The organism is Campylobacter massiliensis, assembly GCF_014253065.1.
In the GTDB taxonomy this organism is placed as follows: domain Bacteria; phylum Campylobacterota; class Campylobacteria; order Campylobacterales; family Campylobacteraceae; genus Campylobacter_A; species Campylobacter_A massiliensis.
The window spans coordinates 57672-115342 of sequence record NZ_JACLZK010000001.1 but is presented as its reverse complement, the minus strand read 5'-3'; the positions used below and the strand labels follow the sequence as shown (position 1 = coordinate 115342).

Genomic DNA, 57671 nt, shown 5'->3' with positions numbered 1-57671 from the left:
GGAGGGACTGATGAGATTTGATTGGTTACGATAGGATCGGTACCCCAAAATACCACGTTTTTAGCGTTTTTGACGATAGCTTTCCACTTCGTCGGCGCGTCGTAAACCGCGCTACCGCCTAGCACGTGAGGCATGATGACTAGACCCGCTCCGGTCGAATAATCGCCGCTTTCTTCCACGTAGCCGCCTAGTACTTTTAGCATCCTGTGCGCGACCGTACGACCCCAGCTGACCTTACCGCTGCCGCCCCACCAGTAGCACTCGCCATATATCGCCTCGGCGCCGTATTTGTCGAAGTTTTCTTTTAGAGCTTTGGCGGCTAGATCAAGCGCCGTATCCCAGCTAACGCGCACGAATTCGTCTTTGCCGCGCAGTTCGCTCTTTGCCGCGCCTTTTGCTTTTAGATAGCTTTTGCGCACCATCGGATAGAGCACGCGGTTTTCGTTCTGCACGGAATCAGGCAAGCTGTAGTTCATCGTGTTTGGAAATTTATCGCCCTCAAAATCGCTAACCGAAACGATCTGCGATGAGTTTAAATTTGCCCAAAACGGACCGAATCTGTTTGCGCCGAATACCTTTTTGTTATCAAAAATCGTCTGTTTGACGCCCTCTATCCTACTAGCCTGCGCAGCCGTAGCCGCCAAGGCCGAAAATTTGATGAAATCTCGTCTTTTCATCGGTTTCTCCCTTATTTTAATTCTCGCAGGAGCAAGCCCCCGCGCCTTACGCTTGCAGTCGCGAAGTCGCAGACCCAAGCAAAGCCAAATCGCCGACACTCGCGGCACCGACGCGATTAGGCAACTCGTTTTCCGTTATTTACTTTTAAAACTATATTTTATTAGCGGCGCTCGCTTTTTTTGTAACGCAGCTCTTTGGCAAGCAAGACGCCGCAAATTTAAGCCGGTAGCGTTAAATTTGCCGCCGTAAAACATAAAATCCAAATTTAAAGAACAAACGCCGCTAAATTTTACGCTTCAAGCGACGAGCAAATTTAGCTAGGCGCTAGGCGCACCAAAGCCCTATTCTACGGCTTTTGCGTTATGCTGCAGATATTTAACGATCAAATTTAGCTCCGTCTCCTCTAGCGCGACGTAGTTCGTATCGATCATCGACTGCAAATTTGCCGGCCACTGAGCCGCCGTAAAGCTGTTTGGCTCGTGCAAGCGGTGGCACGCCGAGCAGGTCTCCTCGTACTTTTGCTGAGCCTGTTTGTATAGCGCGTTTGCGTCGCTACCTAGCGCGTCTGCGGCGACTTCGTACGTGCCCTCGACCTCATACCAAAGCTCGCCGTAGTCGTCCTCGACCTCTTTTATTTTCTTAAAATTAGTCTCGCTCTCGGTATCAAAAATCGTGAAAATTTCGGCGTTTTTGACGCTTCGCTGTATCTGAGCCAGGTAGTTTGCCGAAACGGCGCCTTTTACTTTTATTTTGGCCTTTGCGCCGTCTTTGGAGACAACCTCGACCGGCGTTAAAACCTCGATCTTGCCGACCTTTTTACCACCTAGCGATATATCGGTCGTCTTTGTCAAAACCTCGGCGTTTAAGCTTATCGCCGCCGCACAGGCCGCGATCAAAACGAATTTAAAACTTTTCATCGCACTTCCTTAAGAAAAATTATTAATGTAATTTTATAAATTTACGGCTTAAAATTACATCGCTATATTTTATTACGAAGCGGGTTTTGTATATTAAAACAGCAAAATTTGAAGTAAGAGTGCGGCAAACTGGGCCAAATTTGAGCTTTGCCCAAATTTGCCGCGAGAGTAAAAGCCGCACGAACGGCGGCTAAATTTAACGAGCGATTAGTGCTTTTTAAGCCCCATCGCAGCGACGTCTAGCGCGATCTCTTCGTTATCTATCGTGACTAGTCCGCGCTCTAAAATTTTGCTTGCGATCGCGTGCGCTTCGTCAAGCGAATGCATCTTGTACGTGCCGCACTGATATTTATTGAGCTCAGGGATGTCTTCTTGATTTTTGACGCCCAGGATATCCCTCATCGACGCCGTCCACGCGGCCTTGACCGCCTCCTTGCTCGGCACGCCGATCACGCTCATATAAAAGCCCGTTCTGCAGCCCATCGGCGAGATATCGATGATTTCAACGCCCTTGCCGTTTAAATGATCTCGCATAAATCCCGCAAACAGATGCTCTAGCGTGTGGATGCCTTTTTCGGGCAGGATTTCTTCGTTTGGCTTGCAAAAACGCAAATCAAACACGCTTATATCGTCGCCTTTTGGCGTTTTCATCGTCTTTGCCAAGCGTACGCCGGGCGCGTTCATCCTCACGTGATCGACGCAAAAACTATCTAGTAGAGGCATATTTTCTCCTTATTTTTAACATAAATTCGGCGTGATTTTAGCTAAATTTGCTAAATTTTAGCTCAAATTTGAGTTGATTAAAAGCCGGCATTAGCTCGGCTAGCCATGAAGCGGTCTTGATAAAATTTGCGCAGCCGCCGCACGCTAAAATCGCTTTAATGCTGTAGCACGACAAAGTCAAATTTGATATAAAAAAGAGTTAAATTTGAAAGAAAAATCGGGCAAAAAGCCCGACTAGAAGTATTAAATTTTAAGCAAAATGAGGTTTAATCTGCTCTATCCAAGCGCTGATTCTAGGCTCGGTTTTTTCGCTTTCGTTGTCCGCATCAAGAGGCAGACCGACGAATTTACCGTCTCTTACGGCTTCTGATTCGTCAAATTTATATCCATCCACGGATACTGCGCCCACGACGTTTGCGCCAGCTTTTACGACCTCGTCGTATAGCTTGCCCATCGCGCCGCAAAAGCTATCCGCATAGCTCTCGGCATCGCCCGTGCCAAATATCGCAACCGTCTTACCGCTAAGCTTTAGTCCGCCAAAATCAAACGCATCCCAGTCGTCTTGAAGGTCGCCTGTACCCCAGGTAGAAACGCCTAAAATTAGCTTGTCAAAGCCGTTTAGCTTAGCCGCGTCGCAGTTTGCTATGTTTAAAAGCTCGTTTTCTAGCCCCAAATTCTCGGCTAAAAAGCTCGCCGCCTCCTCAGTATTTCCCATACTGCTTCCAAAAATGATACCTATCATTTAAATTTCCTTTAAAAAATATGATGACTTATCGTGTAGGGCACCAGTCGCAGCGATCCGCCGCATCCGCACTCCCGTTTAACCTCGATGTAGCGCGAGAAATTCGCATTTCTCGGAGCTACGATGAACATCCTGTCAAACTCTCCGCCGCTAAGCGCCTCAAAGCCCCTAGCGATCTCGCAGTTAGCCAGATGAAACCGCTCTTTGGTTATCTCCTTAAAGCACGGCATAACGCCGAAAAGCTTGCGCCCGCCCTGCTCGGCAAAGATAATCCCGTCTTGAAAATAAACGTTTTTATCAAAATGTTTGGCGCGTATTTTATCATAAACAAACTGAGAAAACATTATGTCCGCGTCAAAACAAATTCCGTTTTGGGATTTTAGCATGAGGATTAGCTTGGCGGCTGGGTGCTTGGGAGAGACGGCTAGCGGCGGAACGGCGTCAAATTTGCCCGTTTTATAGGCGCAGATGACGGCGTTTGAGGCGATACAAAAGCTTGAAATTTTACTTTGGCTAGGATTTTTAAACTCGCATAGATCCTCTATGCGCTTTAGAAAAATTTCCTCCAAATTTAAGCCCGAATACGCATAAATAAGAGGAATTTTTAGCTCGCGACCTGCGCAACAGTTATATAAATTTATAAAAATTCGGGCTTTATTTACCGCGTCAAGCCCTGAAAAAATACTTGGAGTTATTTCTCCAATACCTGATAAAAAGCCGAATTTCATCTATTAGTCTTTTACCTTGCAGCATCCAAATTCCTTATCTAGCCCAAAGACTTTGCAATACTCGCTAAACACGCAGCTGACGCTTCTTTTGGCGCAGACGATCGGGATATTGCGCTTTTTGGCTTGGTTTTTTATCGTTTTCATCGTGTTGTGGTTTAAAAAACTGGTTAACATCACGACGCACTCGGTATCTTGCGGGATCGGTTTGCGATTTACGCGGTTTTCGTTGCGCGCGTCCCAGTGCTCGATCGCTTCTGCGCCGAGGTCTTTTAGGACCGCTTTTATAGGCGTTATCTCGTCGGCTCCGATAACTAAAACTGACATTTTGGGCTCCTGTTTATTTGATTGTGATTATTATAAAATAGATTAGCTAAAAAATAGCTTAGTTATGATAGTTGTTATCAGTTAAGTGCAAATTTGTAACGCATGTCAAATTTTGTGAGGAAATTTTAAATTTGACTTACTCATTTATCTTTTAGGATCAAGAAACGGCGCTCAAATTTGAGAACATCTCATTGAGGCAGTAAGAGCAAAAAGCTCAACGTTTTGCTCTTAAATTTGGCAGAAAATAAATCAAATTCGGGTTCAAATTTACCCGCCCGATTTTGCCGTCTTATCAAACTCCATCTGCTTTTCGAGCCGCTTAAACTCGTCAGCATAAATTAGCGCATTATCGACGCACTCGAGCCAAAACTCCAGCGTTCGCGCGTCTTTGCCGAAGTGCTTTTGTAGCAGAGCTTCGACGCTCATCACGCCGCACTCGCGCAAAAACGCCTTGTATGCGCCGATAAATTTATCGCCAGCGCGCCTAAACTCGCCCAGCAAAAACTGCGAGAGCAGGTAGCCGACGGTGTAGGGGTAGTTGTAGATGTATTGATCGGTTTTGTAAAAATGCAGCTTAAAATACGGCAAAAAGCCCTCCGCGTCCTGCGTCGTATCGCCGTAGCGTCCACGCCACGCCTTTTGCATGAGCTCCTCTATCTGCGACGCGCCGACCGCGCCCTTCTGCCTAGCCTTTAAAAAAGCGATCTCAAAATCAAACCTTACGCCGATGTGCAGCATGAAATTTGCCGCAGATTTTAGCTCCTGCCACAAGATGTCAAAGAGTAAATTTTTATCCGAGCTGTTTTTTCGCAGATAGTTTCGCAGTACGGCTTCGTTAAAGGTGCTCGCAGCCTCGGCTAGCGTCATAGGAAACTGCGTGTGCAGCGCGGGCAGATCGCGCATGATCCAGTAGTGCCACGCGTGTCCGAGCTCGTGCGCCTGCTGGATCATATGCGCCTGCGTGCCCATGTAGCTAGAAAACACGCGCGGTTGCCGAAATTTATCAAATCTCGTATAAAACGCGCCGCCTGCTTTGTTTTCGCGCACCTGCGCCTCGATCCAGTTTTTCTGCAGCATCATTTTGATAAACTCGGGTATCTCCTCGCCAACCTCGCCCAGAGCCTCGCATGTCGTCTCTATCGCCCGCTCGTACGGGATCTCCTCAGCGCTAGCAAACGGAGACGGCGCGAGTAGATCTCGGGCGTAAATTTTACCCTGCGGAAAATACTTCGCGCGCAGGCTCACGCACTCTCTGATCTTGTCCGATCTGCGATCTAGCGCCGCAAACATCGCCGTTACGGCCTGCTCGCTGATCTTGTTTTGCTGTAGGCTAGGCGTTAGGATATCCGTCCCCGCCGCCCTAAATTCGCCCAACCTAAAGCCCTGAAGCAAATTTAAAACGTCGGCGTACAAGCTCGCGTGCTTACCGTAATGCTCCGATAGCCCCTCAAACACGCTCTTTCGCAGCGCCGCATCGGGCGAGCCCTTTAAAATGCCCGCGCATTTTGAGAGATTATAGACGCTTTTTACGCCGTTTTTATCCGTAGCCTGCACGGCGATGAGGTTGTTTAGATGCCTAAATACGCCGTAAAGCGGAGCAAAACTGCTAGCCGCCGTATCCTCGTAAATTTTACGCTCCTTTGCGTCAAATCTTGCCCGCCAGCTACTTTTGCGCTCGTCGTAAAGAAATTTTATCCGCGCAAACTCCTGTGTTTGGCGCGCGGTATCGGAGGGATCTAGTGCGTCCATCTTTTCAAAAATAATCTCTTTGATCCGCTCAAGGCGCAAAAATTTCTCTCTGATTTTCGCCTCGGCCGCGCCTGCTCGCTCGTCTTTGGTGTCGTCGCTTGATTTGCAGCGGCAAAACGCGAGCAAGGAGTTTGCCGCCTCAAATCCGCGCTCGTACGCGTCTATCAGCAAATTTAGCCCGCCGCTAGAGCCCAGCAGCCCTTCTATCTCGCCTAAAATTTCGTCCAAATTTGACAGCGCATCCGTAAATCTCGCATCGTCAAAGTCGCCGTACGCGTCCTCAAACGTCCATCTAGGAAGCTCCATTTTACGCCTCACAACGAGAGTAAAAATACGAAAATATGGTGACTAACGAGTCCCAAGACCGCCGGCACGCTGCAGCGTTTGACGATATCGAGCGGACTGCACTTTAGCATGCCCGCTATCGCGACGACCACGCCTGCGACGGGCGATAGAGGGCGAGCGATAGTCGAGGCCTGGTGCATCGGTAGCACGAGCATCACGGAGCTCACGTTTAGTTTAGCCGCGATATGCGGCACCATCTCGATGAGCGGGTAGAAGCTCGCGCCGTTTGAGCCAGAGATGATCGTAACAAGCGTCGTGATGACGACGAAAAGCACCGACATGCCAAAGCCGCCAAATCCTAGCGAATTTGCGAGCTTGACGATACTATCGAGCATACCTAGAGCCTTAAAGCCTTCTGCAAATACGCCCGCTGCGATGATAAGGATTACGACGCCGCTTAGGCTCTTGCCCATCGCTTGGAAAAACACCTTGACCCCCTCGGCAATCGGGTCAAATTTAAACCTATGCCTGACCGCTTCAAAAAGCATCGCGATGACGACTGATAGGATGATGATCGCCGAGATGTCAAGCTTGATAGAGGCGATACAGTACTGCGAAAATACGACCACCAAAATCATCGGTAAAAACGGCAGTATCGCGTAAATTTTAGGCGCGGCGGCCTCGGGATTTTGCACTGCGCCGTCAAATTCCATCACTTCGCCCACGTGCTCGCTGCATACCCAGCCCTCTTTTTTATCCAGATACCTGTTCCAAAAAACGAGTGCGATACCCATCACGATCGAGGTCGGAAGCGCGGCCGGAATTTTATAGACGAAAACATAGTCAAGGATACTAAGCTGCGTAGCCTTCGCCGCGGCGGCCGTCGATGCGCCGATGAGCACCATCGAGGCGGCTCCCGACATCGCGCAGATCGAGCCTACGGTGAGCTTGTTTAGCCCAAGGGAGATGAGCACGGGTCCTAGTAGCGCAAGACATAGCACGCCAAGCCCTACCGCGCTAGTGATAACCATACTGATGAGCTTAGCCACCGCAAAGGCGACGAATACCATGACGTATGGGTTTTTGATCCTAGCAAAGCGCTTCGTAGCGATAGAAACGAAAGCGTGGTTCGCGCCGATATGCGTCATATAGCTCGCAAAACCCACCATAAACATGATGATAAGGCCTAAATTTGCAAATCTGTTTGAGAACATATATCGTATAAACTCGATGATATTTAGGTAGGCGTTGCCCGTCGCTACGGCCTGTTTGGGCATAAAATTCCCCGTGCCTAGCGCGACCGAGCAAATCAACATAAAAACGCCCGAAAGAAAAAGCACGAGCGGCGCGTACTTACCCCGCACTATCGCCCAGCCCACGATAAACAGTACTACCGTGCCGATAATAATACCTGTAGCAGCCATATTTTGCTCCTTTTTAGTGTTTTTGTGTATTAAATCCAGAGCAAATTTTACTACAAATACTGATATATTAAGCTAAAATAAAAATTATTTTTTAGTTTTTTTAGACTACTCTTATTTTATGTAACTTTGATTTTTATTAAAATTTTAGACTAGTGTAGCAGGTTTTGAGTCAAATTTGACGCCTCGTATGCGCTTAAAATAAGAAAAAGCTAGGCGTCGCGCAAAGCCAAACCTCGTCAAAGCGCTAAATTTAAGCCGCATAGATCAAATTTGGCTCCATTCAAATTTAAATTTTAGCCAAACTCACTCCCGCGGCAGTCCGTTTTTATCGGACTTGTCGCTGATTAGCTTGCCGCTTTCATCGTATTTTTTAGCTCGGATGAGCCTGCCGCGCTCAAACTCCCCCTCGGCTTCGAGTTTGCCGTTTGCATAGTAGTGCTTCGCCGTGCCGACCTCCAGCCCGTCCTCAAACGTCACTCTGGCCTTTATCGAGCCGTTTTCGTGATACTCCTCGTATAGTCCGTGATAGCGCCCGTTTTTAAACATCACTTTGGCAGCCGGCGCCCCGCTCTCGTAGTAGTCCAGCCCCGCGCCCGTTTGGCGGCCGTCTTTGTACTCGTATTCGCCTCGTAGCTTGCCGCTTGGGTAGTATTCGCGCGCGACGCCGTCTTTTTCGCCGTTTTTGTAATTTTCTACCACGCGCGTTTTGCCGTTTTCGTAAAATCGCTTCCAAACGCCGTTTTTGCGGTCATTTTTGTATTCGCCCGTTTCCTCCACGGCGCCGCTTTCGTAGTACCACGTCTCCGTGCCTTCTCGCTTGCCCCCTTTATACGTTCGCTTGCCTCGAATTTTGCCGCTTTTGTAGTAGTCGAAGTCCTCGCCGTTTCGCATCCCGCCGACGTATGGGCTGCGTGCGCTAACCTCGCCGCTAATGTAATAGTCCGTGAAAATGCCCTCTCGCTTATCCGCCTTATAGGTGCCCTCCTGCTCTAACGCGCCGCCCTCGTCAAAGTAGTAGCGGCGGTAGCGCCCGTCGCGGACGCCGTTTTTATATTCGCTCTCGCCCATCAGAGCGCCGCTATCTGCGTGGTAGTGCTTCGCCGTGCCTTCGCGGACGCCGTTTTTTAGGGGGTATTCGTTTGAGGGCTTGTCCCTGCCGTCAAAATAGTCCCTGTATCGCACCGCCGTGCCGCCCTGCACGTCGATCTCGCGTATGAGCGTGGGCGGCAGAGGTTTTAGCCTCGGATAGACCATGCCCATCGCATTTACGTCATATAGGTCCTCGACGCTGTAACGAAGCATCTTTAACGTGCCGTAGTAGGGCTTGCCTTTTACGTAGTAAAGCCCGTTTTTTAGGGTAGCTTCGGGCTTCATTACGATTTTTGGCTCCAGCGCCTGCGCGCCGATGGCTAGAAGCGGAAGTAAAAATAGAAATTTTAGGATTTTCATGGTTTTTCCTGCTTTGTTTAGTTTGGGTAATTTTAAAATTTGAAACTAAATTTAAGATGAAGGCGAGGTTATTTTTATTTTGGATGAGTTAAATTTGAGAACTCTTGCCAAATTTAACCGTCTTTTAGCGCTTCGGCGACAACCGTCCACTCTTGCACGAGCCTTTCAAAGCTAAAATTTGCATTCGCTGGGCTAGTCAAGTGTAGTTTGACGGGCTCTTTACCCGTTGCGTTTAAAATTTGAGTTTTTAGGTATTTTTCGCAGATTTCGTGCGCCTTGCCGCCGTTTGCGTAGACTTGCGTGATGTTTGCGGTTTTAAAAATCAGCTCCAAATTTGCAGGCGTGACGGCGGTCATTTTAGCGTCGCTCGAGCCCTTTATCTCGCACGATGTCGCCAGCGTGTTTGCGGAGTTGCGTAGTAAAAAATAAATTTACCGATAAATTTAACTGCTTGTTTTGAGTTTATCGTTTTAGAAGTTCTTTTATCGTAACAACGATTTTATAAAATTTACCGGGAAAATTTAGTTTAAAATGCAAAATAGCAGGGCGCATCTTGACACGCCCTTTAATAAATTTAAGATGCGATCTTGCAAATTTGATCTATTTTAGCTCAAACGCAAGCGTTGCTGCGATCGTCTCGTCATCGCAAATTTTCGAGTCGGCAAACGGCATTTTGTGCACCACTTGTAGTAGCCACTTTCCAGGTTTAAGAGCTAGCACCTCTATCGTGCCGTCTGGCTCAGTTTCGCCGTGAAATGCACTTTTTTCTTTCAAAAAGCCGTCAAATGTTCCATTAAGCGTAGCGCTTTCTAGCGGTTTGCCTTCAAATAGAATTTTAACTTTAAACGGTACGCCAACTTTGAAATTTGCCGGATTTTCAAGCGGAACTATCTCTAAACGCTGATTAGAAGGCTTTGTTACAGAGTCATCCTTAGCGTTTTTGTTTATGACGCCTTTTGCGCTCATGCTCGCTTTTTTGCAGTATTTGGCGTCTTTGATATCCTCTTTGGTTTTGCCCATATGCCATGTGCCATCGCTAGCTTTTGTCCAAAATGTAGGCTTGTACTCGCCAGCTATAAGGTAAGAGCCGTCATCAAGCTTGCCTCTTTCGTAGTGGTAGTTTTCGCCGCTTTGTTTTAGGCTAAGCTTTTCGCCGTTTTTGGCTATTACGTACGGGGCTTCAAATAGCGCAATCCTGTTATCCGGGATCTTTTCAACAGTCGGAAAATCGTCTGCATAGCCGATTTCAACGCTAGTTACGTCTTTGCTGCTTCCAAACAGCCAAAACTCGTGAGCTAAAGAGTGGCTGCTAAAAGCCGCCAAAGCCAAAAGTGCAAATAAATGCTTGTTCATTACCTATCCTTTTAGATTAAAATGTCTATTTTTTATGTTTCTAATACATGTCGCAAAAATATTTTTAAATTTCTACATAACTAAATTTTGCTGTTGCTTTAGCAAATTTAGTAATTAAAACTGATTTTGTTCATTTAAATTTATAAAATAATACAAGTATTAAAAATACTTGAGCCACTGAAAAATTTAAGTCAGTGGTGCAATTATATCAAAATAATAACCAATGTCAATATAAAAATAGTTTTTTTATTTTTAAAAAACAGCATAGTTAGTTAAGTTACTCAAGAAGGTAAATTTTACTAAAAGATTAATAGCATAGAGACGAAAGACGAAGCTGTTTTGAGTTTTTGACCTACCTTAAAGCCTCAGCTATCACCGACCATTCGCTCGCAAGCTTATCTATACTAAATTTAGCATTTGCAGGGCTGGTCGATGGTAGCTTTATCACCGCATTTTTGGTCGCTTTTAAAATCTCGTCTTCTAAATATTTTTTACAAATTTCATAAGCCTTGCTGCCGTTTGCGTAGACTTGCGTGATATTTGCGATTTTAAAGATTGGCTCTAAATTTGCGGGCGAGACGGCGGTCATTTTGGCGTCGCTAGAGCCCTTTATCTCGCACGAGATCGCAGCGTCGTAGATAGCGATGCGGTGAGCGAGCAGAAAATTTGTCTTTTCGTCCATGCTTTTGGGTAACGGAGCGTTTAAAATCCCGGCCAACACCCGCCAGAAACGATTTTGCGGATTTGCGTAATAAAAGCCAAATTTACGAGAAACGACGGAAGGGAAGGAGCCGAGGATTAAAATTTTAGAATTTTTATCAAAAATCGGTTTAAAAGGATGGATTTGGCTCATTTTGCGCCTTTTAAATTTGCTGCGTTAAATTTAAAATTTCAAATTTGAAAGCAAATTTAACCGCCTAAACGAGCGGCTAAATTTATAGATATTTTCCCTCGCCCGTCAAATTTAGGCGAGAGAAATTTGCGCCTTATTCGGCTGCGGTATCGGCAGAGACATCCTCGGCGCTTTCAGGCGCGCCAGACTCGACCTCATCGCTAAAATCAGCTAGGCTTAGGCGTTTTAGCTGGCGGTAGCGTCTTTGCGCGTCGGCCTTGTTTTTAGCCAGCAGCTCATCTGCGTGCTGCGGGTTAGTTTTTTTAAGCGAGTTGTAGCGAACCTCGTTTAGCAAAAATTCCTCATAAAGCGACCAATCCGGCTCTTTTGAGGTCATTTTGAGCGGATTTTTGCCCTCTTTGATTAGGCGCGGATCGTAGACGTAGGTCGGCCAGTAGCCGCATTTCGTCGCTAGTTCGCCTTGACCTCCGGAGTAGGCCATACCGCCTTTTATACCGTGCGCGATACACGGCGAATATGCAATCACGAGGCTAGGTCCATCGTATGCTTCGGCTGCGGCGATGGCTTTTATCGTGTTTGCTTGGCTCGCGTTTGAGTTGATCTGCGCAACGAAGATATTTCCGTAGGTCATCGCGATATAGCCTAGGTCTTTTTTCTGCATCGGCTTGCCGCTAGCGGTAAACTGCGCTATGGAGCCCGCGCGGCTTGATTTTGAGCTTTGGCCGCCGGTGTTTGAGTACACCTCGGTGTCAAGCACGAGCACGTTTACGTTCTCGCCGCTAGCTAGCACGTGATCAAGACCGCCAAAGCCGATATCGTACGCCCAGCCGTCGCCGCCGATGATCCATTGGGATTTTTTGACGAGGTATCTTTTTAGCTCTAAAATTTCTTTTACGCCCTCTACGCTTAAATTTTGCTCCAAAATCGGGGTTAAAATTTTAGCGATTTGCGTCGTTTTCTCGCCGTCGTTTTTGTGCGCGATCCAGTCGGAGTATAGCGCGGCTAGGGCATTTGGTGCGGCGTCCTTGGTGCGTAGCATGACGTCTTCGATACGGTGGCGCAGCGTCTCTACCGCGACGTTCATACCCATGCCAAACTCCGCGTTATCCTCAAATAGCGAGTTCGCCCACGCTACGCCCTTGCCCTCTTTGTTCGTCGTATAAGGCGTCGAAGGCGCGCTACCGCCGTAGATCGAGCTACATCCGGTGGCGTTTGCCACTATCATACGGTCGCCAAACAGTCTCGTAACAAGCCCTATATAAGGCGTTTCGCCGCAACCAGGGCACGCGCCGTGAAACTCAAATAGCGGCTGAGCAAAGCCAACGCCCTTGACGCTTTCTTTGCTCATCAGGTCGTCTTTGTAGGTTACCTTTTTAAATAAATAATCCGCGTTTTCCTGCTCGTTTTTCTCCATCTCCTCTGCTAGCGGCACCATGACGAGCGATTTTTCCTTGCTCGGGCAGTTTTGAGCGCACAGCTCGCAGCCCGTGCAGTCAAGCGGGCTCACTTGGATTTTGTATTTTAGCCCTTTTACCTCTTTGCCTTTGGCGTCTAGGACGTGATCTTGCACGGTTTGCGGCGCGGCGGCAAGCTCGTTTTCATCGATAAGAAACGGTCTGATGACCGCGTGCGGGCAGACGAAGGCGCACTGGTTGCACTGGATGCAATTTTCCTCGATCCACTTAGGCACCATCACGCCGATACCGCGTTTTTCATAGGCCGTCGTGCCTGATTTAAAGTGTCCGTCCTCATAGCCCACAAACGCCGAAACAGGCAAGCTATCGCCCCTAGCAGCGTTGATAGGTTTAACGATTTTTTCTATAAATTCGTCGCCGACGTATTTTTCCTCGTTAGCGGCGTCATCCGTCAAATTTGCCCAGCTAGGGTCGACCGCGACCTTAACCAGCCCGTCCGCGCCCATATCGATGGCCTTGTAGTTCATCTCCACGATCGCTTCGCCCTTTTTGGCGTAGGCTTTGTGCGCATACTCTTTCATGTATTTTTGCGCGTCGGCAAACGGGATGATGTCAGCTAGCTTAAAAAATGCCGACTGCATGATGGTGTTCGTGCGGTTTTTTAGCCCGATCTCGCGAGCTAGCTTAGTGGCGTTGATGATGTAGAAATTTACCTTTTTAGCGGCTAAAATTTTCTTTACTTTATTCGGCAGTTTAGCAACCGTCTGCTCGGCGTCCCAGATCGAGTTTAGCAGGAACGTCCCGCCCTCGCGGATGCCGTCTATGACGTCGTAAATTTCAAGATATGCCGCGACCGAGCAGGCGACGAAGTGCGGATTTGAGACGAGATAGGTCGAGCGGATCGGGTTTTTGCCAAAACGTAGGTGCGAGCGCGTGTAGCCGCCCGATTTTTTGCTGTCGTAGGCAAAATACGCCTGCGCGTAAAGCTCGGTTTTATCGCCGATGATTTTGATGGAGTTTTTATTCGCCCCAACGGTACCGTCCGCGCCAAGGCCGTAAAATAGGCACTCTTTTACGCTTGCGTCGCTTAGAGAAATTTTCTCGCCGACTTTTAGCGAGGTGAAGGTCACGTCGTCCTCGATACCGACGGTAAAGCCGTTTTTTGGCTCGCTTAAATTTAGATTTTCAAAGACGGCTAGCATTTGTGCGGGATCGACGTCTTTTGAGCTTAGGCCGTAGCGGCCGCCTACGATCACAGGCTGATTTTTGCGTCCGTAAAACGCCGCCTTGACGTCTAGATATAGCGGCTCGCCCAGGCTTCCCGGCTCTTTCGTGCGGTCTAGTACGGCGATCTTTTCTACCGTTTCAGGCATCACGTCAAAGAGGTATTTTAGGCTAAACGGACGATATAGATGCACTTTTAGCACGCCTACTTTTTCGCCTTTTGCGCGCAGGTGATCGACGACCTCTTCTAGAGTTTGCGTTACCGAACCCATCGCGACCACGACGCGCGTAGCGTACGGATCGCCGTAATAATTAAACGGCTTATAATCTCGTCCCGTGATTTTTGAAATTTCTTTTAGATACTCGGCCACTATATCAGGTACCGCGTCGTAGTAGCGGTTAGCTAGCTCGCGCGTCTGAAAGTAAATATCGTCATTTTGCGCCGTACCACGAGTTTTCGGGCTCTCGGGACTTAGCGCCTCGTCTCTAAATTTTTGCAGAGCCTCGCGATCAAGAAGCCTATCAAAGTGCGCGTAGTCAAGCACCTCGACCTTTTGTATCTCGTGGCTCGTGCGAAATCCGTCGAAAAAGTGCAAAAACGGCACGCGACCCTTGATCGCCGCTAGGTGCGCGACGCCGGCGATATCCATGACCTCTTGCACGGAGCCGCTTGCCAGCATCGCAAAACCCGTTTGGCGACAGGCATAAATGTCCTGATGATCGCCGAAGATTGAAAGCGCCTGAGCCGCGATAGAGCGCGCGCTCACATGGATGACGCCCGGTAGTAGTTGGCCTGCGATTTTGTACATATTCGGGATTTTTAGCAAAAGCCCTTGCGAAGCCGTGTATGTCGTAGTTAGCGCGCCTACTTGCAGCGAGCCGTGTACGGTGCCCGCAGCCCCGCCCTCGCTTTGCATTTCGACGACTTTAACCGGCATGCCGAATAGATTTTTCTTGCCCTGAGCCGCCCACATATCGGTGTAATCAGCCATCGGCGAGCTAGGAGTGATCGGGTAGATGCCCGCAACCTCCGTAAATGCGTAAGCCGCATGCGCCGCAGCCTCGTTTCCGTCCATAGTTTTCATTATTTTAGCCATTTTTCCGCCTTAAATTTTCTTACGATTTTTAAAAATCTTTTATTATAGAGCTAAATTCCAAAATCTATCATTAATCCGTCGCTTTACATTTTCAAAAAGGCCTAAATTTAATAATCTTAAGCCCCAAATTTGATTTGGTGGCCGATTTTAAAAATCGCTCAAATTTAAGCGATAAATTTAAAAGACGAAGAAGCTATGCGTAAAATTTTATCCGCGCTAACCACGATTTTCGTCTTATGCTTTTACGCCGTAGCAAAGAAAATCGCGAACGAAGCAAAGTTTGCGATGGGCTAGCGCAAGAAGATACGTTGCTTCGTCATTGCTATCTCGCGATACGGTTTTATCATCATCGCTCAAAACAGGATTGAGGTTATTGTTAAAGACGGCTTAGCAGAAAAATGAGCCGCTATCGGCTACATACGAGCTATCTCGGTCACGAACGCCTAGTTGTGCTTTACGCCTACCTGAGTGATGAGTCGTTTAAAGTCTTGGATACGGATTTTGACGGCGTTTATCTTAATGCAAACAATGCGATTGAGTCCCTTGAAAAAAGGGAGCGCATCGGCAGGTCAAATTTGCCTCTTTGCCCTGGTTCTTGCGACAAATTTGATTTAAATTTAACTTGTCGCACTTGTCGCTACGTTTTATAAATGATTAAATTTAACAACTCAAACAAACGCTAAAAATAGCCGTTTGGCGAGCTAACTATAGGTTTTGATCACTGCTAAAATTCTAAATTTATCGGCTAGCCTCATCTGCCCGCTATAAATTTAACCGCCTCAAATGCGTTTTTAAAGATCAAATTTGAGTGCTCGCGCAAATCAGCCTCATTGCCGTAGCCGCAAACCAGCCCGACGCCGGCGATCCCCGCACGCTTCGCTGCTTCCAGATCCATCGTCGTATCGCCGATCATAAAGGCGTTTGCCTTATCTTGCGCGCTTGTGTTACCTAGGCGCTCAAGAGCCCTGTTTATGGGCTCAGGGTCGGGCTTTGGATTTACGACGTCGTCTCTGCCGATCACGGTTTTGATAAATTTCATAACACCCAAGTGCTCAAGCAAAATGACCGAAAATTTCGACGTTTTCGTCGTAACGACGCCCACGTCCGCGACCTCGCTAGCAAGCGCCAATGCGCCAGCCGCGCCCTCAAGCAGCGATGTTTGCTCCAAAAAAATCTGCTCATAACGCGCCTTATACGCGGCGATATAATCAGGCACGAGCTGCGTCGGCGCTCCAAGTCCGGCAAACATGACGTCAAGCGGATGGCCGACTAGAGCCTTGACCGCCTCGGGCTTTGGAGCGGGCTCACCGTGAGCGCGAAACGCCGCGCCAAATCCATCAAGAATCGCGGGCGTGGAGTCGATAAGCGTACCGTCTAGGTCAAAAAGTATGGTTTTTTTCATCTCGCTTCTTTCGTTTTTTTTTTGATTGTGATACCATAAATTTGACGGCATTTTCGCGTCAAATTTGCATTTTAGTAAACTTTGATTTTACTTTTTGTATTTTAAAATTTGCCTTAAGTCGGCTTTTTAAAATTTCAAATTTTCATCGTTTTGGGTTTTGATTTAAATTTTATGCTATTACAGTTCAGGCATTAAAATTACGGTTTTGTTAAAATATTATGACGTCAAATTTGAATTTTTAACTAGACTTAAAATTTAAAATATTTCAGGCAGAATTTCTCGCGCTTGTGCATTTTTATGCAAATTTAGCAAAGCTAGCTTGCGGATCAAATTTAACCCATCACAACCATACAAGCAAATAAGTATAAAATATGCAAGAAAACCGAGTGATTAAAATTGCTCGTCTTGTCTTTTGTCTTGATAGCGGATGCTAAGCTGCGGCGACGGTATAGAGATGCCTTTAGCGTCAAATGCAAGCTTGACGCTCTCTAACATAGCAAACTGTACATCCGAAAAATCACTACTCGCGCACCAAAATCTAGCGGTCAAATTTACGCTATTTTCACCCAAACTTCCGACGCCGACAAACGGCTTTGGCTCTTTTAGGATCTTTTTATTTTCGGCAGCCAGACTTAATATAATCTCTTTTGCAAGCTTTAAATCGTCTTTATAATCTATGCAAAATACGATCTCGACGCGCCTGGTGCCCTCTTTTGAGAAGTTAATTATATTGCTACTTATGATGCGACCGTTTGGGATGATAATGGTTTTATGATCGGTCGTGCGTAAAACAGTACTAAACATATTAATCTCTTTGACCGCACCTTGCACGCCTGCAACTTCGATATGGTCCTTGAGTTTAAACGGCCTAAAAAATATTATCAAAAATCCTGCGCCGATGTTTGAAAAAGTATCCTTAAATGCCATACCGATAGCAAGACCGATGGCGCCTAGCGCAGCAACGAACATAGACGTCTCGACGCCCAAATTTGCAATCGCAGCTATGATTACGAAAGCCATAAGAAGCGTTTTGATGATATTTAGTAAAAAACTCGAAAGAGTTTCGTCAAGTCTAGAGGAAATGATTAACTTTGATATAAGATTTGAGATTTTTGCTACTAACCATTTGCCGATAAGCAAGATGGCGATAGAGCCTAAAATTTTTAAAGAATAGGACGAGATTAACGACCAAATAAGTTCGATTTTAATCTCGTCCATGCATTATTAAGCTAGGCTAATTATTTGTTAAATCTAGCTTCAACGCGTCTGTTTTCAGCGCGTCCTTCTTTTGTTTTGTTTGAAGCGATAGGTTTAAGTTCGCCGTATCCGATAGATGTGATCTTGTCTGCGCTTACGCCAAGCTCTTCAAGGGCTTTAGCAACCGCATTTGCTCTTTTTTCAGATAGTTTTTGGTTATAAGCCTCAGCGCCTACGCTATCTGTATGTCCGCTTAGAACTACGCGGTAGCCTGGGTTTTCGCCCATAAAGTTAGCTACTTTTTTGATCTCCTCAAGATATTTTGGAGTTATTTTGTAGCTATCGAATGCGAAGTTTACGCCGATATCTCTAAGAACGATAACCTTCTCGCATCCAGTCTCATCAACTACTACGCCAGCAGGTGTATTTGGGCATTGATCAACATCATTTAAAACACCGTCGTTATCATCGTCAAGGCTTACAGGAGCTGGAGCTGCCTCAACTTTTGGAGCTTCTGCAACTACAGGAGCGTTTTGAGGAGCAAAACCTACTGCAAAACCTAGAGTATAGAATAGGTTGTGGTCTCCATGGTTAAATTTGATAGCATCGACAGCTTCGGCACGCAATGCGAAGTTGTCGGTAATTTGGTATCTTAAACCAAGACCGTATTGACCGAAGCCACCATCGTCATTTTTAACGAATCTTTTTGAAACATCCTCATATCCAGCACCTAGTAATCCATAAAGTGAAAGATTGTCAGTGATACCGAAATCTTTAATGGCATTTACGAAATATCTAGTAGCTTTGCCTTTTACGCCGTATTCTCTAACCTTATCTGCATGGCTAAAACCTAGCTCTACTTGGTTGATAAAGAAATTCTCAAGGTTTCTACCTACTCTTAAACCGATAGCAGCTTGATCGTTCATTCCAAGGTTACCCTCAGGATGAACTCCGCCTATGGTTGGAGTTAATTCATATTTGTAAGCTGAATCAGCAGCAAAAAGAGCTGTAGCAGCAACTAAAGCAATAGCAATCTTTTTCATAGAAAATCCTTTCAAGTGAAATGTATGTTTCAATGATAACACAAAAATTATAAATTTCGTTTAAACATTTGATATCTGCAAGTTTACAAAAAACCAACCGCAAATATCAATGCACCTTAAATTCGCGCTACCCCAAAAACTATTAGCGTTTAGAAAACTGCGGGCTTCTTCTAGCTTTTCTTCTACCGAATTTCTTACGCTCAACAACGCGTGAGTCGCGAGTCAGTAGGCCTTTTGGTTTTAGAGTTGCTCTAAAGTCGGTGTCAAATAGGGCCAATGCTCTTGAAATGCCGTGTCTTAGCGCCTCAGCCTGAGCAGAGTATCCGCCGCCTAGAGTAGTTGCGGTTACGTCTACAGAACCCTCTTGTTTTGTTAAAAGTAGAGGTTGAACCACTTTTAGCTTGATAGCCTCGTGTCCGCCGAGCCAAGTGTTTAGATCAAGCCCGTTTACTAAAATTTTACCGCTGCCCGGTTTTAGCCAGACTTTCGCTACGGCAGTTTTTCTTTTACCGGTTGCATAAACTTTCGCCATGATTATTTTCCTTCTTTTTTAGCTATTTGAGCCGTGTGCGGATGCTCGCTGCCGGCGTAAACTTTTAGTTTTTTTATCATCTCTCTGCCGAGTTTTGTTTTTGGAAGCATTCCGCGAACGGCTAGCTTGAACAGTTTTTCAGGTTTGTCAGCCAAAAGCTCGCCGAATTTCTCGCTCTTTGTGCTACCAAAATACCCTGAATGGCGGTGATAAAGCTTTTGCTCGGCTTTATTGTTGCCCGTAAATTCGGCTTTAGAAGCGTTGATTATGATAACGTAATCGCCGCAATCGACATTCGGAGTGAAATTTGGTTTATGCTTACCGCGAAGCAGCGTAGCTACCTCGGTTAGCAATCTACCAAAACGCTTACCTGCCGCGTCAAGCACGATCCACTCGCGCTCCACTTCGTTTGGTTTTGTTATTTTCGTCATTTCTTACCCTTTAGATAATTTTAAGTCGTGATTGTATTCAAATGCACCTTACATATAGCTTAATTTAAGCTATATTTAAATATCAATGCTTCGAATTTCGTCCCGCAAAGCGTAAAATATCGCCGCCCTCACGCTCAAATTCGGATAAATTTGAGCCAATATTTTTTTGTACTCCTCAACCTGCGCGATATTTTCATCTATATTTTTATCGCTCGTTTTATAGTCTATCACGCAGATTTCATTTTCGTCCAAACAGAGCAGATCAAGCTGCTTTAGCGCGCCCTCAAAGCGTAAAGGCTGCTCTTTAAACACCCTTTTTGCCTGCGTCATTTGCTTAAATTTAGGCTCGTTTATCAAATTTAGCCCGCGCACGTAAATTTCATCCAGCTCGCCCTCGTCCAAAAATTTATGAAAAGCGTTTCGCATCGAAATTTGCGCGGTTTTTAGCGAGTCCTCGTCAAATTTTTCCGCCATCTCGAGCAGATAGTGCAGCGCCAAACCAAAATAAATCGCCTTTTGGTTTTTACTCTCGGATTTTGGCGTTTCATCTACGATTTGCTTTGAAATTTGAGCTAGCTCTATAGGCTCAAATTTGCCCGCCGACGTCAAATTTCGCGCCTTGCTAGGCGCAGGCTCGCCGAAGCTAAAATCAACCAAATCAAGATACTCTATAACCTCGCCGCTACTCTCATACGCCCCAAAAAAGCTCGGATTTCTGCCGTTCGCGTCCGTTTTCTTGACGATGATTAGCCCGCTGATCGCCCGCGTTAGCGCGACGTAGAGCTTGTTCATATCCTCTTCGCGCTCGAGCCGCGCCGCCTTTTCTTTTAGCCTTGCAAAATCCTCGTCGATGCACTGCTTTTTGACGTTGTGTCGCACCTGCCAGGAGCCCGCACTCGCGTCGTACTCAGCGACAAAATTTGACCCGTCATGCCGTCCGGCGCCCATTTTATCGCACACGATCACGTTTTCAAACTCCAGTCCCTTTGACTTGTGCACGGTCATGATTTTCACGCCCTCGCCGCTTTTTGCGCTCGCTTTTGCTTCAAATCTACCAAGATTATAGATAAACTCGGTCAAATTTGAATACGGCTGTGCTAGCTCAAATAGCCGCAAAACGTCCGCGTCGCTCATATCTGCGCCAAGCTTGCCCGCCAGATAGTGCAGGCTCTCAAGCGCCGATTTTTGCGGATTTACGCTTAGTTTTACGGCATTTACGTCTAGGATCGCTTCGGTATTTAGCTTGTAAATTCGCTCGCCGAATAGGCAAAATTTAGCGTACTCCACTACTGCGCGCGCATTTTTGCTAGCTAGCAGAGGCATCACGCCCTCGCTCACGCTTTTTACGCCCGCCTCGTCAAGTAAATTTGCGATTTTATTTATGTCGTCGTTTTTCCAGCAAAGCACGGTGATATCGTCCTCGCAGACCCCTTTTTCAAGCAGAAATTTAACCTGCTGCGCAGCCTCCATCGCCACGTCATCGCCGCTACATACCCGCACGAATCCAAGATCGTCCTCCTGTGCCTCAAAATACGGCATCCGGCCTACCAAATTTACCCGCTCGCCCTCTTTTTGGGGCGTTCTTTGCGGTTTAAAATTTTCGATCTTGCCTGTAAATACGGCGTTCGTAAATCTCACCAGCGCCTTTTTGCTGCGATAATTTACCTCCAAATTTTGCGCTTTGATCTGCGGAAAATCTCGCATCAGCTTGCCGAAAAGCTCCTTTTTGCCTCCGCGAAAACGGTAAATGCTCTGCTTTACGTCGCCGACGTAAAAAAAGCTGCCAAGCCCGTTTTGTCCGTATCCGGCTACGATTTCTTCGATAAGCGGACGCATGATCTCGTACTGCGCGACGTTGGTGTCTTGAAACTCGTCGATGAGCAGGTGATTTATACGTCCGTCGAGCCTAAAATAAAGCATCTGCGCGTCCGTCTCGCCGCCTCGCAAAAGCTCGTAAACTAGGCGCGTCACGTCGCTAAATGCGAGCGAATTTAGTCTTTTATTTAGCGAGATTTTGCACTCTTTATAGATTTTTAAAAATCTAGCCAGCTCGGCGATTTTATACTCCTCAAGCGCGTCAAAATAGCGCTTTAGCCGCGCTTTTAACTCAAAAAACATCTCGTCAAGCTCCGGCGTATAAATTTTAGAAAACGTGCGATAATCAAGGCTCGCGCGCGACATAAAAGAGCGAGCTAAAATTTCGCTCGGGCTGCCCTCTTTCACGGCGCTTTGCGCATCTTTGCCGCCGCCTCTAGCTAGGACGTATTCGCGCATGTTTTTTAGCGCTTCTGCGACGCCGCTTTCGTTTGGAAACGCCGCATTTTCGCTGCTTTTTAGCTCGCCGAAATTTTCGTAAAACATCTCCAAGCTCTCAAAAAAGCTACTCTGACTGCGCTCGGCCGTCGCTATCAAATTTGCAAGCGCTTTTAACAGCCGCATATCCTTGCTCACGCTCGCGACAAACTCGCCCCGCTGTAGCTCGTTTAAATTTTCGCTCACTTCAAAATCCGCGCTCAACCCCAAATTTAGGCAAAAACTGCGCAGGATGCCGACGAAAAACGAGTCAAACGTACCGATTTTTAGTTCGCTTTCTAAAAAATGCGTCGCCCGCGCGTCGCGCATAGCTAAAATTTCATCCCTGCTCGCACCCAAAATTTGCTCTAGCTCGGCTAGCTCTGCGCCCTTTTCCTCGAGCCGCAAAAAGGTCTGCACGATGCGCTCTTTCATCTCGTTGGCGGCCTTTTTGGTAAAGGTTAGCGCCGTGATCTCGCGCGCGTCGGCGCCTGAGAGCAAAATCGCGATAAAACGCACGCTAAGCGCGAAGGTCTTGCCGCTGCCCGCACTCGCCTCGAGGGCCAAAAACGGCTTCATAGCTCGCCTTTCACTAAAATTTTATAGTCTTCGTATTCGCTCATCGCGCCCTTTGCCTCCCCGAAATTTATCGGCGTGTCGTTTATGGATTTTAGCTGCTCGATCGCCTCTGCAAGCGCCTCCGTGCTAGCCTCGCCGGCCACCAAGTTCATATTATCTTTAAGATCGTAAAAATACCCCTCGCAAGGCCTACCAACGAGCGCCTCGTAAAAGGGCAGTTGCAAGGATTTGGCGTCAAATTTCCCGCTTTTATAGTCAATCACCGCTAGCTCGCCGCCGCACACGTCTATGCGGTCGATTTTGCCCGTTATGCGCACGCCTGCAAACACGCTATCAAGCTCTTTTTCGAGCCCCTGCACGCGCCATCCCGCCTCATATCTCGCGTCCTCTACGGCCTTAAATTTTTCCATCTTTATCATCGTTATCTCGCGCTCTAACGGCAGCGTGTTTAGCTCTCTTAGCACCGTTTCAAATTTAGCGAGGTCAAATCGATCGAATTTAGAATAATACTCAAAAAGCGCCCTGTGTAGCGAGTTACCCAAGTCCGCCGCGGACGCGGTTTGCGGCATCACGGGCGGCTTTACGCCCAGGATATATCTGTAATAATACCGCCGCGGGCACTGCAAATAGGTGTTTAGCCTGCTAAAAGAGAGCGGGATAGCGAAAAAATCGTGCTTGACGATGATGTCTTGCTCGAAAATTTTAGGTTTTGCGGGCGTTTTTCGAGTAAATTTTATAAAATTTAGCGCTTGCGGATTTTCGCTCGGCGTTTCGTTTTGCGCGGCGTTTTCGTCAAATTTATCGGTAGAATTTACGCCAGAATCTAGCTCGCCATGCGCGTCAAATTCAAACAAACTCCGCTCTTTGGCGGTTTTTGCTTGTTTAGGTTTAGCCTCGTTCCTTTCGTCAAGATGCGGGTTTATCTCACCGTCAATTTTCTGCTCGTCCGCAAATTCGCCGTTAAACAGCGCCGCATAGCTCTCGTCGCTAAATCTCGCGTCCTCCACGGCGTTAAATTCGCCGAGAAATCTCGACGCGATTTTCTCCTCGTTTGCCACGTAGCATATCGCCGCCTTTTTCGCGCCGCCGATTAGGCTCTCGTAGTAAAATCTCTGCAAATTTTCGCGGTCGACGTAGCCGATGAGGCCCGCTTTTTGACGCACGCGCGAGCTTAAAAACATCTCGTTTACGCTGCGCTTTGGCACCAAATCGTCGTTAAAATCAAGCACTATGACGCCCTCAAATTTAAGCCCGCGACTCTCCAAAACGCCCATGACGCCGATCTTGCCGCCGCCTACGTGATCAAGCCTAAGCCTGGCTAGCTTTATCAAAAATATCTCGCAAATTTGACGCAGCGTAAAGCTAAAATACCTAGCCAAACTTTGCGCGTAAAATAGCTCCTCTCGCGTTTTTTGCGCGGCGGCGGGGTCGCTCTCAAGCGCCAAAATCTCCTCCATAAGCGCCCTAAAATCCTCAAATGAGCAAGGCGCCTCAAAGCCGTTTTTAAATTTAGCAAATAGCTCGGAGCCGGCGCCAAGCTCGTGCAGATTAAACTCGAATTCGTTAAAATTCGCGTAGTTATCCTCGCTCAAATTTACGCGGATTTTGTCGTTGATCGCGGTTACTATGCACTTTAAAATTTGAAAAAACCGCGTGCGGGTAAAGCTCTCGCCCATCGCAAAGTTAAACATCTTGCCGCGGTCGTGCAGGCGCAAGATCTCGGCAAAGCTCTCATCGGGCAGGATAACGGCAATGTTTTCGGGTTTGATGCCATCAGCCACAAACTCGCTAGCCTTTGCCATCGCGTAGGCCGCCTGCAAGCTTCTGGCGCTAAAGCTTCTTTTTAAAACGAGCGGATTTTTGCGCAAGACGCCCGTTTTTTTTAGCTCGCGCGAGCTCAAATTTAGCTCAAATTCGCCGTATAGGCTAAACTCGCTCGAGTCAATGCCCGAAATTTCGGCTAGTTTTAGGATCAGTTTTTTGTTAAATTTACTGGTTTGAAAGATGATTTTTAGCGTCGTTAGCTTGGCTATCTCGCTAAACAGCTCCCACTCAAATTCGCTCAAAAAGCCGTCCACTTCAAGATAAATCTCGCGAAATTCTCTCACGAATCCGCCGTTTAGCCGGTAAATTTCAGGCAGCGCGATGCCGTCGTATAGATTTTCGGCCGCGAGCAGCTCCTTATATCGCGCAAGCACCGCCTCGAGGATACCCAGATGCTCCTCGTAATCGGCGTAAATATCGCTAAATTTCAGGTCCGCCACGCTCTTTTTACTGATAGCAAGCTCTTTAAAAAAGCTAAAAAGATAGTCGTTGTTTTTTAAAAATGCAAAGAACTCGGACGGGATACGCAGCCGCTCGGAGGCCTCCCTCACGCTCGCACAGGCTCGCTGCATCAGCACCAGCGCGTACGCCTCGTCCGCCTCAAAGCGCCCCGGCACCAGCACGGCTTTTTGCTCAAACTGCGCTATCGTCATGGCCTTTGGCACGAGTTCGTTTTGAAATTTCGCGTTAAATTCGCGTATCTTTCGCGAGTTGGTAAAGATATAAAGTTTGTCTAAATTTTGCATAGAGGCTCTTTGTTTTTTGGCGCAATGATAGCCCAGAGCGGCTGAAAATCAAAGAAAACTAGCGCGCTTCGAAGCTAAATTTATAAAAGCCCGTGTCGTTTGCGTCGGAAATTTTTAGCAAAATTTGCCATTTGCCCTTTTTTGGGAGCGTTACGGGCTGCGTTTTTAAAATTTGCCCGTCAAATTTGGCTTTTAAATTTTGATTTTGCTCGTTCGTCGCGGGTCTGGTTAGTAAAATCTCATGCGTAAAATTCGGCACTACCGAGCCGTTTTTGGGCTCGACGGCGATCTTAAAACATCCGTTTAATCCGTCAAATTCGGGCTCAAATTTAAGAGCGTACTTGGCGTCAAATCTGCGCTGGCTAGCCTCGATCTCGTTTATATTTTCATCGACGTTTTGGTAGCGCTCGAAGTAAAAACCGTCCATCTCCACTGGGTTTTTCACAGCCAGGGTGACGGTCGCTACGCAGGAGGCGACTATTAAAATAAGCGAGCCGACGATAGCGTGAGGCCAGTAGTTTTTAGCCATTTTTTCTCCTAAATTTTCTAAACGCGGCGACGCAGACGACAAGAGCGATAGAGCCGTAGATGAAAATCCTAAACGCATCAAGCGTCAGGCGGTTTTGGCTGCCGATAGCGTTTTGCAGGCTCACGCCTTTACTCGCCGCGATCTGTTCGGCAAGATCGGCGTAGCCGTTTAGCACGGCTGCGTTAAAGATATCTTTGCCGTTTTTAGACGCTAGTATCGGCAAAATCGAACCCGAGCTTGGATATGGGCTTAAAATTTTCTCTTTATCAAAAAGCTTTAGCGTCTGCGGATCGGCAAAAATTTCCACCTTATGTTCCGTTTTGGCAAGCATCAAAAGCGCGTAAGGCGGGGTCAAATTTAGCTGCTCAGCGGCTTCTTTTAGCGTTTTGCCCTCCAAGCTCTCATAAACCGCAACCCCCGCAAACACGCCGCTTTTACTCGCTAGCTCCTCGCCCAAAACCGCGATTTTCTCGCTCACGGCGGGGCTTAATATATTTTGATTTACCAAGACTACCTCGCGAGGCAAATTTGAGCCTTGCAAAGTCGCCACGCCGTAAAAAATAAAAAGCAAAAAGATAAAAAATGCGCAGGTCAAATTTGCAAATTTTAGCATTAGAAAGCGAAAAAGGATAGTTAAATTTGAACGAGCGTAATTTATAATTTTCATCGGCCAAGTCGCGTATTTTCGCGCAAAAAGTAAAGCGCACCACTTAAATTTAAGCCTAAAATTTGAAAAAGAGCGGCAAGGTCTGCGCTCTTTGATTTATCAAATTTCATCCCACAAAAAGGTGATTTGGCGTTAGCACCGCCCACGCCGCGACAATGGCGGTCGCAACGAGGCCCGCGACGATGATTTTTTCTAAAACCGCTTGCATGATCACTCCTTCACGCGCACTTGCTTGGCGTTATCCGCGCTCTTCATCTTTAGCTCGGACGCGTTTAGCGTGTATGGCTTTTGCGCGACTTCTTGCTGGAGCTTGATCGCGTAGTACGTGAGCGTCGCTAGGATCGCTAGCAGCAGCCCGGTCGCGATGAGCAGCCCCGTCACGCCGTGGAGGCCGAAAACGTTTCGATTCGTGTTTTCCATTTATTCTCCTTTAGAAAGCGAGATGACGTACTCGCCGACCGCTTTTTGCTGCAGGGCGTTTAGCCTGCCGTCGTTAAATTTAGGCATCGCGCCGATAGCGCCTTTTTTACCGCGCTGCAACACGTCCTCGACAAAGGACGCCGTGCCGTATTTGGACAAATCAGGGCTCATGCCCTCCATGCCCTTGCCGTCCTCGCCGTGGCATGAAGCGCACGCCGCAAATAGCTCCTTGCCGCTAGCTACCAAATTTTCGTTTTTGGTCTTTTTTATGCCTGAAATTTCCTTAGCGATGTAGGCCGCGATCGCCTTTGCGCCCTCCTCGTCCGCCATACCCGCAGGCATCTCGCCCATCGGGTACTCAAGGCCTTTTGAGCCGTTTATTATCGCGCTATAAATTCCCTCTTCGCTGCCCCAAACCGCGAGGTCGGCCGCCTTGCCGTTTATGCCGTCGCCGGTTATACCGTGGCAGGCCGAGCACTGCACCAAAAACAGGCTCTCGCCCATCGCGTGAAGCGTCTTGGCGTCTGGATTTGCGAAGCTTTTTTCAAATTTAGCGTTCGCGGCGGCGACTTCTTCGTTGTATTCGCCGATCTGCGAGTATGAGTTTAGCGGATAGCCTGCGAGCATATACCACAAAGCCCAAACGATAACCAGCACGTAAACGACCGCCCAGCCCAGCGGCAGAGGGTTTTTGTATTCGCCTATGCCGTCCCAGCTATGCTCGCTAAGCTCGCCGCCCTCTTTGGCGATCTTCATCTGCCTTACGTATTTGCCCGCCACGAACGCCGTTAGCGCGACGATAGCGACTGCGCCGATGAGAGCGAGTAAATTTACGTCGTCTCCCAAGTTAAACCATTGCATTATTTTTCCTTTTTAGCGTTTTCGTCCACGGACGCAGACTCTAAAATTTCCTCGTCGATGCCGTCTTTTAGGGCGAGATCGGAGTATCTTTCGTAGTTTCGCCTGCCGCTCTTTTCGGATCTATAAAGATGAAAATAGTATCCGTAAAGAAGCGCGGCGCACAGGGCTAGAAAGATAAAAGCTCCGTATCCTTGGATCTCTCTTAGAGTCTGCGCATCCATAAATTTGCCTATTTTAAGCTATTTAGATAGGCGATTAGCGCCACTATCTCACGGATCTCTCCGCGCTCGAAGGCCTTTTTGACCTCCTCGTCCTTCATCTCCTCAACTATAGCGGCGGCTTCTTCTTTGACCGCTGCTTGAGCCTCCTCGTAGGTGCCTAGTCTTGGCATACCCTCCACGTCGTACGGCGCGCCGAATACCTTTTTCGTCGTTACCGCCTCGCCGTATGCCGTCTCGATGTCGGCGTTGTTGCTAAAGTGATGCTTGTAGGCTGGCATTATGGAGCCAGGCACCACGGAGGTCGGATCTTTCATATGATTTTCGTGCCAGTCGGTGGTGCGGTAGTTGCCCACGCGCCAAAGGTCGGGGCCAGTTCTCTTTGATCCCCAAAGGTGCGGACGGTCAAACGCATACTCGCCGCTAAGCGAATACATGCCGTATCTGTCGGTCTCGGCCTTAAAAGGGCGAATTTGCTGCGTGTGGCAGGCGTTACAGCTATCTTTCATATACACGTGTTTGCCGGCAAGCTGTAAAACAGTCGGCGGCTTGGTTCCCTCTAGCGGCCTAGCTCTGTTGGCAAAATCAGGCAAAATCTCAATCACGCCCGCATAGGCGATGATTACAAAAACCATAACCGCGAAAAAGAAGGGATTTTTCTCTAACCAACTAAACATTAGCAACCTCCTTTACACCCGCAGGACTCGCGCTTAGCGGCTCTTTTACGAGCGCTTTGGCGCCAAAACTCTTGTAGATATTGTAAACAAAGATGAAAAATCCGAGCAGATATAGCAGTCCGCCCACGGCTCTGATCCAGTAGTACGGCACGATATTTATCACGGTGTCGATAAACGAATAGGCCAAATTTCCGTATTCGTCTGTCGCGCGCCACATCATACCCTGAGTGATACCCGCGATCCACATCGATGAAAAGTAAAGCACGATGCCGATAGTCTGTATCCAAAACTGAGTTTCCATCAAGGATTTCGAGTAAATTTCGCGTTTAAACACGCGAGGCGTCATGTGATAAAGCGCCGCCATCGTCATAAAGCCGACCCAGCCTAGCGTACCGTCGTGCACGTGTCCGGGCACCCAGTCGGTAAAGTGCGCTAGAGCGTTTACGGACTTGATCGCTAAAATCGGCCCTTCAAGAGTCGAAAACATATAAAACGTCGAGCCTAAAATCATAAATTTGATAAGAGGATTTTCTCTAAGCTGCTGCCACTCGCCGCGCATCGTTAGGAGCATATTTATCGCCGAACCCCAAGACGGCAGTATCAAAACGACGGAAAACACCGAACCCATCGTCTGCATCCAGTCAGGCACCGCAGAGTAGATCAGATGGTGTCCGCCCGCCCAAAGGTAAAGGAACATGAGGCTCCAAAACGAGAAAATAGAAAGCTTGTAGGAAAATATCGGCTGGCCACTCTCTTTAGGGAGGAAATAGTAAATTTGAGCGATGATCGGCACGGTAAATACAAATGCCACGGCGTTATGCCCGTACCACCACTGCACTAGGGCGTCGTTGGCTCCGGCATACATCGAGACCGAGTGCCACCAGTTGCCGTAGCCAGAAACCAGCTTGGTCGGCACGGCCATGTTGTTAAACAAATAAAGCATCGCGATGCCAAGAAACGTCGCGATAAAATACCAAACCGAGATATAAAGCGTCCTCTCGCGGCGGATACCGATAAGGCCGAATATACTAACGCCCCAAAGCACCCAAAGCACGACCACGCCGATATCTAGCGGCCACTCTAGCTCGGCGTACTCTTTTGACGTGCTAACGCCGGCAAGCAGGCTAAACACGCCGCCGGCCATCACTAGCATATATATCCAAAAGTGTAGCTTGCCCACCGTCATCAAAAACGGCGACTCGCTCATCGAGACCTTCAAAACCCTCTGCCCGATATAGTACCACGTCGCAAAAACGCCCGAAAGCATGAATCCAAATATTACGCCTGCCGTGTGTAGCGGTCTTAGGCGGCTAAAGGTGCCGTATTCGCCCGCGAGATAGTTTAGATCGGGATATGCCATCTGAAAGGCTATCAGCACGCCTATGCCCATGCCGACTATCCCAAACAGTATCGTCGCGAACATAAAATACTTGGCGACCGTGTAGTCGTAGCTTAGCGCCCTGTCTAGTCGCATCGATATCCTCCTTTGTTTATTTTATTACGAAAATGTTATTTTATTAAAATTTAACCGCAAAATCGCTTAATCGTTTTAAATTTACGCTACTTTAAATTTTACTTTTTCAGCTCGATTTTATAGCCTAGGCCGGGCGAGTTTTTGATAAGACCGGCGCCCACTTTATCGCGTATTCGCTTGATAAATGTTCTAACGGCCGGATCGTTTACCTTTTCGCCAAACCACACCACGTTTCTGATCTCCTCGGTTAAAACGAGCGTACCGATACGTTTAACTAAAAGCGAGATAAAGGCCAGTTCTTTTTTGGTTAGCGCGATCTCGACGCCGTTTTTTACGAGCACTTTTTTGGTTTGATTAAACGAATATCCGCCCGAAATCTCGATGATATCGGCGCCTATGATTTTAGTTTTTACGATCTGTTCCAGCACGACGAAAAGCTCGTCCATGTCGATAGGCTTTATCACGTATTTATCGATACCCACGTCGATAGCTTTTAGCAGCTTTTCCTTTTCGCTATACGCGCTTAGGATCACTACGGGCGTGTTTTTTGAGAACTCTTTTATCTGCCTTGACATCTCAAGTCCGTCCATGATAGGCATCATGATGTCGGCTATTACGATATCGGGGCTAAATTTTTTAAATTTCTTAAGCCCTTCGTCGCCGTTTGAGGCCGATATGACCTTTTGAAATACGCCTCCGAAAACCTCTTGCATCGACTCCCTTATGCTATCCTCGTCCTCGACTAGCAGTAGCGTTAGCTCTTTAAAATTTTTCATTTTCCATCCTTTAGCGGCAGTTTTATCTCAAATTCCGCTCCAAATTTTACGTTTTTAGCGCCGGCGCTTCCGCCGTGATTTTTGGCTATGCTTTTTAGCATATATAGACCGATGCCCGTACCCGCGCTCGGGTGCTTCGTGGTGAAATACGGCTCAAAAATCTTGTCCATTATCTCGTCTTTTATACCGCCGGCATTATCTGTTACTCTTATGATAGCAAATTTATCCTTTTTTTCTAACGTTAGCGTTACTTTTTTATCGCTTTTTTTATTTGCCAGCGCATCTTTGGCGTTAGAAAGCAGTATGATCACGGCCTGACAAAGTTGCGACTCAAAACCGTAAATTTGCCCCTCGCTTTTTAGCTCCAAATTTACGTCTATGCCCTCTTTTTCGTAGGTTCCCTGCACCATCTTTAGCGCGTTTTCTACCGCAGCCGAGGGCAAAAATGCCTCCCTCTCGCGCTCGACGCTAAAAAAGTTTCTAAAGTCCTCTATCGTCTGCGACATGCCCTTTATCACGCGCTTTGCGTGCTCATAACCGGCCTCGAATTTCTCGTTTGCCTTGACGCTCTCTTTTAGCTTAAAAAGCGTGATACTAAGCTCGTTTAACGGCTGGCGCCACTGGTGAGCGATGTTTGCGATCATCTCGCCCATCGAAGCTAGACGCGACTGCAAAAAGAGAATTTTGGTTTTTTCCTCGTTTTTTTTGATCTCGGCTTTTACCAAATTTTCTAGATTTTGGTTTAAATTTACGAGCTCAGCCGTCTGCTCGGCGACTCTGTTTTCGAGATTTTCGTTTAAATTTAACAGCTCTTTTTTCGTCTTTTCAAGCTCGTTGTTTAGGTTTATCACGTCCGTCACATCGTATCTGATCGCAAGAAACTCCTCGATCTCGCCGCTTAAATTTAAAATCGGTATGATGGTCGTGTTTAGATAGACGTCGCGGCCGTCTTTGGTGCGGTTTCTTATCGTGCCTTTGTGCACTTTTTTGGCTAAAATCGTATCCCAAAGCCGCGCAAAAACCTCTTTTGGCACCTCGGGATGGCGCACGATGTTGTGATTTGCGCCGATTAGCTCCTCGCGCGTAAAGCCCGACATCTTACAAAACTCGTCGTTTACGAAGGTGATAGTGCCGTTGGTGTCGGTCTTTGAGACGATGTTACTAGCCTCGATAGCCTCTTGATACTGCCTGAATCTTGCTTTGATGTTATCCATTGCTCGCCGTAAATCCTATAAAAGATAGATAAATTCCGTAAATTATTATCGCCGCGCCGCTTAAATTTAGCGCGTATTTTTTAAATTTTTCGCTCACTGCCTTTAAAACCAGCGCGTAAAAACTCATCGCAAAAAAGCTAACTACGCCAAACGTAGCCGCGATCGCCGCGCCCTTTGCTCCGCTGCCGCTAGCTACAGCTAAAGCTAAAAAATAATAAACCACCCCGCACGGCAGCAGCCCGTTTAAAAACCCGAGCACTAAAAACCCCGGCACGCTATTTTTCGCGATCGCGGCTTTTATTTTTTCGTTTAAAATTTTGGATAAAAATGCGTTTTTCTCGATGAAATTAAGTAGCGTCCCGCGTCTAATGAGCGCGACGCCCAAAACCGCCATAAAAACGCCGACGGCAAAAAACAAGTAGCCTCGCGCCGCAAGAGATAGCGTAAATACGCCGCCAAACGACCCGAAAATAAAGCCAAGTAGCATATAAGCGCAAATTCTAGCCAGGTTATATCCCGCTATCATCGCCACGCTAAAAATTTTACCTTTACCGCTCAAAAACCGCGCGAGCACGATAGCAAAACCGCCGCACATACCCGCGCAGTGGCCCACCGAGCTAAGCGCCGCGACGCTCAAAATCGAAACAAACTCCGCGCCGCTCATCAAATTTGACCGTAAAATTTCATTTGCGAATTTTAGCCACGCTAGAGTTAAATTTGACCCGCAAATTTAACCCCAAATTTTGCTCAAATTTGACTGCGACTAGCAACTATAAAATTTCTAAAAATTGTTTAAAGATATATTTACTCTCGCTAGGCCCGCCGCTAGCCTCGGGGTGATGCTGCACCGAAAATACCGGATAATCCTTGTATCTCACGCCCTCGATCGTGCCGTCGAAAAGATTTCTATGCGTGATCTCGGCGACCTGCGCGATCTCCTCGGGAACGTTGTAGTTGTGGTTTTGCGCCGTTATCTCGACTACTTTGGTTTGTAAATTTAAAACCGGGTGATTTGCGCCGTGCTGACCGAATTTTAGTTTGTACGTCTCAAAGCCAAACGCATTGCTAAGCAGCTGATGGCCTAGGCAAATGCCAAAAATCGGCACTCGCGCTTCGATCAGCTTTTTTATCTGCGTGATCTCGTTTTTTAGAGCCTTTGGCTCGCCGGGCCCGTTTGAGAGAAACACGCCGTTTATCTCGCCTTTGTTAAATTTAGCTATGAGCTCGTCTGCTTGCACGTCGTGCGGATAAATTTGCGTCTCAAGGCCTGTTTCACAAAGCTCGTTTAGGATGTTACGCTTTACGCCGTAGTCGATGACGGCGATCTTTTTGCCGTTTGATTTTAGCGCGGTGTAGGCTTTGCTAGCGTGATCCCAGGCGCCCTTTTCGTGAGCGTAAATTTTCTCGGTGCTCACCTTTGCTACGTAGTTTATCTCCGAGATTTTAGGCGAGTTTTCGAGTAGCTTTTTTAGCTCTTTTTCGTCTGAAATTTCAGTCGATATCACCGCGTGTAGCGCGCCATTATCGCGTAGCATCTTGGTTAAGAATCTCGTATCGATATCATAAACGCCAAATTTGCCTTGCTCTTTGAAAAATTCTTCCAAGCTTTTTTGCGAGCGGAAATTTGACGCGGTAGAGTTAAAATCCCTCATCAAAACGCCGCTAGCGTGGATTTTCGCGCTCTCCATGTCATCTTCGTTTACGCCCACTATGCCGATTTCTGGCATGGTAAAAACGATAAACTGCCCCGCATAGCTAGGATCACTCATGATCTCTTGATAGCCGGTTAGGCTTGTATTAAAGACCATTTCGCCGCTAGCCGTACCGCTCGCGCCAAAGGCCTTAGCCTGCAAAAAAACGCCGTTTTCAAGGTAGATATAAGCTCTCACAGCATGCCTCGTTTTCTTAGCTCGTCCTCGTAGAGCCGCTCAAATACGATGTCGTACTCCTCGGTGCCCGGGATCAGTTTGCGCTTGTAGCCGTCGATCTTGTCGATGACCACGTCTTGTAAAATTTCATACGTTTTTAGATACTCCTCGATCGAGCCGTAGATGATGTTTTTGATACGGTTTTCGGAGACCGTGTAGTCGATGAGTCCCTTTTTCCAAGCGCTTTCAAGCACGAGGTGGGCGACGTTGCTAAAGCGGTCTTCGTACGTAAGTATCACGCCGTACTCTTTGGCGAGTTTCTTTTTTACGAGCCAAAACATATTTTTTCTATCGACTTGCATGCTCTCCATATCGTCTTCGTTCTCGGCGAGCACCTCGTTTACGCGCTCTTCAAGCGCTTTTTCTTTTTGTAAATCGTTATCTAAAATTTCTTTCGCGCATGCCGCTACGGGCTCTACTCCGCGCGTTAAATTTACGAATCCGGACTTTAATAAATCAATAGCGATTTTGTGCGCGATGTAGGGTGTGTGTGGGAGTTTTATACGCATTTTTACCTCTCTTTTTGGGCTTGATTTTAACCAAAATTTGGTAAGAAATACCTAAAATCTCACGGAGTTTTTGTTTTGACGGGCGTTTGTTTTAAGTAAAATTTGAAGCAAAATTTGACGCTCGGATAAAAATGCTTTTAAGACTGAGTACTAGTTAAATTTAGGCTTTAGCGTTAAATTTGACGGCGGTAAAATTTAACCTTTGGAGTCAAATTTGACCGCCAAAGGCTAAATTTAACTTTCGCGTTATCCGCGCAAATTTGAGCTCAAATTTAGACGCGAGCCAAGCTAAATTTAGAGCGTTATAGCCCCAAATTTACAAATTTAGCAGATTTCCAGCAGGGCCGTCTGGAGATGTAGGAGAGACTTCCTGTGTTACGTTTTTTTCGGCTTTTATAAATGGCGGGCCTTGTTTGATTAAAAGCGTGATTTCAGACGCCGCGGTAGGCTCCATTTTTGCCATTATCGCGGAGATTTTTTTAGGGCTTAGTGAGTACATGATGCTAGCCGCATCCGCCCTATCCATCGCGCTTAGCACGTCGGCAGCAGCTTGGTCCTTCATCTTGCCGTAGGTCTCGCCGACCTTGTCGCTAGTCATCGCTTTTAGCTCTTTTACGATTTCCTCGTTTTTCTTTAGCAGCTGCTCGGTTTGCTTTTTTTCCTCTTGCGCGCGGGCTAGAGTTGCGTTTAGCTCAGCCTCTTTGACGGCTAGCTTGGCGTTTCGCTCCTCAAAAAGCGCCGCCGAGCTCGCTCTAAAAGCCTCCAAGCTCTGCCTTGCTTCGTCTATTTTGGCAAGCTCTCTTTTTAGCTCGTCTTTTCTGGTTTCAAATATCGAAACGCAGTCCACCGGGATCTTAAAGCCGCTTTGGCTCGTGCTTTGAGCGTTTATGCCGTTTGCGCCCCAAACGCATAAATTTAAAGTTAGTAAAATCAAAATTTTTTTCAAGCTTTCGCCTCTTTTTGCCTAGTAAAATTCATCGTCGCAAACTCGTCCAGAGCTGCCGCTTCGGCCTTTTTTATCTTTTCTATTTGCGCGCTAAAGTCCTGCGTTTGCAGGTATTTCATCTTTTCGTACTCTAGATTGGCCGCCTTGTGCTGCCGCTCGAGGTGCGCGATATTTTTTTTCATTAGCTCGAGCCGCTCGGTTAGCAGATTCTTTTCTCGCCGTATCGCGCCAAGAAGCTCCAGCGATCCGCGCAGATCGGTCGCAGAGCCACTTGTTGGCATTTCAAATTTTGAAATTTGCTCGGCGGCCTGCGCTATGAAGCCCTCTATCATCGCCGCTTCGTTTCTGGCTCTTGCCAAATTTAGCTCGATTTTGTCTAAATTTCGCTTTTTTATATTTACGATTTGCGTAAATTTGCTTTTCATCTTAGCAAACTATCGCGTCTTCGCGCTCCGGGCTCGTCGATACTATGCCGACTTTTACGCCCGTGATCTCCTCGATGCGTTTGATAAATGCCTTTGCGTTTGCGGGTAGATCGTCAAATTTACGCGCCCCTTCTACCTTATCCCAGCCATCAAGCTCCTCGTAGACCGGTTTTACGCCCTCTAGGTCGCTTGGGAAATACTCGATTATCTTGCCGTTTTTCTCGTAGGCTTTGCAGATTTTTACCTTTTTAAAGCCGTCTAAAACGTCAAGCTTCATCAGCGCAAATTTATCCACGCCGTCAAGCCTCGCCGCATATCTCACGCCGACTGCATCAAACCAGCCCGTACGGCGCGGTCTGCCAGTCGTTGCGCCGTATTCGCGTCCGATATCGCGTATCTTTTCGCCGTCCTCACTCATATCTTCGGTCGGAAATGCGCCGTTGCCAACGCGCGTGGTGTAGGCTTTGATGATACCGATTACCTCGCCGACGTTTTTAGGGCTTAGTCCGATACCGCTGCAGCTGCCTGCGGTTACGGTGTTTGAGCTAGTTACGAAAGGATACGTGCCGTGATCGATGTCTAGCAGCGTGCCCTGCGCTCCTTCGAGTAAAATTTTCTTATCCGCGTCTATCGCATCCCACACCATATGCGTGGTATCAACGATAAATTTACCCAGCGCCGCCTCGTAGCTCTTTAGCTCGCCCAAAAGCTCATCGCGAGCAGGCGCTTTGACGCCTAAAACGTCTAAAAACGCTTTATTTGCCGCAAAATCGGCTAGAATCGCATCGCAAAGTTTCTCGGGATTTTTTAGCTCCCCGACTCGGTGTCCGCTACGGCTGATTTTGTCGCTATATGCAGGCCCTATGCCCTTGCCCGTCGTGCCGATAGCGTGCGCGCCTTTAGCCTTTTCTTTGGCTTGGTCGATTTGCGCGTGATATGGCAAATTTAAATGCGCCTTGTCGCTGATAAACAGCCGTCCCGAGACGTCTCCAAACTGCTTTAGTTCCTCGATTATCGCGGCCGGGCAGAGTACGACGCCGTTGCCGATGATGTTGATTATATTTTTATGAAGTATGCCTGAGGGAACCTGATGCAGCGCGATTTTCTTGCCCTCTACGACGATCGTGTGACCCGCGTTGTGCCCGCCCTGACACCTGCACACCATATCGTAGCCGCCGCTTAGCAGATCTACGATCTTGCCCTTGCCTTCGTCTCCCCACTGTACGCCCACTATCACGTCAGCCTTGCTCATACTCTCTCCTTTTGATCTAAATTTTCGATTAATGCGTCGGTATATACGCCAAAGCCGCTGCTTTTGATGCCCTCTATCTCGTAGTTGCCGCCGCCGCTTAGCACGACGTTGCCGCCTAAAAATCTAAAAAACAGCTTGTCGTAATACCTCATCTTTGAATAATATAACGGAACAATTCTTAAATTTTCATATTTTACCGCCTGCGCCAGCTCTTTTATCTCAAGCAGTGCGGTTTTTATCTCATCCGGCACCAGCGGCAAAATCTCGTCGATGCTTGCTACCGTATTTACGAAGGCTAGCCTTTTTAGCCACTCCTCGTTTTGGTTTAGGATTTTTTCGATCTCGCCGTGCTCAAATATCGAAATAGGTAAATTTAGCAGCCTACACACAATCTGCGGGATCGCGATGTGGCTGATTTGCAGCACGGGCGCGAGGTCAAACGACTCAAAAAGCTCCTTTGCGATCTTGACGCTGGTAGCCAGATCGCTCTCGCCGATTAGCTCGGCGCCGATTTGATAGATTTCAGTGCTCGGATACTTAAAAACCGGCTGGATGTAAAACCAGCGTTTAGGTTCGGTATCTTTTAGGCGTCTAAGCACGATGCGTACGACATCCACGGTGCTATCGGCGCGCAGGCTGATTTGGTGATTTTCGTGATCGCTAAAACGCACCAGAGCCGTCGGCTGTACGCTTAGGTGCTGATGATACGAGAAAAATGGCGTCACGATCTCGTGAAATCCATTTTTCTCCAAAATTTCACTCGCCGCGCGCTCAATCTTTCTTTTTAGTTTCGCGCTTTGTCCGAAATACAGCCTCGTGCCGCTTGGTATTTCGTGCTCGTAAACGCTCGCGTCAAATTCGCTCACTCTTGCTCCTTTGCTTTTGATTCATTCTGTTTTATCTCGGGCTCTACCCACGGCAACTCGTGAAACGCCGCCACGAAGTAGCTAGGCTTTGAGCCGCTATAAACGGTCGCGATACTAAGCTGCTCGAGATAAATTTCGCCACTTTTACGCTTATTATAAATTTCGCCGCTATAAAAGCCTTTTTTCAACAACCTCTTCCACATGTGTTCGTAAAATTTATCATCATGCACGCCTGATTTTAGTAAATTCGACGGCTTGCCGATAGCTTCTTCTTTGGAATAGCCGCTTATCTTGCAAAAGGCTTTGTTAGCGTCTAAAAATACGCCGTCTAACCCGACTACGGCGACGGCTTCTTGCGCGTTTGCAAATAGACTTAAAATGGTATTTTTATACGCGTACTCTTTGCTATCGTTTAGTCGCGCTATCTCCATGCCAGTTTTTGCGGTCAAATTTGCCGCTAGCTTGCTCTCGATAAAATACCCGATCACCTCGTCCACGGTTCTGCCGTCTTTTGAGATAAATTTGATAAATACGCTACAGTTTATGACCTCTAAATTTTTCCTTATCAGCCTGCAAGACTGCAGCGACTCGTTCTCTTTTTTGAGCGAAGCCGCGTTAAATAAGCTAAATTTGATGTTAAATTCATTCGCGAGCCTATCTCGGTCTTCTGGATGGATGATGTTTTTAAACTCGAATTCGTTTGAGAGTATTTCGCTTTTTTTGTACCCCAGCGCACGCTCGATATTGTCCGAAACGCTTGATATATCGCCTATAAAGCGGTCCTTCCAAACTACGCTAAACAGCGGTGAATGAGCGTCTATCTCGCTTTGTTTTTGCGCGTTTTTCTTTAGAGTATTGCTCTTAGTAATGTCTTTTACGACGCAAAAGCCGATCTTTTCGCCATCCGATAGCTCGTAGTTTTGCTTGTAGATGCGCACCTGTTTTATCTCGCCGTCCGCGGCAAAATGGTTCGTTTCGTAAATTTCGCCTTCGTCTTCTTGCAGCGTTTTCATATCGGTCAAATTTGACGCGTTTAGCTCGGCTAAATTTTTATTTTTTATCGCTTCCTCGCTAAATCCGTAAAACTCGCACGCCCTCGCGCTTGCTTCGACGATCTTGCCGCTTTTTGCGTCGATTAACAGCAAGATAAAAGGCCCTTTTTCAAACAAAAATCCGAATTTGCGCGAGTACTCCTCAAATTTCGCCTTTTTCTCGCCGAAATCTCCGTAAAATTTGACGATCTCGTCCGAGATTTGATCAAATTCTTCTACCGAGCCGAATTTTGCGTAGGTCTTGATCTCCTCGCCGTCGCCGGCTTTTGCGACTAAATTTTTGATAGATAAAACGGGCTTTATGACGGAGTTTTTGACGAATTTGACGTAACGAATCGTAAAGATAGCACCCACGGCCAAAAATGCAACGCAGATTAGTAAAAATATTAAATTTTCTTTTACGAATTTACCCATAGAATAGCTTGAAACCACGGCTAAACCGATCCCGGGAACTTTTTGGATATAATAAATCTCGCTATTTAGCGAGCCTAAATTTGCAAATTTTACTTCGTCGCTGTCTAGATAATCAACGTCCACGTCGTAAAGATCAAAGATGTTTTTGCGCTCTAAAACTAGCTCGGGGTTTTGGTGAAATACGATTCTGCCGCTTTTATCTATCGCGAACGAATTTACGCCGATCCTCTCGTATCCGCGCGCAAACTCCTCGTAAATCGCCGTAAAGCGTATGAGCGCAGCCACCATTTTGCCGTTTTTCATCTTTTTTGCGACGAGTCTCGTCGGTACGTCGCTTTTGTCAAACATAAACTCTGATCTTAAAATTTTATCCTCAGGCTCGTTTTCCCAAGGCTTTGATAGGAAAAAGGCGGAGTACGTATCGCGCAAATTTTCATCGCTGACAAACTCTATCTCGCCGCGTTCGTTTACGACGAAAAAGGCCATGTATTCGTTATTGTTTTTTACGGCAAAGTCAAAGATCGCTTTTTGGTCAAAATCGGGTGCTTCAATATATCTTTCGATAAGTTTAAGTTCGTTATCTATATTTACGGCGCGTTCTTTGATGAAAGTTTTAAAGTTAGAATTTGCAGCGTAAATATCCTCTTTTACGCCTTCAAATTTTAAATTTAACCCAAAGCTAGCAGCGCATATCAGAAATACGGCGGTAGCCAAAAACACCGCATATATTCTGCCCAAAACGGCGCGTGCGAGAGGAAATTTGGAGGCGGATGAACTAGCCAAAAGAAAAACCTTAAATTAATTTAATATAAACGGCTTATTGTAGCTGAATTTTGCTTGTTTTAAGATAATAAATTTAGAAGTTTGGCGAGAGGATGAGAGAATCGAACTCCCCGCGAAGCGGTCAACCGCCCCGCCATCGGATTTGAAGTCCGCGAGCGCCACCAGATCGCTTTATCCTCCGCGTCGTTGTATGATGAGCGCGATTATAGCTAAATTTATATAAATTTTAGTTTGATTTCTATAGTATTTGGAGAAAATTTTATAGGTCGGTGATGAACAAGCTATTTGCGCGATTTTTTTTAAAAAGCCTTCTCATTTTCTCGCCGATTTTTTTCCTTGGCGGTTGCCTCGAGCTCTTTACGACCGTGACGCCGCTAACGGGCATAAACGTCTACGACGCCTACCAGATCAGCAAAGACGAGCGCGGTATCTATTCGATAACGAAAGATAAATTTATAAAAACGAAAATCCAGACTAAAATTTTAGCCTCAAGCGGGCTTAGCAACCTAAACGTGGACGTCGAGAGCTTTTACGGCGACGTGTATCTCATCGGCGTGGTGCCTGACGACGAGCACAAAACCAAGCTCGTGAAGCTAGCCAAAAACACCGACGGCGTGAGTAAAATTTACACCTATATTCGCTTTCCTGGCGACGGCGGCGAATGCGAAAGCAACCTCGCCATAATGCTAAAACTAAAAAACAGCTTTTTTAAAGATAGCATAATCAGCGGCACAAGCGTAAGAGTGAGCGTAGTGCAATGCAACGTCGTATTTACGGGCATCATCACCGATATCGAGCAAGAAAAACATGCGATCTGGTACGCCAAGCACATCGACGGCGTGCGGGATGTTTACTCTTTTCTTAAGGTTATGAAAGAGTAGTTTTTCCCTTCAAATTTGAGTTAAATTTAAAGATTTTGTCCTCCAAGGCACACACCGCACGTTTAAAATTAGAAGCCAAATTTTCAAATTTACCAGGACAAGAGACAAACATTCCAGACGGAATAGGCGTAGTTTAATTTTAAAATTTTAACCCGCGAGGGCGCGTATATGAAATACGTAACCGAAGCGGGTTTAAAATTTTAAAGCTTAAAATCCGTCGTTTATGGGGAATTTTTAACGCGGTAAAAGGTTTTGATTAGTGTCGGCAGCAGCACCAGCGCCCCCAGCAACATCATTATCATAACAAGATCGGTCAAAAGTCCGAAATATATCGTCGGGATAAAGTTGCTAGTTACCATTATGCTAAAGCCCAGGATGATCGCAAACGAGGTGTAGTACATCGCGTAGCCGATGCTAGCGTGCGAGGCCTTGATCGACTCGGCGACGTTTTTGCTACGAAGCTCGATTTTTAGGCGATGGATATAGTGGATGATGTCGTCCACGCCGATGCCTATGCTGATAGCCGCTATCGTAATACTCATGATATCAAGCGGGATACCCATCACGCCCATGACGCCAAATACCGCGCAAAGCGGGATCAAATTTGACGTGATAGCGATGGCGGCGAGCTTAATACTTTTAAAAATAATGCAAAAAACGATAAAAAGCGACAAGATCACAAAACCGAAAGAATCTACCTGCGAGGCGATGAGGCTTTGAAGGAGGTTGTTATAAAGCACCATCGCGCCGCTAACTTGCACGCTTGCGTTGTCGTTTGCGATCAAATTTGCGATATCGGTTCTAAGCTCGCGCAAAAACTCGTCCCTGCGTAGCGCATCGTCGCTATCAAGAGTTCGCGCGGTAAAGCGCAGCTCGTTATCTTTTATGCTTACGTAGGGACTTAGGATGATGTCTTTGTATTTTTGCGGGATCTGTTCGTATAGGATCGAGAGCATGAGGCCGTCGGCGGGCTTTTGCGTGATGCGCTCGACGATCTTTACGACGGTGTTTAGGCTGCTGGCGTGCCCGACGAAGCGCTTATTTTCTAGATAGTTATGTACCTTTTTAGCGACGTCGATTTTGTGCTGATTAAACCAGTACTTATCCTCGTTCGCGCTAGCGGCAAACTCGTCGTCAAATTCGTCTTTAGGCTCGTTTTTGGCCGCCTTTTCGTCAAATTTGGGCTTGTTAAATTTGATCAATATATCGACCGGCACCGTGCCGCCTAGCTTCGTATCGATTACCTGCATGCCTTTGTGGATTTCGGTCGTATCTTTAAAATAGCTTATAAAGCTGTTTTCGACTTTTAGCTTTGAGATGCCGTAAAGCCCGAAAATAAGCACCGCAATGCTGATAGCGTAAACGGCGCGGCTGTGATTTAGTGCAAACGCGGCGCAGTGCTTGGTAAAGCTAAATTTATCCTCAAACGTCCTAACGGGAGCAAGCTTTGGCATAAGCGCCATCGCGGAGCCAAATAACAAAAACGCGAGCACGAGTGAGATAGAGATCGACGCACTCATCATGATGCCGAGCATTATGATAGGCTTGATATCAGAAAGCGCAAGCGACAAAAAGCCGATAACGGTCGTAAATATCGCAAAAAACGATGGGCTAGCCTTATCGCGTAGCGTGAGATAGACTAGCTGGCGGTTGTTAAGGTGCGGCTTGGTAAGGCAAAACTCGCGGTAGCTCACGATCAGGTGGATGACGACCGAGATCGTGATGATGAGCTGAAGGGCGATATAGTTTGAGCTGATGACGGTAATCTCCCAGCCAAAAAATCCAAACAGCCCGCTCGCCCAAATAACGCTAATCACGCAGATAAAAATCGGCATAACGATGTAGCGAATCTGCCTAAAAAACAGCCAAAGGCAAAAGACCAAAAGCAGAGTCACGCTGATGCCGTAGGTCGCAAGATCGGATCGCACGAAGCTCACCATATCATCCGCGATCATATTTGCCCCGCCTAAAAACAGGCTCTCGCCGCCGCCAAATTTCGCTATCGTCTCGCGGATCTGCTCGATCGCGGCGTGCTCTTTTATACGCGCTTCGTCGCGGTGAGCTTTAAACTGCGCATTTACCGCATTTAGACGCTGTTTTTGCTCGCTCGTGATATTGCCGTCTAGTTTGGCGTTTAGCAGGGCGTTTCGCTCGTTTAGTATGCTTTGATATTTTTCGTCGGTCTTTAAATTTAGCACGATCGCCGTAGTTTTTAGGTCGCGGCTAACGAGGTTGTTCGTATATAGCGGACTATCCGCAAACTCGCGGCGTACTAGAGTTTTGTTTATATCGGCATCAGCGAGGCTCGGTACATGCTTAACCAGCTCGCCAAGATCGTTAGTTCCGCTTTGAAGCAGCGGGATGTTTAGTACCGAAATAACGCTTGATACGAGCTCGTTTTTTTCTAGTTCGCGGCTTAAATTTTCTATCTTTTCAAGCGTAGAGGGCGCGAGCAGATCGTCTTTTGGCGTGTAGGCGATGACTAGGTAGTTTGGGCTAACATAGCGTTTAAAAACGTCTCTAAAGACGGCTAGATCTTTATCGTTTTCAAGCAGCAGCGTCTCGGTAGATGCGTCCACCTCGAGCTTGCCGCTAAAATATCCAAAAACTAGCGTCGCGGCTAGCACGCCCGCGATAACGCTTTTTGGAAAGTTGACGATAAATTTAAAAATCCGCTTCATCAGCGCCTTATTGCGGAGCTTGGACGGAGTTTAGCTTGCTAAGCAAATTTTCAAAACTCTCGTTTTCCATCAGGCTGTCAAACTGACTGCGGTAGGTTTGGATGATACTAACGCCTAAAATTTCGACGTCGTAGATGAGCCAGCCGCGCTCTTTGGCGTTATAAAATTTATACGTAAAGCCGTAGTTTTTGCCGTCCTCGCCGACCAGATCGGCATTTAGAAAGTAGCGATTTTCATTCGGTTTGGTCGCGTCTTTAAAATTTATAGTTTGGTTTTTGTAGCTTAAGAGTTTATCGACGTAGCTTGACTTTAATCTCTCTTCAAAAGCTTTATTAAATTTGGCCTTTTGCTCGGCATTTAGGTTGTTGTAGCGCTTGCTTAGGGCGATTTTAGACATCTGCTCGTAGTCGAAATATGGATCAAAAACGGCGAAAATTTTACTTATTTTCTCGTCTTTGCTCAAATTTGCGTTTTTTAGCACCTCGATGGCGTCTTGCGTCGTTTTTTGCATCGTAGGCTTTATCTGCTCCTCGCTGATTGCAAAGAGGCTAACCGCGCTAAAAAGCGCAAGCAGGATGATTTTTAAAAATTTCATTTTATTCCTTTATTAAGTGGTTGCGGCGCTGTTCGTAGGCGTCGCGTAGAAACGGATACAGGTCGATCGCGTCTTTTTTAAGATTGTCGTAAGCATCTGGATGTAAAGACAAAAGGTTGCCCTGACGGAAAGTTTTTATCGCAAAGGAGTCTAGCGCCGGCTTTACGTAGCTTATGGGATCGAGGTAATAATCGCCGACTAGACCGACGATATCGCGTAAATTTGACGGGCCGATAAACGGTAAAACCACGTGAAATCCGCTACCAACGCCCCAGTATCCAAGCGTCTGGCCAAAATCCTCGTCGTGGCGCTGCAGATTGTAGTATTTCGCTCCGTCGGTTAGCCCGCCAAAGCCAATGATCGTGTTTGCTAGAAATCTCAGCGTCTCTTCGCCCGCCTCGCTAAATTTAAACTGCAAGAGGTTGTTTACGAAGCGAACGGGATATAAAAGGTTGTCAAAAAAGTTCCCCACTGCAGTTCTAGCAGCCTCGGGCACTACGTAGTTGTAACCTTTTATCGCTGGATGGATGGCGTTTACGTACATAAAATCATTAAATCCAGTCATCATTCTATTATAGCCGCTAAGCGGATCGAAAATCTCGCTAGGCTGCGTAAATTCGTCGTCAAATTCGCTCTTTTCCTGCGTTTGTTCGGCAAAAACGCAACTAAAAAAAAGCAAAAGAGAGAGTAAAAATTTTCTCATCAAATCTCCGAATTTCAAGTCTGCAAAGGCAGTAACCTGAGATTTTATCTCAATGTAGCTTTTAAATTTATAAATTTCAAAATGCCCGGTATTACGAAGTTTCTTTAAGTTATTTTTCATATATATTTAAATATACTTCCTAGCAAATTATTTTTTTATATTGATAGAATTTGGGGGATTTTCATGAAAGCAGACGTTAGTTTAGAGCTATTTTTAGATAGCGGCGTATCGGTGCTAGCTAAGCATATAGAGCTTTTAAAGGCCGTCGAACACACAAAAAGCATAACCAAAGCCGCCGAGTACGTCGGCATCTCGTACAAAAACGCATGGGACAGCCTGGATGCGCTAAATAACCGCTCGGACGAACCGCTAATCGCAAGAGCCGAAGGCAACAAGAAAAACAGCGGCTCGGAGCTTACGCCCTACGGTAAAAAGATGATCGCGCTATACGACGCGATGCTAGAGAGCCAAAAGATATTTTTAGAAAAAGTTTGTTCAAATATAAACGTCGATACGAACGAAATTTTAAATTTACAGCGCATGAGCATGAGTCTAAGCGCCAGAAACCAGCTAAGCTGCGAGATCACGGACGTAAAAACGGGCGCGGTAAATTCGCAAATAAGCGCCAAGCTCTCAAATGGCGAAATTTTACGCGCCAATGTCACGGTCGAGTCTGAAAAAAATCTAAATTTAAAGGTCGGCAAAAAAGTCGTATTTATCTTTAAAGCTCCAAGCGTGATGCTCGCAAAAGAGGAAAATCTAAAACTAAGCGCGGCAAATTTACTAAAAGGACGCGTTATCGAGGCTAAAATCGGCTCCGTAAACGCCGAAATCGTGCTAGAAATCAGCAATCATCAGACGATAACCTCTATCATCACCAAAGAAAGCGCGATGCAAATGCGCATCGGCGTGGGCGACGAGCTCACCGCTATAATCAAAGCAAGTCAAATCATAATAGGAGTATAAAAATGAAAAAAACATTTTTTTCGTTAGTCGTCGCGGCTCTCGCGGCTTTTCATCTAAACGCGGGCGAGATCAACGTATTTGCAGCAGCAAACGTCACTTACGCGTTTGACGAGCTAAAAGCGGAGTTTGCTAAAACAAATCCCGACACCAAAGTAACCGTCACACTAGGAGCTAGCGGCGCGCTATCTACCCAGGTCAAAAACGGCGCTCCGGCCGACGTTTTCATGGCTGCAAATATGAAATTCGTAGAGGATCTATACGATACTAAATTTGCCGTAACCAAGCCCGTAGTATACGCTCAGGGCGCACTTGCGCTATTTACGATCAGAGATATCGATCTAGCTAAGGGTATAAACGCGGTAGAAGGCCTAAAAGCCATCGCGATCGCAAACCCAGAAACCGCTCCGTACGGCAAAGCTAGCATCGAAGCTCTAAAAAAAGCGGGCATCTACGATAAAGTCGAGAAAAACGTCATCCTAGCAAAATCTATCGGCGAGGCTCTAAGCCAAGCTCTAAGCGCTGCCGATGTAGGATTTATCGCGGCCTCTGCTATGTACGATAAAAAAATGGCCGAGTACAAAGAGGGTAAAAACTTCATCCTTATAGATCCCGCGCTTTACACCCCGATCGACCAAGGCATGGTTATCCTAAAACACGGCGAAAACAATCCCGAAGCAAAAGCTTTCTACGACTTCATCAGAAGCGACCGCGCGAAGGAAATCTTTAGAAAATTCGGATACGTCGTCCCGTGATAAAGGCTAAAATTTCGGCGATAGAGCAAAATGACGGCGTTAGCGTTTTTGAGTTTAGCGCCGAAAATTTAAGCCTAAAAATGCTCTCTTTAGAAAATCTGCAAAATTTAAAAATCGGCGACGAAGTTTGGGTAGGCTTTAAAAGCTCGGACGTATTCGTCGCTACTTCCCCGCTTTTAAACTGCTCGGTCTCAAACAAGATAAAAGTGCGAATTTCAGACATCCAAAAAGGCGAGATCACAAGCTCGCTGCATCTAAACGCGGGTGAGTTTGAGTTTGAAAGCATCATCTCTACGGCATCGCTAAAGCGGCTAAATTTAGCGCTGGGCGATCAAATTTACGCCTACGTCAAGGCAACCTCGCTCTACATCGCATGATAGAACTAAACTGCATAAAAAGCCTAAACGGCGCAAACGGGAAATTTGAGTTAGACGTAAATTTAAACGTCAAAAAGGGCGAATTCGTCGCCTTGTACGGCAAAAGCGGCAGCGGCAAAACTACGCTTTTACGCCTGATCGCGGGCTTTGAAACGCCTGATAGCGGAACGATAAAAGCAGGCGGAAGAACGCTTTTTGACAGTAAAAACTTCGCTCCGCCGCAAAGCCGAAATATCGGGTTTTTGTTTCAAGACTACGCGCTTTTTCCGAATATGAACGTGATGAAAAACCTGCTTTTTGCAAATAACGACGTAAATTTAGCCCGCAAGCTGCTGGGTCTTGTCGAGATGAGCTCGCTAGAAAACGCCGCTATCTCGCAGCTCTCGGGCGGTCAAAAGCAGCGCGCCGCCCTAGCCCGCGCACTCATGCGAAAGCCTGAAATTTTACTACTCGACGAGCCGCTCTCGGCGCTTGATAACGCCATGCGCGAAAAACTGCAAGACTACCTTGCCAAGGTGCACGCCGAGTTTGATATGACGACGATTTTGGTTAGCCACGACGTCGCGGAGATCTACAAACTCGCCTCAAAAGTCTTCGTACTTGACGGAGGCAAAATAGCTCAAGAAGGCGGGCCGGGCGAGATATTTTTGAGGCACAGAGGCTCGCAGAAATTTAGCCTGCCGGCAAAAATTTTAGAGATCTCAAAGCGCGATGCCATCTACGTAGCCGTAGTCTCCGTAGGTGGGCAGCTTTGCGAAGTGGCTCTAAGCGCCGCGGAAGCTGCAAATTTAAAAGCAGGCGACGAAGCGGCGATAAGCGCCAAGGCGTTTGGGTTAAATTTGCAAAAAAACGGTGGCGAAAACGACAAATTTGACGAGCGAAACACCGATATTTACGCGCAAAGCGAGCCAAAATGAATATCGATTTTACGCCCTTTTACCTCTCGCTAAAACTTGCTTTTATCTCGACTGCGATCCTGTTTTTTCTCATGCTGCCGGTTGCGTTTTGGCTTAGCCGAGCGAGTTTTAAATTTAAACCCGTGCTCGAGGCCGTGATCTCGCTGCCTCTGGTGCTGCCGCCTTCGGTGCTAGGCTTTTACCTACTGGTTTTTCTCTCGCCTTACAACTTTTTAGGCAAATTTTTTGAGGAAACCTTTGATATCCGTTTGGTTTTTAACTTTTCAGGCCTCATCATCGCTAGCTGCATTTACTCGCTGCCTTTTATGTTTCAGCCGCTTCAGGCGGGTTTTGCTAGCCTGCCAAAGAGCCTTTTTGAGGCGAGCTACTCGCTGGGCAAAGGCAAATGGGAGACGCTTTTTAGAGTCGCTCTGCCAAACATCAAACCCTCGCTTCTGACCGCTCTCATAGTGAGTTTTGCGCATACTTTGGGCGAATTTGGCGTCGTGCTGATGATAGGCGGTAGCGTCGGGGATAAGACTAAAGTCGCCAGTATCGCCATCTACGAGGCCGTCGAGCTCATGGACTACACCAAAGCGCACGTTTATTCGGCAATTATGCTGTTTATAAGCTTTGCGGTGCTATTTTTAGTCTATTTTTTCAACAATTCACACGCAAAGAGGACGCAATGAAAGATATAAACGCAAATCCGGTCAAATTTAACGAGCTAATAGGCGGCAAAAACTGCATAGTTTTTACATATCCGAAAATGGGCGAGAGCGGGAAGTTTTTGCCTGAAAATTTAAAGGATTTAAAGGGATTAACGGGCTGCACGCTTCAGTGCAAAGCCTACCAGGAAAACCTTGCAAAGCTCGAATCCGCGGGCTTTGCGCTAATCGCCGTCGGCTCTCAAAGCGTAGAAAATATGAACGAATTTAAACAAAGCGTAGGCGCAAATTTTATCTTTTTAAGCGACGAAAACTTCGAGCTAGAATCCCCGCTAAATTTGCAAACTTTTACCACGAACGACGGCAAGAAATTTTACCGCCGCCAAACTCTGATTATCAAAAACGGCGAAGTCGTAAAAAGATTTAACGACGTGGCAGAGCCCGTAAACGATGCTACAAACGTACTCGCGGCAATAGAGCTGCTTTAAATTTGGCTGATTTTACGCAAGAGGGCGAGAGATTTAGGGCTCAAATTTGGACGCGAATTTGAGCCGTTTTAAACTCAAATTTAAGCCCCAAATTTGACGGCGAATTTAAAACACGCGCAAGCAAAACCGCAAGTCAAATTTTAAATTCCCGTCAAACGCAAATTTAACCTAACCCAAAATAATTTTTTTATATAATTACGCAAAAATTTAGGCGGGATATGAATCTTTTTTCCATAGAATTTGGCTTGTGCTTTTTTATTTTTTGGCCGATTTATTATTTTTTAAACACACGCCCGCACCTGCAAAAAGCCGTTTTACTCGCTTTTTCTTATCTATTTTTAGCCTCGTTCGGGCTTAAATTTCTAATCATAAATTTTATCTTTAGCACCGCGATTTTTCTTTTTGCGAGGGCGGCTCAGAGCAAGGACTCCGCGATTCCGTTCGCTGCGGGCGTTATTTTCGTGCTTTGCGCGCTTGCGTTTTTTAAATACGGCGGGTATTTTACGATCAAATTCGGCGTCATGAGACTTGAAACCATCATTTTACCGCTTGGCATTTCGTTTTATTCGTTTATGAGTATTTTGCTACTAAAAGCCGTGCGAGAGGGCGAACTAGAGGCGCCTAGCTACCTTGATACGCTGATTTTTCTTAGCTTTTTTGCTGCGGTTATTTCGGGCCCGATTTTGCGGCCAAAGCCATTTTTCGAGACGCTAAATTCGCCCAAGGTTTTTCGCGCTAGCCCCGTCATATTCGCGCTTTTGTGCTCCGCGCTTTTTAAAAAACTCATCGTCGCAAACCATCTTTTCGAGATAGTTAATCCCGTTTTTGCCGCACCCACCCTACCCGCCTCGCAGCTTCTTGGCGCGCTTTTTGGCTACAGCGTGCTGCTTTACGCCGATTTTAGCGGCTACGTGGACTTCGTGACGGCGCTAGGACTCATGTGCGGTTTTGTTTTGCCGCAAAACTTCAACCGTCCTTTTACGGCGCGAAATTTAAAAATTTTCTGGCAAAATTGGCACATCAGCCTTATGAATTTTTTTAAAGAGTGCGTCTATTTCCCGCTGGGAGGCAGTCGCGGCACGCAGGCGCAGACGCAGCTAAACGTGATGCTAGTCTTTGCGATCTCGGGCGTCTGGCACGGTGCGGGACTTAGCTTTTTACTCTGGGGGCTCATCCACGGCCTTGGCGTCGTGTTTTTAAACTTAACCGACGAGCGCAAATGGCCAAATTCGGCCATACTTGGACGATATTTTACGTTTATTTTCGTGAGCATGGTTTGGGTCTTTTTCACGATGGATTTTGAGGGGGCGGTGCGCTATATCGGGGCGATTTTTAGAAACTCGGGCGGCGAGCTTCTTGCGATTTGCGCGCTGTTTGCGGGCGTTTTTGCCTTTGTATTTTTATACGCCGCGCTTGACGTTTATCCAATTTTAGTTAAATTTTTTGAAAATATAAACGTTATTTTTTCAGCCGTTTTTTTGGCGATTTTTGGGATAATTATTTACTTTTTGATGCCGTCCGGTATGCCTAACTTTATATATCAAGGATTTTAATGAGAGCGTTTTTTGGGGTATTTCTCGCATTTTTTACGCTGATTGCGCTATTTTTGCGACCGCTGTCAAACTACTACGAAGCCAAATATCAAAAGGATTTTTTCATCACAGACGAGCGCGCGATGGCACTGAGCGATAAATTTATAAGCGCGGCGGAGGACGGCTTGCAGAGTACAAAATCGGCCATTGATAAATTTACGGGTATTTTTTCTGGCGATAAAAAACAGGTCGCAACTAGCGCTAAAACGGAGCAAAATCTAACCACACCGCAAATCGAGCCAGCAAATTTAAACGCTCAAAATACGCAAAATTTAACGCCTAGTATCGGTGCGGTAAAAGAGGCTAATTTAACTGCGCAAACCGCTCAAATTTCTCCTGCTAAAACCGCTTTAAATTTAGACAAAAACGGCTCGCTAGCGTCAAATTTAACGCCGAGCGCTCCAAGCAAAACAAATAAATCCGCGACTTTTGATATCGAGCTAAACGAAAATTTGGGCATCATTTTGATAGGCGACTCCATAATGCAAGGCTTTGGCTGGGGTTTTGAAAACGCACTAAAAACGAGCAAAATCTCAATCAAAAATATGGCAAAAGCAAGCACGGGGCTAACAAATAAGAAATTTTACGACTGGAGCGAGGAGCTAAAGGCGGCGCTAGCAAGCTTAGAAAATCGCCCGCAAAATTTGCTGATATTCGCGCTTTTTGGCGCAAACGACGCTTATAGCTACACCTTTGACGAGCAGGCGCTGGACTTTGGCACAGACGCGTGGCGCGAGGCCTACGAGGGCAGGATCGCCGAGATCTACGAGATCGCAGGGCAGCACGGCGCGCAGGTCGTATGGCTGGGAGTGCCGTGTATGAAAAGCGAGAAATTCGACAAAAAAATGAAGGCGCTAAACCTGATATACAAGAACTCGGCGCAAAAATACGGTGCGCGCTACATAGATATCAGCGGCGCGATCTGCGATAACGGCAAGTATCTAAAAGAGGGTGCCGACAAAAAGCCGCTACGCAAGGATGACGGCATGCACATCAGCATGAACGGCGCTAAAAAGATCGCCGTCTACGTCGTGGACAAACTGCTAAACGGGCAGAGCGATAATTTTTAGCCTAATTTGAGTTTGGCTAAAATTGCAAGCTCCGTAAATTTTCACGGTCAGAAATTCTTAAAATTTGGAATTGATGGAATCGGCAAATTTAAAATTTCGCCGAATTTTGTGTCTTAAATTTGAGCAAATTTTCCGAGCCGTTCGCAAAATAAATACGGGCGCCCGCAACTGGCTTACGCCGACTTTCACGGCGCAGCGCGGCCAAATGCTCGCTCGTATAAAAGTGAGTATCGCGCGAAATAAGCGCGGTCATTTTTTGCCCAAGCAATTATCGCGTCTTGCAGTTTCTCTACGGCTGTCCTAGATAGCGCTACCGCTTGTCAAACGGCAGTTTATCAAAAATCTTTGCCGCAAATATACAAACCGCGTTTGGCGCCTTCGCGTCGTCTGCGGTGTGTGTGCTACAACTGTAGATTTGTCGCCTTAGCAAATAAATTTGCATAAATTTGAGCAACAAAACTCGAATTTAAAATCTAGCCGGCGTCAAAACCGCGTTGAGTTCGCGCCGACTAAGTTAAATTTAAATTTACGTAGCTGCTAAATTTAGTAAATCCACTTCACGACGTCGCTTAGTTCGCGGCGGTATTTTATCGGCTGCGGGTTTAGGCGGTAGCCAAATGGCACTACGATAGCCACTCTTTGCTCACTCTCATCAAGACCTAAAATTTCATTTAAAGCGTGTCTATCAAAGCCTTCGATCGGGCAGCTATCTATGCCAAGGCTCGCGGCTGCGTTCATCATATTTGTCGCAGCTATCATGCACTGCTCGTGCGACCACTGAAATGTTAGCTCATCGTCGTTTTTGAAATTTGATAGCAAAAAGTCGTGATAAAATTTCTGCCTTGCAGCGATCATCTCAGGCTCTTTATCTGCGCGTCTAGCGATCATTTTATCAACATAGCTGCTGCCAAATTTTATCTCTTTGACCTTTGCTAAGACGACCACCAAATGCGAGCAAGATGTGATCTGCACTTGATTCCACGAGACTTCGCGGATTTTTTGCCTTAGCTCCTCGTTTTGCACGACTAAAAAGTCCCACTGTTCAAGCCCCGTAGAGCTAGGACTTAGCCTGCCGGCCTCCAGGATAAAGTCGAACTCGCCCGCGCTGATCTTTTTGTTCTCGTCAAAAACTTTGCACGCATGACGAAATTTCATAGATTCTAAAAAATTCATTTTCGCTCCTTTGATTTTATGGTTACGCTAAATTATATAAAATTTGACCGAATTTAAGCTTAAGAAGTATTCAGGATGGAGGCAAATTCGCCCGCTTTACGCGGACGGATTTGCGCTGGTTTGGGCTAAATTTACTCGCCCAGAGGGTTGTTTAGCTCAACGACGTTTACTTTGCCGTCCTTGTGAGCTAGAGCGTAGATGCTACCGCCCTTTACCGCTAGTCCGGAGATATCGCCGATTTGCGGCATAGCGTAGGCGTCGACTACCTTCGCGTCCGCAAGGTCGATCACGAGCAAGGTATTGTAGTTTTTGGAGTAGGCCAAAAACTTACCGCCCGCGATATCGCCAGCCGTGACGTAGTAGTCTTTTAGATCGCGTTTATCTTTTAGCGCGAGGCTCGAGGTTACGATAGTTTCGCCGCTTAGCATTTTGTCCTTGCTATCTACTTTTATGAGGATCAAGTTCTTAGCGCGCTCGTTCGGCACCGTAATCATATACATGTAGGTGCTTTGCGGGTCTTTTGCGAGCGTTAGGACGTATTGTTTTTTCGCTCTTATAGTTAGAAGCGCCGGGCGGTCGAACTTCCACGCAGACTCGAGCCCACCGGTGCTCTCTCTAAAATATCTCCACTCGTGATACGCGTCCACATTTTGGGCAGGTTTAACGGCAAATGTCGTTTTGTTAAAGCCCGTAGTCACCAGCATATCGCCCACAAATGTCGATGCGACAGCCTTTTTGATATTGCGGCCGTTTGGTTTGTCGATGATAGCATGAGCGATCTCTTTAAAATTCGCATCCGTAAAATAAACGCCCCCTTCGGTGTTTGAGATGCCAAAAGTATCATTTTTAGCGTTATACGCAAGTCCGCTCGTTACGCCTTTGCCAAAAATCCCTTTTGTTTCAAAAGGAAGCGGGAAGCTGTTTTTCACACTAAGCGCAGGCTTTACGTCAACAAACGCGCCGGCACTTGGATCTTGGTTAAATTTGACGCTTATATCTTTAGGCTCGCCTGCTATAAACGGATCCTCGACGACGTTTGCGCCGACAAATGAAAACGGCTTTTCAAACCTTTTCCAAACGCCTGAGGTCCAAGTATTGTTTAGGCTGATACGCTCAGGATCGCCCTTGCCGCTATACGGAGGGATGCCTGCTGAGATTAGCGCCTGAACGGCATTTGATAGGATCACAAATAGGCTCAATGCGATCACAAATTTTGAATACACGCTAAGAGGCTTGATCCTAGTGTCAGAGCGCGAGATATCGTCCGAGACGACCTTATCTTTAGCAAAAAGCATCATAAGCCCCATCGCCACAACCACGATCCAGTACACCAAAATACCCCACGTATACGTGTGTGCGCCGAATATATCGCCGCCAAAGCCCATGCCCACATCTCTATATAAACTAAAGCTCGCATGCCTAAGCGTCATGAAAATACCGTATGCTGCGCCAAAAAGCACGGCGGCTATGTAGCGCGCCTTTAGGCCGTAGCGCAGTATCAAAATACCAGCGACGCCGACCACGACCATGCCGATGCGCTCCCACCAGCAAAGCGTGCAAGGGCCCTCGCCGATGACGTAGCCAAGATAAATGTTTGCGATACCGACTGGGATAGCAAGCACGAGCAAGACCGCGGTGGCCATGACGAAGTCGAAATTTTTCTCGTTAAAAAAAGCTCATCTAGACCTCCTAATACGCCGCGTAAGGCAGCAGGGACGTCCAGCTGGCGATGAAAAACATGATAAAGCAAATCGCCGTCCCCACGGCAAATGCGCCAAACGCTAAGCCCTCTTTTTCAGGCTTTTTCCAAGCTATAAAAACGGCTATAGCTAAAAAGAGAAACGATAAAAATTCCATTTTATCTCCTTTGTGTCATTAATATTAGTTTGTCATTTTAATTTAATTCTTTTATATTCTTGCTTAAATTTTGAGATATTTTTGATAACACATTGCAGATTGCTTTAAAATTTGGGGAGGAGTTTTTTATAAATTTAGCAGGTTTGGTTCACGAGAAAATAGTAAAATTTGCGAATTTCAAGGGCAGGCTTAGCTGTAAATTTATGATTTTGTTTTGCAAGATTTTACTAAATTTTATTTTTAAGGATTTTGGCTGTTACGGATTTTAGCAGCTAAAATTTGACTAAATTTATATTTAGAAAACTTGGCTGTTTTAGTGATTTATGCAAATAAATTTGATTAGGCTTGCTGTTTTGCCTATCGCTTGGCTGATTTTAAACCATCTCAAATTTGACCAAATTTACGGCCGTCAAATTTACGCCAAATTTGTAAGCTTAAATTTAAAGCCGCCTAGCATAAATTTATGCCGTATTCGCCGCGTTTTTTAACTATGCCCACAACCGCGCTACTTTCGTAACCGGCCTCTTTTAGACGAGACAGAGCCAAATTTACCTCGCTTTGCGGAACTGCGAGCAGTAATCCGCCGGAAGTTTGCGCGTCGTAAAGTAAGATATCAGCGTCGCCGCCAACGAATTTGCATGCAAATTCGCGGTTTTTGTAGCTACCCTCGGGGATGATGCCCATATCGGCAAACTCGCGCGCAGCTGCTATCACGGGCACGTTATCGGCGTAAATTTCAAAGCTGATTTTTTTGTTTAGCATTTCGCTTAAATGCCCTAAAAAACCAAATCCCGTAACGTCGGTCGCCGCCGTTACGTTGATGCATTTTAGCGCGTCCACGGCATAGAAATTTAGCTGCCGCATCGTCTCGACGGCCTGCTCGATTTGGGTCAAATTTAGCAAATCAGCCTTGATCGCCGTGCTCAAAATGCCCGTTCCCAGCGGCTTTGTGAGTATGAGCGCGTCGCCCTCTCGCGCGGCATTGTTTGACCAAAAAGATTTTGGAGAAACGACGCCCGTGACGCTAAGTCCGTAATACATCTGTTGCGTCTCGATCGTGTGTCCGCCCACAATCACGCCGCCGCATTCGGCAACTTTATCCCGTCCGCCGCGTAAAATTTCGCCCAAAATTTCGCCGCTTAGGTTGCAACTGTCAAAACCGACGATATTTAGCGCGTTTAGCACCTTGCCGCCCATCGCAAACACGTCGCTTAGGCTGTTTGCGGCCGCTATCTGGCCAAATATAAACGGATCGTCCGCCACCGGCGTGATAAAGTCTAACGTCTGCACGAGCGCGATGTCGTCCGTGATCTTAAAGACGCTCGCATCCTCGTTCGTGCCGATGTTTGAGAGCAAATTTGGGTGAGCTAAATTTAAATCGCCGATAGTTTTGTTTAGACCCGACGGGTCAAGCTTGGCTGCTCAACCCGCCGCTCGGACGAATTTCGTGAGACGTTTGTCGTTATAAATCATAGTTTGATTTGCTCGTGCGTAGTTAAAATTTGCATGACTTCGTAGGCGTTTGACATCTCGCCGACGCTTAGGTCGCTTACTAGCTTATACGCCTCAAGGCAACTGCCGCAGCTTAAAATTTTAACGCCCGCAGCTTCTAAATCTTTAAGCGGTTTAAAGCTCGGATGAGCGCGGTTCGTCGTTATTTTGACGGCGTTATTTACGCAAATGACGTACTCCGGTTTTTCCACCTGCAAAAGCGCGCCTAAAAATTTAGCTAACAAGCTAACGCCCACGTCGCCGCTTCCGGCGTATTCTTCATTTAGATAAACGACTGTTTTTTTGGTCTTTGGCGTGATTTCGCAGACGAATTCGTCAAAATTCGTTAGCTCAAGTTTGGATTCGCCTTTAACGGCGGTGATTTTTGTCTCGGCGCCGTTTTGTTCAACGCTAAATTCGACGTTTTGGTTTTTTAAAAAGCGGCTGATATTTTCTTTGGGGGCGATAGAATTTACTAAAATCTCGAGCTTTTCGCCGTTTTTTAAGCTTTCAAGCGCGTTTTTGGTCTTGATTACCGGCTCAGGGCAAGCTAAATTTCTACAATCGATTTGCATGATTTTTCCTTAAATTTATTACTCTTCAACCTGAAGTCTAGTGGGAATTTTATCTAAAAGATTTTAAATTTCGTATAAAAAAGAGGCTTGCAAACTCGCCTCTGAGGCAAAAAGGAGAAAAATTTCTCCTTTTTTATTATTTTAATTTTGGATAAGTTTTTTCGTATTCAGATACCGGGATTTTGTTTTTAGAGATGAGCTCTTGGTACCAGTAGTGGTGAAGTACGTAAACCTCTTCTTCTTCTTTATAGCCCGTTATCATCGACCAGATAGCACCGTGTATCGCGATAGCCGCCATGTAGATGTGTACTAGGAAAAATACCGCGCAAACGATACCAAGAACATTATGAACTAGCGCAGAAGCTCTTAAAACTTCGATCTGAGATACACCCAGCCAGGTTGCAACGTCCGGGGTTCTAAAGTCAAGGAAAAACATCGCTGCGCCGGTTAATATCATCACGATACCGCCAGGGATCGCTACCCAGTACCACGCCTTTTGGCCGGCATTAAATTTGCCAGCAGGTACGGGACGTTTAACCTTTGAGAGATATCCGCCGACGATCAGCATCCATCTGATATCATAAACCGCGGGCAGCATCCTCACAGTCCAAGCTATCAGCATCGGAGGTACCGAAACGGCAAATAAAATAGTAGCTAATCCGTGGATGTCTTTGCAAAATCTAACAAACGCGCCGCCGCCAAGCTCAGCGCCCCACATCATGATGACGCCGGTCGGTATGAGCACTATCCATGCGATCGCCGCAGCACCGTGAGATACGCGCTCTATCATATTAAATGCATAGACTTTTTTGCCGTCGTGGCTGAAGTGTTTCGGTCCGATGATCAAAAAGTGCAGAACGAACGCGCCGATGACAGCCAAAATAAGCG

The 57671-nt window shown here is 46.7% G+C and carries 54 protein-coding genes, 1 tRNA gene and 1 pseudogene (2 of these 56 cut by a window edge); 9 read left to right on the top strand and 47 right to left on the bottom strand.

From position 1 onward, the window contains the following. From H7R39_RS00525 to H7R39_RS00340, 38 genes and pseudogenes are all read right to left on the bottom strand, one after another. Positions 1-677, bottom strand: partial view of a molybdopterin-dependent oxidoreductase gene (locus H7R39_RS00525; protein ID WP_185897499.1) — the 5' portion only. 1765 nt of this gene lie to the left of the window's left edge; 677 of the gene's 2442 nt are visible here — the first part of the coding sequence; its start codon is at positions 675-677; its stop codon lies off the left edge, out of view. Positions 678-1019: 342 nt separating this feature from the next. After that, the gene (locus H7R39_RS00520) at positions 1020-1595 is read right to left on the bottom strand and encodes a hypothetical protein (RefSeq protein WP_185897498.1); all 576 of its coding nucleotides are present in this window, start codon (positions 1593-1595) and stop codon (positions 1020-1022) included. 207 nt (positions 1596-1802) lie between these two features. Further along, positions 1803-2318, bottom strand: coding sequence for an S-ribosylhomocysteine lyase (gene luxS, locus H7R39_RS00515; protein ID WP_185897497.1), 516 nt, complete (start codon positions 2316-2318; stop codon positions 1803-1805). 250 nt (positions 2319-2568) lie between these two features. Beyond that, positions 2569-3060 carry a flavodoxin FldA gene (gene fldA / locus H7R39_RS00510; protein ID WP_185897496.1) on the bottom strand — a complete coding sequence of 164 codons (492 nt, stop codon included), beginning with the start codon at positions 3058-3060 and terminating at the stop codon, positions 2569-2571. Positions 3061-3071: 11 nt separating this feature from the next. Beyond that, positions 3072-3788, bottom strand: coding sequence for a hypothetical protein (locus tag H7R39_RS00505; RefSeq protein WP_185897495.1), 717 nt, complete (start codon positions 3786-3788; stop codon positions 3072-3074). Positions 3789-3791: 3 nt separating this feature from the next. Next, positions 3792-4112, bottom strand: a complete 321-nt coding sequence (locus tag H7R39_RS00500; protein WP_002949171.1) for a DUF2325 domain-containing protein — start codon at positions 4110-4112, stop codon at positions 3792-3794. 267 nt (positions 4113-4379) lie between these two features. Continuing rightward, positions 4380-6167, bottom strand: a complete 1788-nt coding sequence (locus tag H7R39_RS00495; protein WP_185897494.1) for a M3 family metallopeptidase — start codon at positions 6165-6167, stop codon at positions 4380-4382. A gap of 8 nt (positions 6168-6175) precedes the next feature. After that, positions 6176-7570, bottom strand: a complete 1395-nt coding sequence (gene dcuC / locus H7R39_RS00490) for a C4-dicarboxylate transporter DcuC (RefSeq protein WP_185897493.1) — start codon at positions 7568-7570, stop codon at positions 6176-6178. Positions 7571-7873: 303 nt separating this feature from the next. Next, positions 7874-9019 (bottom strand): toxin-antitoxin system YwqK family antitoxin, encoded by a 1146-nt coding sequence (locus tag H7R39_RS00485; RefSeq protein ID WP_185897492.1) that lies wholly within the window; start codon positions 9017-9019, stop codon positions 7874-7876. A gap of 113 nt (positions 9020-9132) precedes the next feature. After that, positions 9133-9414 (bottom strand): annotated as a pseudogene (locus H7R39_RS00480) (DNA-deoxyinosine glycosylase); the annotation flags it as partial. Between the two features lie 205 nt (positions 9415-9619). Next, positions 9620-10372 carry a DUF4198 domain-containing protein gene (locus tag H7R39_RS00475; RefSeq protein WP_185897491.1) on the bottom strand — a complete coding sequence of 251 codons (753 nt, stop codon included), beginning with the start codon at positions 10370-10372 and terminating at the stop codon, positions 9620-9622. A 352-nt stretch (positions 10373-10724) separates the two neighbouring features. Further along, complete coding sequence (locus H7R39_RS00470; RefSeq protein ID WP_185897490.1) at positions 10725-11225, bottom strand: DNA-deoxyinosine glycosylase; 501 nt, start codon at positions 11223-11225, stop codon at positions 10725-10727. A gap of 133 nt (positions 11226-11358) precedes the next feature. Then, positions 11359-14961 carry a pyruvate:ferredoxin (flavodoxin) oxidoreductase gene (gene nifJ / locus H7R39_RS00465; RefSeq protein WP_185897489.1) on the bottom strand — a complete coding sequence of 1201 codons (3603 nt, stop codon included), beginning with the start codon at positions 14959-14961 and terminating at the stop codon, positions 11359-11361. A gap of 751 nt (positions 14962-15712) precedes the next feature. Next, positions 15713-16363, bottom strand: a complete 651-nt coding sequence (locus tag H7R39_RS00460) for an HAD family hydrolase (protein ID WP_185897488.1) — start codon at positions 16361-16363, stop codon at positions 15713-15715. A 390-nt stretch (positions 16364-16753) separates the two neighbouring features. After that, positions 16754-17581 carry a mechanosensitive ion channel family protein gene (locus H7R39_RS00455; protein ID WP_185897487.1) on the bottom strand — a complete coding sequence of 276 codons (828 nt, stop codon included), beginning with the start codon at positions 17579-17581 and terminating at the stop codon, positions 16754-16756. A 20-nt stretch (positions 17582-17601) separates the two neighbouring features. Then, on the bottom strand, positions 17602-18603 hold the full coding sequence (locus tag H7R39_RS00450; RefSeq protein ID WP_185897486.1) for an OmpA family protein: 1002 nt from the start codon (positions 18601-18603) through the stop codon (positions 17602-17604). Positions 18604-18745: 142 nt separating this feature from the next. Next, positions 18746-19135: a 30S ribosomal protein S9 gene (rpsI, locus tag H7R39_RS00445; RefSeq protein ID WP_009492499.1), complete on the bottom strand. Its 390-nt coding sequence runs from the start codon at positions 19133-19135 to the stop codon at positions 18746-18748. 2 nt (positions 19136-19137) lie between these two features. After that, positions 19138-19566: a 50S ribosomal protein L13 gene (rplM, locus tag H7R39_RS00440; protein WP_002949135.1), complete on the bottom strand. Its 429-nt coding sequence runs from the start codon at positions 19564-19566 to the stop codon at positions 19138-19140. A gap of 75 nt (positions 19567-19641) precedes the next feature. Next, positions 19642-22437: a RecB-like helicase gene (locus H7R39_RS00435; protein ID WP_185897485.1), complete on the bottom strand. Its 2796-nt coding sequence runs from the start codon at positions 22435-22437 to the stop codon at positions 19642-19644. After that, complete coding sequence (locus H7R39_RS00430; protein ID WP_185897484.1) at positions 22434-25007, bottom strand: PD-(D/E)XK nuclease family protein; 2574 nt, start codon at positions 25005-25007, stop codon at positions 22434-22436. The genes H7R39_RS00435 and H7R39_RS00430 overlap by 4 nt, the downstream gene beginning before the upstream one ends. Positions 25008-25065: 58 nt before the next feature. Further along, on the bottom strand, positions 25066-25536 hold the full coding sequence (locus tag H7R39_RS00425; RefSeq protein ID WP_185897483.1) for a FixH family protein: 471 nt from the start codon (positions 25534-25536) through the stop codon (positions 25066-25068). Further along, positions 25529-26203, bottom strand: coding sequence for a hypothetical protein (locus H7R39_RS00420; RefSeq protein WP_185897482.1), 675 nt, complete (start codon positions 26201-26203; stop codon positions 25529-25531). The genes H7R39_RS00425 and H7R39_RS00420 overlap by 8 nt, the downstream gene beginning before the upstream one ends. A 210-nt stretch (positions 26204-26413) precedes the next feature. Then, complete coding sequence (locus tag H7R39_RS00415) at positions 26414-26623, bottom strand: DUF4006 family protein (protein ID WP_185897481.1); 210 nt, start codon at positions 26621-26623, stop codon at positions 26414-26416. Beyond that, positions 26624-27484: a cbb3-type cytochrome c oxidase N-terminal domain-containing protein gene (locus H7R39_RS00410; RefSeq protein WP_185897480.1), complete on the bottom strand. Its 861-nt coding sequence runs from the start codon at positions 27482-27484 to the stop codon at positions 26624-26626. Then, positions 27484-27705 (bottom strand): cytochrome c oxidase, cbb3-type, CcoQ subunit, encoded by a 222-nt coding sequence (locus H7R39_RS00405; protein ID WP_185897479.1) that lies wholly within the window; start codon positions 27703-27705, stop codon positions 27484-27486. The genes H7R39_RS00410 and H7R39_RS00405 overlap by 1 nt, the downstream gene beginning before the upstream one ends. Positions 27706-27713: 8 nt before the next feature. Next, positions 27714-28379 (bottom strand): cytochrome-c oxidase, cbb3-type subunit II, encoded by a 666-nt coding sequence (gene ccoO, locus H7R39_RS00400; protein WP_185897478.1) that lies wholly within the window; start codon positions 28377-28379, stop codon positions 27714-27716. Continuing rightward, positions 28372-29853, bottom strand: coding sequence for a cytochrome-c oxidase, cbb3-type subunit I (gene ccoN / locus H7R39_RS00395; RefSeq protein ID WP_122862541.1), 1482 nt, complete (start codon positions 29851-29853; stop codon positions 28372-28374). Before ccoN ends, ccoO begins: the two co-directional genes overlap by 8 nt. Positions 29854-29951: 98 nt before the next feature. Further along, the gene (locus H7R39_RS00390) at positions 29952-30629 is read right to left on the bottom strand and encodes a response regulator transcription factor (protein WP_122862540.1); all 678 of its coding nucleotides are present in this window, start codon (positions 30627-30629) and stop codon (positions 29952-29954) included. Next, positions 30626-31843 (bottom strand): PAS domain-containing sensor histidine kinase, encoded by a 1218-nt coding sequence (locus H7R39_RS00385; protein ID WP_185897477.1) that lies wholly within the window; start codon positions 31841-31843, stop codon positions 30626-30628. Before H7R39_RS00385 ends, H7R39_RS00390 begins: the two co-directional genes overlap by 4 nt. Then, positions 31836-32507 (bottom strand): sulfite exporter TauE/SafE family protein, encoded by a 672-nt coding sequence (locus tag H7R39_RS00380; protein WP_185898464.1) that lies wholly within the window; start codon positions 32505-32507, stop codon positions 31836-31838. The genes H7R39_RS00385 and H7R39_RS00380 overlap by 8 nt, the downstream gene beginning before the upstream one ends. Before the next feature lie 106 nt (positions 32508-32613). Next, the gene (carA, locus tag H7R39_RS00375) at positions 32614-33732 is read right to left on the bottom strand and encodes a glutamine-hydrolyzing carbamoyl-phosphate synthase small subunit (RefSeq protein ID WP_185897476.1); all 1119 of its coding nucleotides are present in this window, start codon (positions 33730-33732) and stop codon (positions 32614-32616) included. Next, a complete protein-coding gene (locus H7R39_RS00370) occupies positions 33729-34280 on the bottom strand; it encodes a DUF507 family protein (RefSeq protein WP_002949092.1) in 552 nt (183 codons plus the stop codon). Before H7R39_RS00370 ends, carA begins: the two co-directional genes overlap by 4 nt. Before the next feature lie 316 nt (positions 34281-34596). Next, positions 34597-35226 (bottom strand): MotE family protein, encoded by a 630-nt coding sequence (locus tag H7R39_RS00365; RefSeq protein WP_185897475.1) that lies wholly within the window; start codon positions 35224-35226, stop codon positions 34597-34599. Continuing rightward, on the bottom strand, positions 35223-35651 hold the full coding sequence (locus tag H7R39_RS00360; protein ID WP_185897474.1) for a flagellar export protein FliJ: 429 nt from the start codon (positions 35649-35651) through the stop codon (positions 35223-35225). Before H7R39_RS00360 ends, H7R39_RS00365 begins: the two co-directional genes overlap by 4 nt. Before the next feature lies 1 nt (position 35652). Further along, the gene (locus H7R39_RS00355; protein WP_185897473.1) at positions 35653-36903 is read right to left on the bottom strand and encodes an adenylosuccinate synthase; all 1251 of its coding nucleotides are present in this window, start codon (positions 36901-36903) and stop codon (positions 35653-35655) included. Beyond that, positions 36900-37769, bottom strand: a complete 870-nt coding sequence (locus H7R39_RS00350) for an ATP phosphoribosyltransferase regulatory subunit (RefSeq protein ID WP_185897472.1) — start codon at positions 37767-37769, stop codon at positions 36900-36902. The genes H7R39_RS00355 and H7R39_RS00350 overlap by 4 nt, the downstream gene beginning before the upstream one ends. Next, on the bottom strand, positions 37766-40018 hold the full coding sequence (locus tag H7R39_RS00345; protein ID WP_228724690.1) for a PAS domain S-box protein: 2253 nt from the start codon (positions 40016-40018) through the stop codon (positions 37766-37768). Before H7R39_RS00345 ends, H7R39_RS00350 begins: the two co-directional genes overlap by 4 nt. Before the next feature lie 82 nt (positions 40019-40100). After that, positions 40101-40198, bottom strand: a tRNA-Sec gene (locus H7R39_RS00340). Between the two features lie 92 nt (positions 40199-40290). Here H7R39_RS00340 and H7R39_RS00335 point away from each other — a divergent pair. Further along, positions 40291-40899, top strand: coding sequence for a BON domain-containing protein (locus H7R39_RS00335; protein ID WP_185897471.1), 609 nt, complete (start codon positions 40291-40293; stop codon positions 40897-40899). A gap of 221 nt (positions 40900-41120) precedes the next feature. On the opposite strand, the gene H7R39_RS00330 is transcribed toward H7R39_RS00335, so the two are convergent. The 3 genes from H7R39_RS00330 to H7R39_RS00320 are packed head-to-tail and all read right to left on the bottom strand — an operon-like array spanning position 41121 to position 44998. Then, positions 41121-43580 carry an efflux RND transporter permease subunit gene (locus H7R39_RS00330; protein ID WP_185897470.1) on the bottom strand — a complete coding sequence of 820 codons (2460 nt, stop codon included), beginning with the start codon at positions 43578-43580 and terminating at the stop codon, positions 41121-41123. A gap of 7 nt (positions 43581-43587) precedes the next feature. After that, complete coding sequence (locus H7R39_RS00325; RefSeq protein ID WP_009492442.1) at positions 43588-44175, bottom strand: Tgt2/MlaC family protein; 588 nt, start codon at positions 44173-44175, stop codon at positions 43588-43590. A gap of 1 nt (position 44176) precedes the next feature. Further along, positions 44177-44998, bottom strand: a complete 822-nt coding sequence (locus tag H7R39_RS00320; protein WP_185897469.1) for an MlaA family lipoprotein — start codon at positions 44996-44998, stop codon at positions 44177-44179. A gap of 63 nt (positions 44999-45061) precedes the next feature. Here H7R39_RS00320 and H7R39_RS00315 point away from each other — a divergent pair, with 63 nt between their 5' ends. The 8 genes from H7R39_RS00315 (at position 45062) to H7R39_RS00280 (ending at position 51687) form a co-directional block, all read left to right on the top strand. Next, entirely contained in the window at positions 45062-45844 is a 783-nt protein-coding gene (locus tag H7R39_RS00315; RefSeq protein WP_122863693.1) for a TOBE domain-containing protein, read from the top strand. A 2-nt stretch (positions 45845-45846) separates the two neighbouring features. After that, positions 45847-46596, top strand: coding sequence for a molybdate ABC transporter substrate-binding protein (modA, locus tag H7R39_RS00310; protein ID WP_185897468.1), 750 nt, complete (start codon positions 45847-45849; stop codon positions 46594-46596). Next, entirely contained in the window at positions 46593-46973 is a 381-nt protein-coding gene (locus H7R39_RS00305) for a TOBE domain-containing protein (RefSeq protein ID WP_185897467.1), read from the top strand. Before modA ends, H7R39_RS00305 begins: the two co-directional genes overlap by 4 nt. Further along, positions 46970-47890 (top strand): ABC transporter ATP-binding protein, encoded by a 921-nt coding sequence (locus tag H7R39_RS00300; RefSeq protein WP_185897466.1) that lies wholly within the window; start codon positions 46970-46972, stop codon positions 47888-47890. Before H7R39_RS00305 ends, H7R39_RS00300 begins: the two co-directional genes overlap by 4 nt. Continuing rightward, positions 47887-48561, top strand: a complete 675-nt coding sequence (gene modB / locus H7R39_RS00295) for a molybdate ABC transporter permease subunit (protein ID WP_122862523.1) — start codon at positions 47887-47889, stop codon at positions 48559-48561. The genes H7R39_RS00300 and modB overlap by 4 nt, the downstream gene beginning before the upstream one ends. Beyond that, the gene (locus H7R39_RS00290) at positions 48558-49025 is read left to right on the top strand and encodes a redoxin family protein (protein WP_185897465.1); all 468 of its coding nucleotides are present in this window, start codon (positions 48558-48560) and stop codon (positions 49023-49025) included. Before modB ends, H7R39_RS00290 begins: the two co-directional genes overlap by 4 nt. Positions 49026-49243: 218 nt before the next feature. After that, positions 49244-50578 (top strand): MBOAT family O-acyltransferase, encoded by a 1335-nt coding sequence (locus H7R39_RS00285; protein ID WP_185897464.1) that lies wholly within the window; start codon positions 49244-49246, stop codon positions 50576-50578. Beyond that, complete coding sequence (locus H7R39_RS00280; RefSeq protein WP_185897463.1) at positions 50578-51687, top strand: SGNH/GDSL hydrolase family protein; 1110 nt, start codon at positions 50578-50580, stop codon at positions 51685-51687. Before H7R39_RS00285 ends, H7R39_RS00280 begins: the two co-directional genes overlap by 1 nt. Positions 51688-52230: 543 nt before the next feature. Here H7R39_RS00280 and H7R39_RS00275 read toward each other — a convergent pair. The 6 genes from H7R39_RS00275 to H7R39_RS00250 form a co-directional block, all read right to left on the bottom strand. After that, positions 52231-52860 (bottom strand): NAD(P)H-dependent oxidoreductase, encoded by a 630-nt coding sequence (locus H7R39_RS00275; RefSeq protein WP_185897462.1) that lies wholly within the window; start codon positions 52858-52860, stop codon positions 52231-52233. 131 nt (positions 52861-52991) lie between these two features. Continuing rightward, positions 52992-54503 carry a disulfide bond formation protein B gene (locus H7R39_RS00270; RefSeq protein WP_185897461.1) on the bottom strand — a complete coding sequence of 504 codons (1512 nt, stop codon included), beginning with the start codon at positions 54501-54503 and terminating at the stop codon, positions 52992-52994. A 46-nt stretch (positions 54504-54549) separates the two neighbouring features. Then, positions 54550-54717: a hypothetical protein gene (locus H7R39_RS11515; RefSeq protein ID WP_002949057.1), complete on the bottom strand. Its 168-nt coding sequence runs from the start codon at positions 54715-54717 to the stop codon at positions 54550-54552. A 450-nt stretch (positions 54718-55167) separates the two neighbouring features. Beyond that, positions 55168-56190: a selenide, water dikinase SelD gene (gene selD / locus H7R39_RS00260; RefSeq protein WP_221892055.1), complete on the bottom strand. Its 1023-nt coding sequence runs from the start codon at positions 56188-56190 to the stop codon at positions 55168-55170. Next, positions 56187-56783 (bottom strand): sulfurtransferase-like selenium metabolism protein YedF, encoded by a 597-nt coding sequence (yedF, locus tag H7R39_RS00255; RefSeq protein WP_185897460.1) that lies wholly within the window; start codon positions 56781-56783, stop codon positions 56187-56189. Before yedF ends, selD begins: the two co-directional genes overlap by 4 nt. A 136-nt stretch (positions 56784-56919) precedes the next feature. Next, on the bottom strand, positions 56920-57671 hold the 3' portion of the coding sequence (locus H7R39_RS00250) for a formate dehydrogenase subunit gamma (RefSeq protein ID WP_185897459.1). The gene runs 196 nt beyond the window's last position; only the last 752 of its 948 coding nucleotides appear in the window; the start codon falls outside the window, past its right edge; it ends in the stop codon at positions 56920-56922.

Bases quoted from the DNA above. Each gene is read 5' to 3' on its own strand.
- H7R39_RS00520 (WP_185897498.1), bottom strand. From the start codon at position 1,595: ATGAAAAGTTTTAAATTCGTTTTGATCGCGGCCTGTGCGGCGGCGATA.
- luxS (WP_185897497.1), bottom strand. From the start codon at position 2,318: ATGCCTCTACTAGATAGTTTTTGCGTCGATCACGTGAGGATGAACGCG.
- fldA (WP_185897496.1), bottom strand. From the start codon at position 3,060: ATGATAGGTATCATTTTTGGAAGCAGTATGGGAAATACTGAGGAGGCG.
- H7R39_RS00505 (WP_185897495.1), bottom strand. From the start codon at position 3,788: ATGAAATTCGGCTTTTTATCAGGTATTGGAGAAATAACTCCAAGTATT.
- H7R39_RS00500 (WP_002949171.1), bottom strand. From the start codon at position 4,112: ATGTCAGTTTTAGTTATCGGAGCCGACGAGATAACGCCTATAAAAGCG.
- H7R39_RS00495 (WP_185897494.1), bottom strand. From the start codon at position 6,167: ATGGAGCTTCCTAGATGGACGTTTGAGGACGCGTACGGCGACTTTGAC.
- dcuC (WP_185897493.1), bottom strand. From the start codon at position 7,570: ATGGCTGCTACAGGTATTATTATCGGCACGGTAGTACTGTTTATCGTG.
- H7R39_RS00485 (WP_185897492.1), bottom strand. From the start codon at position 9,019: ATGAAAATCCTAAAATTTCTATTTTTACTTCCGCTTCTAGCCATCGGC.
- H7R39_RS00475 (WP_185897491.1), bottom strand. From the start codon at position 10,372: ATGAACAAGCATTTATTTGCACTTTTGGCTTTGGCGGCTTTTAGCAGC.
- H7R39_RS00470 (WP_185897490.1), bottom strand. From the start codon at position 11,225: ATGAGCCAAATCCATCCTTTTAAACCGATTTTTGATAAAAATTCTAAA.
- nifJ (WP_185897489.1), bottom strand. From the start codon at position 14,961: ATGGCTAAAATAATGAAAACTATGGACGGAAACGAGGCTGCGGCGCAT.
- H7R39_RS00460 (WP_185897488.1), bottom strand. From the start codon at position 16,363: ATGAAAAAAACCATACTTTTTGACCTAGACGGTACGCTTATCGACTCC.
- H7R39_RS00455 (WP_185897487.1), bottom strand. From the start codon at position 17,581: ATGGACGAGATTAAAATCGAACTTATTTGGTCGTTAATCTCGTCCTAT.
- H7R39_RS00450 (WP_185897486.1), bottom strand. From the start codon at position 18,603: ATGAAAAAGATTGCTATTGCTTTAGTTGCTGCTACAGCTCTTTTTGCT.
- rpsI (WP_009492499.1), bottom strand. From the start codon at position 19,135: ATGGCGAAAGTTTATGCAACCGGTAAAAGAAAAACTGCCGTAGCGAAA.
- rplM (WP_002949135.1), bottom strand. From the start codon at position 19,566: ATGACGAAAATAACAAAACCAAACGAAGTGGAGCGCGAGTGGATCGTG.
- H7R39_RS00435 (WP_185897485.1), bottom strand. From the start codon at position 22,437: ATGAAGCCGTTTTTGGCCCTCGAGGCGAGTGCGGGCAGCGGCAAGACC.
- H7R39_RS00430 (WP_185897484.1), bottom strand. From the start codon at position 25,007: ATGCAAAATTTAGACAAACTTTATATCTTTACCAACTCGCGAAAGATA.
- H7R39_RS00425 (WP_185897483.1), bottom strand. From the start codon at position 25,536: ATGGCTAAAAACTACTGGCCTCACGCTATCGTCGGCTCGCTTATTTTA.
- H7R39_RS00420 (WP_185897482.1), bottom strand. From the start codon at position 26,203: ATGAAAATTATAAATTACGCTCGTTCAAATTTAACTATCCTTTTTCGC.
- H7R39_RS00415 (WP_185897481.1), bottom strand. From the start codon at position 26,623: ATGGAAAACACGAATCGAAACGTTTTCGGCCTCCACGGCGTGACGGGG.
- H7R39_RS00410 (WP_185897480.1), bottom strand. From the start codon at position 27,484: ATGCAATGGTTTAACTTGGGAGACGACGTAAATTTACTCGCTCTCATC.
- H7R39_RS00405 (WP_185897479.1), bottom strand. From the start codon at position 27,705: ATGGATGCGCAGACTCTAAGAGAGATCCAAGGATACGGAGCTTTTATC.
- ccoO (WP_185897478.1), bottom strand. From the start codon at position 28,379: ATGTTTAGTTGGTTAGAGAAAAATCCCTTCTTTTTCGCGGTTATGGTT.
- ccoN (WP_122862541.1), bottom strand. From the start codon at position 29,853: ATGCGACTAGACAGGGCGCTAAGCTACGACTACACGGTCGCCAAGTAT.
- H7R39_RS00390 (WP_122862540.1), bottom strand. From the start codon at position 30,629: ATGAAAAATTTTAAAGAGCTAACGCTACTGCTAGTCGAGGACGAGGAT.
- H7R39_RS00385 (WP_185897477.1), bottom strand. From the start codon at position 31,843: ATGGATAACATCAAAGCAAGATTCAGGCAGTATCAAGAGGCTATCGAG.
- H7R39_RS00380 (WP_185898464.1), bottom strand. From the start codon at position 32,507: ATGAGCGGCGCGGAGTTTGTTTCGATTTTGAGCGTCGCGGCGCTTAGC.
- H7R39_RS00370 (WP_002949092.1), bottom strand. From the start codon at position 34,280: ATGCGTATAAAACTCCCACACACACCCTACATCGCGCACAAAATCGCT.
- H7R39_RS00360 (WP_185897474.1), bottom strand. From the start codon at position 35,651: ATGAAAAGCAAATTTACGCAAATCGTAAATATAAAAAAGCGAAATTTA.
- H7R39_RS00355 (WP_185897473.1), bottom strand. From the start codon at position 36,903: ATGAGCAAGGCTGACGTGATAGTGGGCGTACAGTGGGGAGACGAAGGC.
- H7R39_RS00335 (WP_185897471.1), top strand. From the start codon at position 40,291: ATGAACAAGCTATTTGCGCGATTTTTTTTAAAAAGCCTTCTCATTTTC.
- H7R39_RS00330 (WP_185897470.1), bottom strand. From the start codon at position 43,580: ATGAAGCGGATTTTTAAATTTATCGTCAACTTTCCAAAAAGCGTTATC.
- H7R39_RS00325 (WP_009492442.1), bottom strand. From the start codon at position 44,175: ATGAAATTTTTAAAAATCATCCTGCTTGCGCTTTTTAGCGCGGTTAGC.
- H7R39_RS00320 (WP_185897469.1), bottom strand. From the start codon at position 44,998: ATGAAAAATAACTTAAAGAAACTTCGTAATACCGGGCATTTTGAAATT.
- H7R39_RS00315 (WP_122863693.1), top strand. From the start codon at position 45,062: ATGAAAGCAGACGTTAGTTTAGAGCTATTTTTAGATAGCGGCGTATCG.
- modA (WP_185897468.1), top strand. From the start codon at position 45,847: ATGAAAAAAACATTTTTTTCGTTAGTCGTCGCGGCTCTCGCGGCTTTT.
- H7R39_RS00300 (WP_185897466.1), top strand. From the start codon at position 46,970: ATGATAGAACTAAACTGCATAAAAAGCCTAAACGGCGCAAACGGGAAA.
- modB (WP_122862523.1), top strand. From the start codon at position 47,887: ATGAATATCGATTTTACGCCCTTTTACCTCTCGCTAAAACTTGCTTTT.
- H7R39_RS00290 (WP_185897465.1), top strand. From the start codon at position 48,558: ATGAAAGATATAAACGCAAATCCGGTCAAATTTAACGAGCTAATAGGC.
- H7R39_RS00285 (WP_185897464.1), top strand. From the start codon at position 49,244: ATGAATCTTTTTTCCATAGAATTTGGCTTGTGCTTTTTTATTTTTTGG.
- H7R39_RS00280 (WP_185897463.1), top strand. From the start codon at position 50,578: ATGAGAGCGTTTTTTGGGGTATTTCTCGCATTTTTTACGCTGATTGCG.
- H7R39_RS00275 (WP_185897462.1), bottom strand. From the start codon at position 52,860: ATGAATTTTTTAGAATCTATGAAATTTCGTCATGCGTGCAAAGTTTTT.
- H7R39_RS00270 (WP_185897461.1), bottom strand. From the start codon at position 54,503: ATGGCCACCGCGGTCTTGCTCGTGCTTGCTATCCCAGTCGGTATCGCA.
- H7R39_RS11515 (WP_002949057.1), bottom strand. From the start codon at position 54,717: ATGGAATTTTTATCGTTTCTCTTTTTAGCTATAGCCGTTTTTATAGCT.
- yedF (WP_185897460.1), bottom strand. From the start codon at position 56,783: ATGCAAATCGATTGTAGAAATTTAGCTTGCCCTGAGCCGGTAATCAAG.